This is a genomic window from Peribacillus sp. SIMBA_075 (genome assembly GCF_046534585.1).
In genome coordinates this window covers 230,686-288,356 of the sequence record NZ_JAWRYN010000003.1, presented here as the reverse complement: position 1 = coordinate 288,356, position 57,671 = coordinate 230,686, and the positions used below count along the sequence as shown (strand labels likewise).

The 57,671-nt window shown below is 42.2% G+C and carries 62 protein-coding genes, 1 tRNA gene, 1 pseudogene and 1 riboswitch (2 of these 65 only partly in view); of the genes and pseudogenes, 42 read left to right on the top strand and 22 right to left on the bottom strand.

Going from position 1 to position 57,671, the window contains the following annotated elements; genetic code table 11:
* On the bottom strand, positions 1–641 hold the 5' portion of the coding sequence (locus tag SB775_RS04720; protein WP_061465865.1) for a transporter substrate-binding domain-containing protein. It extends 139 nt beyond the left edge of the window; 641 of the gene's 780 nt are visible here — the first part of the coding sequence; its start codon is at positions 639–641; its stop codon lies beyond the left edge, outside the window.
* Positions 642–1,137: 496 nt separating this feature from the next.
* On the opposite strand from SB775_RS04720, the gene purU reads away from it, so the two are divergent.
* Positions 1,138–2,040: a formyltetrahydrofolate deformylase gene (gene purU / locus SB775_RS04715; RefSeq protein WP_410860672.1), complete on the top strand. Its 903-nt coding sequence runs from the start codon at positions 1,138–1,140 to the stop codon at positions 2,038–2,040.
* A gap of 60 nt (positions 2,041–2,100) precedes the next feature.
* Here purU and SB775_RS04710 read toward each other — a convergent pair whose 3' ends face one another.
* From SB775_RS04710 to SB775_RS04700, 3 genes are all read right to left on the bottom strand, one after another.
* On the bottom strand, positions 2,101–2,760 hold the full coding sequence (locus SB775_RS04710) for an SIMPL domain-containing protein (RefSeq protein ID WP_410860671.1): 660 nt from the start codon (positions 2,758–2,760) through the stop codon (positions 2,101–2,103).
* Positions 2,761–2,935: 175 nt separating this feature from the next.
* Positions 2,936–3,130 (bottom strand): YwbE family protein, encoded by a 195-nt coding sequence (locus SB775_RS04705; protein ID WP_061465859.1) that lies wholly within the window; start codon positions 3,128–3,130, stop codon positions 2,936–2,938.
* Between the two features lie 103 nt (positions 3,131–3,233).
* Positions 3,234–4,763, bottom strand: coding sequence for an FAD-dependent oxidoreductase (locus SB775_RS04700; RefSeq protein WP_410860669.1), 1,530 nt, complete (start codon positions 4,761–4,763; stop codon positions 3,234–3,236).
* Positions 4,764–5,983: 1,220 nt separating this feature from the next.
* Between SB775_RS04700 and SB775_RS04695 the strand changes: the two genes are divergently transcribed.
* Entirely contained in the window at positions 5,984–7,177 is a 1,194-nt protein-coding gene (locus tag SB775_RS04695; RefSeq protein WP_284469144.1) for a ParM/StbA family protein, read from the top strand.
* 8 nt (positions 7,178–7,185) lie between these two features.
* Entirely contained in the window at positions 7,186–7,725 is a 540-nt protein-coding gene (locus tag SB775_RS04690; protein WP_410860668.1) for a hypothetical protein, read from the top strand.
* Positions 7,726–7,822: 97 nt separating this feature from the next.
* On the opposite strand, the gene SB775_RS04685 is transcribed toward SB775_RS04690, so the two are convergent.
* Complete coding sequence (locus SB775_RS04685) at positions 7,823–9,115, bottom strand: NCS2 family permease (protein ID WP_061465852.1); 1,293 nt, start codon at positions 9,113–9,115, stop codon at positions 7,823–7,825.
* A gap of 305 nt (positions 9,116–9,420) precedes the next feature.
* Between SB775_RS04685 and SB775_RS04680 the strand changes: the two genes are divergently transcribed.
* Genes SB775_RS04680 through SB775_RS04670 form a run of 3 tightly spaced genes read left to right on the top strand, consistent with a single transcriptional unit; the run spans position 9,421 to position 13,215 of the window.
* The gene (locus tag SB775_RS04680; protein WP_410860667.1) at positions 9,421–11,070 is read left to right on the top strand and encodes a DEAD/DEAH box helicase; all 1,650 of its coding nucleotides are present in this window, start codon (positions 9,421–9,423) and stop codon (positions 11,068–11,070) included.
* A gap of 15 nt (positions 11,071–11,085) precedes the next feature.
* Positions 11,086–11,994, top strand: a complete 909-nt coding sequence (locus tag SB775_RS04675; protein WP_410860665.1) for a phosphotransferase — start codon at positions 11,086–11,088, stop codon at positions 11,992–11,994.
* Positions 11,995–12,027: 33 nt separating this feature from the next.
* Entirely contained in the window at positions 12,028–13,215 is a 1,188-nt protein-coding gene (locus tag SB775_RS04670; protein ID WP_410860664.1) for a class I SAM-dependent methyltransferase, read from the top strand.
* Here the strand turns inward: SB775_RS04670 and SB775_RS04665 are convergent.
* Both SB775_RS04665 and SB775_RS04660 read right to left on the bottom strand, forming a co-directional pair.
* Positions 13,212–13,340, bottom strand: coding sequence for a hypothetical protein (locus SB775_RS04665; RefSeq protein WP_410860662.1), 129 nt, complete (start codon positions 13,338–13,340; stop codon positions 13,212–13,214). The genes SB775_RS04670 and SB775_RS04665 overlap by 4 nt on opposite strands.
* Complete coding sequence (locus tag SB775_RS04660; RefSeq protein WP_061465848.1) at positions 13,322–14,872, bottom strand: ABC-F family ATP-binding cassette domain-containing protein; 1,551 nt, start codon at positions 14,870–14,872, stop codon at positions 13,322–13,324. The genes SB775_RS04665 and SB775_RS04660 overlap by 19 nt, the downstream gene beginning before the upstream one ends.
* 261 nt (positions 14,873–15,133) lie before the next feature.
* Between SB775_RS04660 and SB775_RS04655 the strand changes: the two genes are divergently transcribed.
* On the top strand, positions 15,134–17,326 hold the full coding sequence (locus tag SB775_RS04655) for a DNA topoisomerase III (protein ID WP_410860661.1): 2,193 nt from the start codon (positions 15,134–15,136) through the stop codon (positions 17,324–17,326).
* 206 nt (positions 17,327–17,532) lie between these two features.
* Here the strand turns inward: SB775_RS04655 and SB775_RS04650 are convergent, their stop codons facing one another.
* From SB775_RS04650 to SB775_RS04635, 4 genes are all read right to left on the bottom strand, one after another.
* Positions 17,533–17,700, bottom strand: coding sequence for a hypothetical protein (locus SB775_RS04650; protein ID WP_410860659.1), 168 nt, complete (start codon positions 17,698–17,700; stop codon positions 17,533–17,535).
* Between the two features lie 304 nt (positions 17,701–18,004).
* Positions 18,005–18,481: a GNAT family N-acetyltransferase gene (locus SB775_RS04645; RefSeq protein WP_410860657.1), complete on the bottom strand. Its 477-nt coding sequence runs from the start codon at positions 18,479–18,481 to the stop codon at positions 18,005–18,007.
* 198 nt (positions 18,482–18,679) lie between these two features.
* Entirely contained in the window at positions 18,680–18,970 is a 291-nt protein-coding gene (locus SB775_RS04640) for a hypothetical protein (protein WP_410860656.1), read from the bottom strand.
* Between the two features lie 175 nt (positions 18,971–19,145).
* Positions 19,146–19,219 (bottom strand) — tRNA-Arg (locus tag SB775_RS04635).
* A gap of 197 nt (positions 19,220–19,416) precedes the next feature.
* Between SB775_RS04635 and SB775_RS04630 the strand changes: the two genes are divergently transcribed.
* From SB775_RS04630 to SB775_RS04540, 19 genes and pseudogenes are all read left to right on the top strand, one after another.
* Positions 19,417–20,310 (top strand): polysaccharide deacetylase family protein, encoded by an 894-nt coding sequence (locus tag SB775_RS04630; RefSeq protein WP_410860654.1) that lies wholly within the window; start codon positions 19,417–19,419, stop codon positions 20,308–20,310.
* An 86-nt stretch (positions 20,311–20,396) separates the two neighbouring features.
* Positions 20,397–20,571: riboswitch (cobalamin riboswitch) on the top strand.
* Between the two features lie 160 nt (positions 20,572–20,731).
* Positions 20,732–21,697, top strand: a complete 966-nt coding sequence (locus SB775_RS04625) for an ABC transporter substrate-binding protein (protein WP_477626171.1) — start codon at positions 20,732–20,734, stop codon at positions 21,695–21,697.
* Complete coding sequence (locus SB775_RS04620) at positions 21,660–22,715, top strand: FecCD family ABC transporter permease (protein ID WP_061465837.1); 1,056 nt, start codon at positions 21,660–21,662, stop codon at positions 22,713–22,715. Before SB775_RS04625 ends, SB775_RS04620 begins: the two co-directional genes overlap by 38 nt.
* A gap of 6 nt (positions 22,716–22,721) precedes the next feature.
* A complete protein-coding gene (locus SB775_RS04615; RefSeq protein ID WP_410860653.1) occupies positions 22,722–24,194 on the top strand; it encodes a heme ABC transporter ATP-binding protein in 1,473 nt (490 codons plus the stop codon).
* Entirely contained in the window at positions 24,191–25,156 is a 966-nt protein-coding gene (gene cbiB, locus SB775_RS04610; protein ID WP_317778024.1) for an adenosylcobinamide-phosphate synthase CbiB, read from the top strand. Before SB775_RS04615 ends, cbiB begins: the two co-directional genes overlap by 4 nt.
* Positions 25,131–26,204, top strand: a complete 1,074-nt coding sequence (gene cobD / locus SB775_RS04605) for a threonine-phosphate decarboxylase CobD (RefSeq protein ID WP_410860652.1) — start codon at positions 25,131–25,133, stop codon at positions 26,202–26,204. The genes cbiB and cobD overlap by 26 nt, the downstream gene beginning before the upstream one ends.
* Entirely contained in the window at positions 26,177–26,752 is a 576-nt protein-coding gene (locus SB775_RS04600; protein WP_410860651.1) for a bifunctional adenosylcobinamide kinase/adenosylcobinamide-phosphate guanylyltransferase, read from the top strand. Before cobD ends, SB775_RS04600 begins: the two co-directional genes overlap by 28 nt.
* Positions 26,749–27,540 (top strand): adenosylcobinamide-GDP ribazoletransferase, encoded by a 792-nt coding sequence (cobS, locus tag SB775_RS04595; protein WP_089362064.1) that lies wholly within the window; start codon positions 26,749–26,751, stop codon positions 27,538–27,540. The genes SB775_RS04600 and cobS overlap by 4 nt, the downstream gene beginning before the upstream one ends.
* Positions 27,498–28,115: a histidine phosphatase family protein gene (locus SB775_RS04590; protein WP_410860650.1), complete on the top strand. Its 618-nt coding sequence runs from the start codon at positions 27,498–27,500 to the stop codon at positions 28,113–28,115. Before cobS ends, SB775_RS04590 begins: the two co-directional genes overlap by 43 nt.
* On the top strand, positions 28,067–28,495 hold the full coding sequence (locus SB775_RS04585; protein WP_089362062.1) for a bifunctional adenosylcobinamide kinase/adenosylcobinamide-phosphate guanylyltransferase: 429 nt from the start codon (positions 28,067–28,069) through the stop codon (positions 28,493–28,495). The genes SB775_RS04590 and SB775_RS04585 overlap by 49 nt, the downstream gene beginning before the upstream one ends.
* Positions 28,496–28,508: 13 nt before the next feature.
* On the top strand, positions 28,509–29,093 hold the full coding sequence (locus SB775_RS04580; RefSeq protein WP_317778021.1) for a cob(I)yrinic acid a,c-diamide adenosyltransferase: 585 nt from the start codon (positions 28,509–28,511) through the stop codon (positions 29,091–29,093).
* 2 nt (positions 29,094–29,095) lie between these two features.
* Positions 29,096–29,590, top strand: coding sequence for an ECF transporter S component (locus tag SB775_RS04575; protein ID WP_410860649.1), 495 nt, complete (start codon positions 29,096–29,098; stop codon positions 29,588–29,590).
* Entirely contained in the window at positions 29,587–30,285 is a 699-nt protein-coding gene (locus SB775_RS04570; protein WP_410860648.1) for an ATP-binding protein, read from the top strand. The genes SB775_RS04575 and SB775_RS04570 overlap by 4 nt, the downstream gene beginning before the upstream one ends.
* A gap of 521 nt (positions 30,286–30,806) precedes the next feature.
* Positions 30,807–31,341 (top strand): annotated as a pseudogene (locus SB775_RS04565) (GntT/GntP/DsdX family permease).
* A gap of 22 nt (positions 31,342–31,363) precedes the next feature.
* Positions 31,364–32,908 (top strand): gluconokinase, encoded by a 1,545-nt coding sequence (gntK, locus tag SB775_RS04560; RefSeq protein ID WP_318681461.1) that lies wholly within the window; start codon positions 31,364–31,366, stop codon positions 32,906–32,908.
* A gap of 98 nt (positions 32,909–33,006) precedes the next feature.
* Entirely contained in the window at positions 33,007–33,483 is a 477-nt protein-coding gene (ybaK, locus tag SB775_RS04555) for a Cys-tRNA(Pro) deacylase (protein WP_089362056.1), read from the top strand.
* 89 nt (positions 33,484–33,572) lie between these two features.
* Positions 33,573–34,691, top strand: a complete 1,119-nt coding sequence (locus SB775_RS04550) for a PRK06851 family protein (RefSeq protein WP_089362055.1) — start codon at positions 33,573–33,575, stop codon at positions 34,689–34,691.
* 167 nt (positions 34,692–34,858) lie between these two features.
* Positions 34,859–35,725, top strand: a complete 867-nt coding sequence (locus tag SB775_RS04545) for a Cof-type HAD-IIB family hydrolase (RefSeq protein WP_317778015.1) — start codon at positions 34,859–34,861, stop codon at positions 35,723–35,725.
* 27 nt (positions 35,726–35,752) lie between these two features.
* Positions 35,753–36,844, top strand: a complete 1,092-nt coding sequence (locus SB775_RS04540; protein WP_410860646.1) for a PQQ-dependent sugar dehydrogenase — start codon at positions 35,753–35,755, stop codon at positions 36,842–36,844.
* Positions 36,845–36,973: 129 nt separating this feature from the next.
* On the opposite strand, the gene SB775_RS04535 is transcribed toward SB775_RS04540, so the two are convergent.
* Positions 36,974–37,969 (bottom strand): hypothetical protein, encoded by a 996-nt coding sequence (locus SB775_RS04535; RefSeq protein ID WP_410860645.1) that lies wholly within the window; start codon positions 37,967–37,969, stop codon positions 36,974–36,976.
* A 69-nt stretch (positions 37,970–38,038) separates the two neighbouring features.
* On the opposite strand from SB775_RS04535, the gene SB775_RS04530 reads away from it, so the two are divergent.
* Together SB775_RS04530 and SB775_RS04525 are read left to right on the top strand one after the other, a co-directional pair.
* Positions 38,039–38,458: a MarR family winged helix-turn-helix transcriptional regulator gene (locus SB775_RS04530; RefSeq protein WP_410860644.1), complete on the top strand. Its 420-nt coding sequence runs from the start codon at positions 38,039–38,041 to the stop codon at positions 38,456–38,458.
* Between the two features lie 18 nt (positions 38,459–38,476).
* On the top strand, positions 38,477–39,682 hold the full coding sequence (locus tag SB775_RS04525) for an MFS transporter (RefSeq protein WP_410860643.1): 1,206 nt from the start codon (positions 38,477–38,479) through the stop codon (positions 39,680–39,682).
* Positions 39,683–39,828: 146 nt separating this feature from the next.
* Here the strand turns inward: SB775_RS04525 and bshB2 are convergent, their stop codons facing one another.
* From bshB2 to pdxK, 3 genes are all read right to left on the bottom strand, one after another.
* Positions 39,829–40,494 carry a bacillithiol biosynthesis deacetylase BshB2 gene (bshB2, locus tag SB775_RS04520; RefSeq protein WP_061465804.1) on the bottom strand — a complete coding sequence of 222 codons (666 nt, stop codon included), beginning with the start codon at positions 40,492–40,494 and terminating at the stop codon, positions 39,829–39,831.
* A gap of 96 nt (positions 40,495–40,590) precedes the next feature.
* Complete coding sequence (locus SB775_RS04515; protein ID WP_061465802.1) at positions 40,591–40,938, bottom strand: YojF family protein; 348 nt, start codon at positions 40,936–40,938, stop codon at positions 40,591–40,593.
* A 122-nt stretch (positions 40,939–41,060) separates the two neighbouring features.
* Entirely contained in the window at positions 41,061–41,888 is an 828-nt protein-coding gene (gene pdxK, locus SB775_RS04510; protein WP_176431819.1) for a pyridoxine/pyridoxal/pyridoxamine kinase, read from the bottom strand.
* Between the two features lie 323 nt (positions 41,889–42,211).
* On the opposite strand from pdxK, the gene mobA reads away from it, so the two are divergent.
* The 4 genes from mobA to SB775_RS04490 are packed head-to-tail and all read left to right on the top strand — an operon-like array spanning position 42,212 to position 44,571.
* The gene (gene mobA / locus SB775_RS04505; RefSeq protein ID WP_410860641.1) at positions 42,212–42,847 is read left to right on the top strand and encodes a molybdenum cofactor guanylyltransferase; all 636 of its coding nucleotides are present in this window, start codon (positions 42,212–42,214) and stop codon (positions 42,845–42,847) included.
* Positions 42,837–43,301: a molybdenum cofactor biosynthesis protein MoaE gene (locus tag SB775_RS04500; protein ID WP_061465799.1), complete on the top strand. Its 465-nt coding sequence runs from the start codon at positions 42,837–42,839 to the stop codon at positions 43,299–43,301. The genes mobA and SB775_RS04500 overlap by 11 nt, the downstream gene beginning before the upstream one ends.
* The gene (gene moaD, locus SB775_RS04495; RefSeq protein WP_061465797.1) at positions 43,294–43,527 is read left to right on the top strand and encodes a molybdopterin converting factor subunit 1; all 234 of its coding nucleotides are present in this window, start codon (positions 43,294–43,296) and stop codon (positions 43,525–43,527) included. The genes SB775_RS04500 and moaD overlap by 8 nt, the downstream gene beginning before the upstream one ends.
* Before the next feature lie 24 nt (positions 43,528–43,551).
* Positions 43,552–44,571, top strand: coding sequence for a MoeB/ThiF family adenylyltransferase (locus SB775_RS04490; RefSeq protein ID WP_410860640.1), 1,020 nt, complete (start codon positions 43,552–43,554; stop codon positions 44,569–44,571).
* Positions 44,572–44,645: 74 nt separating this feature from the next.
* On the opposite strand, the gene SB775_RS04485 is transcribed toward SB775_RS04490, so the two are convergent.
* Positions 44,646–44,993 carry a YflT domain-containing protein gene (locus SB775_RS04485; RefSeq protein WP_061465792.1) on the bottom strand — a complete coding sequence of 116 codons (348 nt, stop codon included), beginning with the start codon at positions 44,991–44,993 and terminating at the stop codon, positions 44,646–44,648.
* A gap of 139 nt (positions 44,994–45,132) precedes the next feature.
* Positions 45,133–46,566: a phospholipase D family protein gene (locus tag SB775_RS04480; RefSeq protein WP_318681442.1), complete on the bottom strand. Its 1,434-nt coding sequence runs from the start codon at positions 46,564–46,566 to the stop codon at positions 45,133–45,135.
* Between the two features lie 152 nt (positions 46,567–46,718).
* Here SB775_RS04480 and SB775_RS04475 point away from each other — a divergent pair, with 152 nt between their 5' ends.
* From SB775_RS04475 to SB775_RS04465, 3 genes are all read left to right on the top strand, one after another.
* Positions 46,719–47,399, top strand: a complete 681-nt coding sequence (locus SB775_RS04475; protein WP_410860639.1) for a uracil-DNA glycosylase — start codon at positions 46,719–46,721, stop codon at positions 47,397–47,399.
* A 270-nt stretch (positions 47,400–47,669) separates the two neighbouring features.
* Complete coding sequence (locus SB775_RS04470; RefSeq protein ID WP_089362046.1) at positions 47,670–47,933, top strand: YwdI family protein; 264 nt, start codon at positions 47,670–47,672, stop codon at positions 47,931–47,933.
* 26 nt (positions 47,934–47,959) lie between these two features.
* Entirely contained in the window at positions 47,960–48,328 is a 369-nt protein-coding gene (locus SB775_RS04465) for a DUF423 domain-containing protein (RefSeq protein ID WP_061466320.1), read from the top strand.
* A 121-nt stretch (positions 48,329–48,449) separates the two neighbouring features.
* On the opposite strand, the gene gerQ is transcribed toward SB775_RS04465, so the two are convergent.
* Positions 48,450–48,953 carry a spore coat protein GerQ gene (gene gerQ / locus SB775_RS04460; RefSeq protein ID WP_410860638.1) on the bottom strand — a complete coding sequence of 168 codons (504 nt, stop codon included), beginning with the start codon at positions 48,951–48,953 and terminating at the stop codon, positions 48,450–48,452.
* 423 nt (positions 48,954–49,376) lie between these two features.
* On the bottom strand, positions 49,377–50,126 hold the full coding sequence (hemQ, locus tag SB775_RS04455) for a hydrogen peroxide-dependent heme synthase (protein WP_061465782.1): 750 nt from the start codon (positions 50,124–50,126) through the stop codon (positions 49,377–49,379).
* 256 nt (positions 50,127–50,382) lie between these two features.
* Between hemQ and pta the strand changes: the two genes are divergently transcribed.
* Together pta and lipL are read left to right on the top strand one after the other, a co-directional pair.
* A complete protein-coding gene (gene pta, locus SB775_RS04450) occupies positions 50,383–51,369 on the top strand; it encodes a phosphate acetyltransferase (RefSeq protein ID WP_089362112.1) in 987 nt (328 codons plus the stop codon).
* A gap of 34 nt (positions 51,370–51,403) precedes the next feature.
* Positions 51,404–52,252 carry an octanoyl-[GcvH]:protein N-octanoyltransferase gene (lipL, locus tag SB775_RS04445; protein ID WP_410860636.1) on the top strand — a complete coding sequence of 283 codons (849 nt, stop codon included), beginning with the start codon at positions 51,404–51,406 and terminating at the stop codon, positions 52,250–52,252.
* Between the two features lie 256 nt (positions 52,253–52,508).
* Here the strand turns inward: lipL and SB775_RS04440 are convergent, their stop codons facing one another.
* A complete protein-coding gene (locus SB775_RS04440) occupies positions 52,509–53,255 on the bottom strand; it encodes an RsfA family transcriptional regulator (protein WP_061465778.1) in 747 nt (248 codons plus the stop codon).
* 291 nt (positions 53,256–53,546) lie between these two features.
* Here SB775_RS04440 and SB775_RS04435 point away from each other — a divergent pair, with 291 nt between their 5' ends.
* From SB775_RS04435 to SB775_RS04425, 3 genes are all read left to right on the top strand, one after another.
* Complete coding sequence (locus SB775_RS04435; protein ID WP_192207286.1) at positions 53,547–53,768, top strand: YuzB family protein; 222 nt, start codon at positions 53,547–53,549, stop codon at positions 53,766–53,768.
* A gap of 236 nt (positions 53,769–54,004) precedes the next feature.
* Complete coding sequence (locus SB775_RS04430) at positions 54,005–55,312, top strand: HD domain-containing protein (protein WP_410860634.1); 1,308 nt, start codon at positions 54,005–54,007, stop codon at positions 55,310–55,312.
* A gap of 32 nt (positions 55,313–55,344) precedes the next feature.
* Entirely contained in the window at positions 55,345–55,854 is a 510-nt protein-coding gene (locus SB775_RS04425; protein ID WP_061465774.1) for a YwgA family protein, read from the top strand.
* A 28-nt stretch (positions 55,855–55,882) separates the two neighbouring features.
* Here SB775_RS04425 and SB775_RS04420 read toward each other — a convergent pair whose 3' ends face one another.
* Positions 55,883–56,068 (bottom strand): 2-hydroxymuconate tautomerase, encoded by a 186-nt coding sequence (locus tag SB775_RS04420; protein ID WP_061465772.1) that lies wholly within the window; start codon positions 56,066–56,068, stop codon positions 55,883–55,885.
* A 146-nt stretch (positions 56,069–56,214) separates the two neighbouring features.
* On the opposite strand from SB775_RS04420, the gene SB775_RS04415 reads away from it, so the two are divergent.
* Both SB775_RS04415 and SB775_RS04410 read left to right on the top strand, forming a co-directional pair.
* Positions 56,215–56,871: a site-2 protease family protein gene (locus SB775_RS04415; RefSeq protein WP_410860691.1), complete on the top strand. Its 657-nt coding sequence runs from the start codon at positions 56,215–56,217 to the stop codon at positions 56,869–56,871.
* Positions 56,872–56,909: 38 nt separating this feature from the next.
* Positions 56,910–57,419 carry a YwhD family protein gene (locus SB775_RS04410; protein WP_089362042.1) on the top strand — a complete coding sequence of 170 codons (510 nt, stop codon included), beginning with the start codon at positions 56,910–56,912 and terminating at the stop codon, positions 57,417–57,419.
* A 148-nt stretch (positions 57,420–57,567) separates the two neighbouring features.
* Here SB775_RS04410 and SB775_RS04405 read toward each other — a convergent pair whose 3' ends face one another.
* Positions 57,568–57,671: the 3' end of a transglycosylase domain-containing protein gene (locus tag SB775_RS04405; protein WP_410860633.1), read on the bottom strand. The gene runs 1,966 nt beyond the window's last position; only the last 104 of its 2,070 coding nucleotides appear in the window; the start codon falls outside the window, past its right edge — the gene reads right to left on this strand; the stop codon is at positions 57,568–57,570.

Here is a 57,671-nt window from a genome sequence, read left to right as displayed (position 1 = left end):
TGCTCGCTTCGTTCTATCAATTGTCGTCCTTTGATGTCGAAACCTTCCTTGGTCGCTTCCTTGCCGGTTACAAAGTCGGTGATGACGGCATCATGACGTCCTCCGCTCAATGCTTTCAGGGCGGTGATATCACTATCATAGGTTTTTACATTGGTTGTATACTTTTCGGCTGTGGTTGCGTAAGTGGAGCCTTTAGAAGCCGCAACTTCCTTTCCCTTTAAATCTTCGACCGTTTTAATATCGCTATCTGAGCGGACGAAAATTTGAGGACCTGAGTAGTAATAAGGGGTGGAGAAGGCAACATGTTTACTTCGTTGTTCATTAATTGTATGACTGGCAACCGCGGCATCTGCCCGACCAGTTTTGACACCTTCTACTATACCTTTGAATTTTATCCGTTTAGGTACTGGCTCCAGGCCGAGTTCTTTGGCTATTGCATCGCCAACTTCAATATCGAATCCTGTTACGGTCATGTCATCATTGACATAACTGAATGGCTTGAATTCGCCTGAGGCAGCGAATACAAACTGTTCCTTATTGATCAGCTTACTCCCATCCTCTAGCTGGTCTTTTTCAGCACAGCCGGACAGAAGACCAAGAATAACCAGAATGGATAGCATGAATGTAACTGATGATTTCATGATAATTTCATTTCCCCCTTTGAAAAAACTAATAGAATGGTCTATACCCTTATGAGGTAGTGAAATAACCTCATTCACTAGGGAAAATAAAACTGAAATAAAAAAAGGTGCCCAGATCATGCTGACATTTCATTCATGAATCCCTTCACTATGCACTTCTTAAAGGTTCTCGGCCATTGCCTTCATTTCCTCCTAAATTACCGGTAATTTCCTGAAAAAATGACAATAATTATTTTATAGGGTAAGAGATTTCGACTAGATTCAACTCTAGAAATGAATATAAAACAATTCAGGTTGATTGTTTAATCTCTATCGAAAGAGAAAAATGGTTGAAAACCGTTTCTATTGAAATGAAAGGAAATGAGATAAAACTGTGGGGATAACGAAAAAAGCTTCGTATTGTCTGCCAACAAAATCCTGAATTTTTTGACTGACTTTAATTTTGCCTATGAAGTGAAGTATAATATAGCAAAATAGAAGAAGGGCAGTTGGGAAAATGGTAAGCAACTTTGTGCAAGATCAATTACAGGAATTTCGCGAAAAATATCAAGATAGAGGCCGCTTAATTATAAAATGTCCGGACCAGCCAGGAATTGTTTCAACAGTTACAGCCTTTCTTAAAGAATATGATGCAAATATTGTTGAATTGAGCCAGTATTCGATGAATCCTGAGGGCGGTACCTTTTTCACCAGAATTGAATTCGATTGTCCAGGATTAAAGGATAAGGCAAAGGATATGCAACTTGCATTTCAGGAAGTTTCGACAACATTTTCAATGCAATGGACATTTAACCATGTGAGTGATTTGAAGAGGACGGCAATCTTCGTTTCCAAGGAACCGCATTGTCTTCTGGAATTGCTATGGGAATGGCAAAGCGGGGATTTATTAGCTGATATTGCGCTAGTCATAAGTAATCATGAAGATACCAGGCAAATTGTCGAATCGATGGGCATCCCTTTTTATTATATTCCTGCAAATAAGGATATACGTAAGGAAGTTGAGACAAAACAGCTTGGGCTTTTGGAAGAGTTCAATGTGGACCTAATTGTATTAGCTAGGTATATGCAGATATTGACGCCGGATTTCGTAGCTGCCCATCCAAACAAAATCATCAATATACATCATTCATTTTTACCTGCCTTCATTGGTGCCCGGCCTTATGAAAGAGCTTATGATAGAGGTGTTAAGCTGATTGGGGCGACTTCCCATTATGTGACGAATGATTTGGATGAAGGTCCAATCATCGAGCAGGATATTGAACGTGTGGACCATCGCGATTCAGCAGGGGATATGAAGAAAATCGGTCGTTCAGCTGAACGCAGAGTGCTGGCCCGTGCAGTTAAATGGCATTTGGAGGACCGCGTCCTCGTTCATGAAAATAAAACGGTAGTCTTTTAAAGTGAAGATCCCCCTTGGTTTGCCAAGGGGGTTTTTAGCATGGATTGGATAATGAAATGTTTAATACGTGTACACCACCCTGACTGAGGCGGTGATATTCAATTCTCCAGGCTGGATTGGGGTGGATGCCATTTTTGAAAAGGTGCTCGTTTGGAAATGGATTGGCGTCGTGGTTTCTGATACTTCGTCAACTTGATTAGGGATTGGATTCAATGAGATTCCTATTGTTCGAGCCATGGAGAGTGCCTTTTCGTATGCCTTTTTTAAAGCGAGCGAAAGTGCCCGGTTATAATATGCTTCTGGATTGGATAAGGAAAAGCGGATGCTTGTGATCGAATTGGCACCGCTTCTGACTGCCGTGTCGATAATGCTGCCTATTTTTTCGATGTCTGTCGTTTGGGCTTGGATCATGTGCTGGACTTTATAGTTCTTGAACAATTCCTTTCCGTCGATATAATCATATTGTGGATCGATTCTATAATCACTCGTTTTCAATTGCTCTTCGGGTATGCCAGCGGATTTAAGTGATGCGATGACATTCGCGATTGCTTGGGAATTGGCCTGCTGGGCCTTTTGCGGGTCCTTATCCTCTGTTATGACTCCAAGGGTGATTATGGCTTGATCCGGGGCAGCAGATAGCGTCTCTGAGCCGGAAACTCTTAATGTATGTTCATCATTGCGGTAATAATCCCTATCGGGGGCATTATATTCTTGATTCATGTTGACACCAGCCTTTTTAATGAGATCTCAACCCTATTGTACGAAGTATGAACGGGAAACATGATTGAAATATCTCCATCTTTATCGATGCCGTCGAAAAACCCATAAAAAATTTCTATAATATCTTCAAGCTTAAGATATACAAAAAAAACACTCGGCCTGGACCGAGTGCGCTTTACTTATGAATGACTTGAACCCTGCCAACCTGGCCATCAGTCAATCTTACTTTAATTCCATGAGGGTGACTGCTGGAGTTGGTTAAAATATCCTTTACAGTTCCGCTTGTCAGTTTTCCGCTGCGTTGATCTGCTTTAAGTATAATGTCCACTGAGGCACCAGGGGTAATGTCTTTCCGATTTTTACCGTTCATGTTCAATTCAATCCTTTTCAGAGTTATTTGCAATCATTCAATCATGCATAACTTCAGTATAAGGAAAACGGCGAACCCAGTCGACTATTACTAACATTGTCCATTAGCGTATTTTTTTCAATGGTTCGACGGCAGGACCATTTAATACTTCCCCGGTTATAGAGTAACGGGAGGAATGGCATGGGCAGTCCCAGGTACGGTCGCCGCTGTTCCATGCAACCTCACAGCCCATATGGGTACATGTGGAATCGACAATATGCAGCTGACCATCATGATCTCGGTAGCACCCAGCCTTGTCTCCATTGACCTTCACGATTGCCCCTTCATCAATGCCTAAGTCTTCTGGCGTTTTAAGAATGGTGGCCAATTTGCCTTTTATCAAATGTTTCGCTACATCAGCATTAAGTTGAACTATATTCTTCATATTCTTCAAGCCTTTTAAACGGGAAGGGGCATACAATTCTGCATACCGGTTATCCCTTTGCAAAATATGGTCAGTCAAGATTTTAGCGGCAATCGATCCATTCGTCATACCCCATTTTGCATAACCCGTTGCAATTTGAACGTTTTGATGATTGGATGTCACTGGACCGACGAAGGGGATATTATCCGGTGACATAATATCTTGTGCCGACCAGCGATATGGAATATCCGTAACATCGAAATATTGGGAACTGAAGTCCTTTAAGGCCTCATAATGCTCGATAGTCGAGATTCCCTGGCCTGTTTTATGGCCTTCCCCGCCGACAAGTATAAGTTTTTCCCCATTTTCCAATTCCGTATAGCGAAGGGATCGGGTAGGGTTGTCTGCACTGTAATACATCCCACCTGGATATTCCTGATCAGTCTTAATTCCAAGTACATAGGACCTTTTTACATAAACACGGGCAAAGTATAAGCCCGTTTCATCATTGAAAGGGAAGTGGGAGGCAGCGATTACCTGATTGCTTTTGATGGTATATCCAGTATCGGTTTGAACGGTCGGTGGGTCGCCGTCTTCAATCTTCATGGCCGTTGTCCGTTCATAGATTGTCCCTCCAGCTTCAAGAATCTTGGAGATGAGGACAGTTAAATATTTTAACGGATGGAACTGTGCTTGATCTTTCATTATCACTGCAGCTTTACAAGGAATGGAGAAAGGGATACTCTCTGCATAATCCCCCCGAATGCCAAGCTTTTGATAGGCTTTCAGTTCATTTTGGACTTTGCTTTTATATTCATCGGTGTTCGCGTAAACATAGGCATCCTGTGCAGTCAAATTACATTCAATGGAATGTTCTTCTACCAAGTCTTTGATTAATTTCATTCCATCTGCATTCGCTTCATAATAGAGTTTGGCCTTCTCTTCTCCATGTTCGGTGATCAACTGGTCGTAAATCAGGCCATGCTGGGCTGTTATTTTTGCTGTAGTGTGTCCGGTTGTTCCAGTAAGGATTTCGCCTGCCTCAATCAGTGTGACTTTAATGCCTTGTTTAGCCAATAGATAAGCTGAAGTGATTCCAGTTATTCCGCCACCTACTATTAAAACATCAGTTGTTATATCTTTATCTAGTTTAGAAAACGAAGGGAAAGTTAACGCACTGCGCCAATAGGGTTCCGGAAATTGAGGAAGGTTTGTATTTTTATCAGTCATTTGAATACCTCCATACAGTTCATTAGTGAATCGTCCATTTATTACCATACCCAAATCCGCTATTTATACCCCTATTTTTTGTAAGAGAAAGATTCAGAAAAATACATTATTTGGTTTGTTTACAAATACGTATACATGTAAACAAAAATAGATTTGTTGTACACAAATATGTATTCATGTTTACAATTGTGTACACATGGCTATATATAAGGTGTATACATATTTTTTTCTATTGAAAACAATTCGACAAATATAGCTACAACTAATGAAGGAATGACTATCGGGATAACTTTTTCAGCTTCCAGAATCGTGGGGAGGAGGGCCGTCAAATATCTTAAAGGGGCGAAACTGTGCTTGGATCATAGAAGATTTACAAGCAGAAAGGAATTTCTACTGCATAATCCTCGCGAATGGCTAGTTTCGATAAGCTTTTAGTTCTTTTTGAATTTTACTTTTATATTCATCAGTATTCGCGTGAATATAGTATCCATTGCAGCCTAATTACATTCAATGGAATGTTCTTCTACCAAGTCTTTGATAAGCTCATTCCGTCTGCATTGGCTACATAATATAGTTTGGCTTTCTCTTCACCATGTTTTAGTGATCAAACAAATCGTAAATCAGGCCATGCTGTGGTGTGTCCCGTTCCGCCCCGTTGTTCCATTAAGGATTTCGCCAGCATCAATTAGTGTAACTTTAATACCTTGTTTAGCTGAGTAATCCCTGTAATTCCGCTGCCTGCAATTAAGACGTCAGCGGTTATATCTGTATCTAGTTTAGAAAAAGAAGGGAAAGTTAACGGACTGCGCCAATAAGGTTCCTAAATTTGGAGGTTTCTGTATTTTTCTCAATCATTGAATACCTCTGTACAGTTCATTAATGAATCGCCCATTTATTACCACAACCAAATTCACTATTTATACGCTTATTTTTGTAGGGGGAAAGATCAATTAAAAATACAATATAAGGTTTGTGTACAAAAACGTATACGTGTAAACAAAAAAAGATGCATCGTGTACAATTACGTATACCTGTGTGCAAATGCGTACACATAGCTATATATAAGGTGTATACATATTTGTTCCTATTGTAAACAATTTGAAAACAATTCGACAAATCTAGCTATTACTAATGAAGGATTGACTATCGTGGAAACCTTTTCTATCCTTAAAGGGAATGCTTCACTATTTTTTTTCTATAAAAAAGGGGATGTTTTTTAGATGAGTTCTAGAATCGCAGCAGTAGACGTAGGAAATGATGCTATCAAAGCTATTTTTGGAAAGCTAGAGTCTGAACTATATATACCGAATGTCATTGCAAAAGACATAGAGGACCGTCCGGTCATTGGGATTGAGGAACTTAATGAAAAAAACCCATTGGAAGGGATTCATATTAGGGTCCATTCACCGGCTCTGCAAGACAATAATGCGATTTATCGCGTTGGGAACTTGGCGACAAAAAGTGATAATCCTACAGAACTGGATTTAGGAAGCAGTAAATCGGAAGAAGATCAAACATTAGTCATGCTTTTTGCGGCTCTTGCATTAGACGCTGCCAAGTTGGGGGACAACGATACATTCAAAAAAGTGAATAATGTTGTGGAAGCCAACTATACGCTTGGAACAGGGTTGCCACTTCGGGAGGTTAAAGAAGGGAAAGACGTCGGGTACCGCTCGAAATTACTTGGTTCAGTCCACCAGGTGGAATTTTTAATTACCCCTAAATACCAAGGCATGAAGGTTAATATCAAATTCGATGAAGTGAAAGTCTATCCAGAAGGCTTCGCTGCATACATAAATTTGGTCATGGATAAAGATTTGAATATCATTAACCGTGAATTAATAGATAGAAGAATACTCATTCAGGATATCGGTGGATTATCGACAGATATCGCGGTCATTAAAAACCGTAAAGTTGACGATGACAAAGCTCAAGGATTCAATTTGGGAGTAGCTGAAGCCCTTGAATCGATTCGTGAAGAAATCAGGAAGAAACATGGTGTCGAGCTGGATAGCAGACGCGACGTCGTTGAAATCATCACGAAGAAAAATGATCGCAATCATATTATGGTTCGCGGAAGCCGGACTAGTGTCCATGATATCGTTGACCGTATTTTGGGAGAACTGGCCAAAAAGCAATATCGCCACCTGCGCAATGTATGGCAAAAAAATTCCCAAACGGAAATCTGCTATTTTGTAGGCGGGGGATCAATTGTCCTGAAAGATTACTTGAAAACATTGAATCAAAATTTCGATGGCTACAATATAGACTTTTTCGAAGATGAGCGGGAAAGCGTTTGGATGATGGCAAACGCCTATTATAAATTGATTTCGGATTTTAAACGCCGGAATGCAAAGGAACAGAATCAGTCCCAGCAAAAGAAGAAAGAACAAAGAACGGGTTCCATTAAATAGGTGAGAGAATGAAAAAAACAGCTTCTTCTGAAATTAAAAGAGGGCAAGCCATCACTTTTCGTATCCCTTCGGATGTATCAGACTATACGTTAAGACAGCTGCAGAAATTGAAGGAAACGGAAAGAAGGAATTTTTCCAGTAAAATTGCCGAGTATGTTCTCGATGGAGTCGGGCAATCCACCCATCAGGATCGGGAAATGATTGCCCTGCCCATGCCGAACAAGCTAAGCAAATCTCAGCGTGATTGGCTCAAGCATTCCCACTCAGAAGCTATGCTTGGAACGATTATGTACAACCTTTTATCCGATCCTTTACGCGCTACGGCCTTGCTTGCCTCTTTGAACAGTAATGGATCGAATGAGGAATATATGCAAGTTGAGCTTGAAGAAAAGGAAGTGGATGGGGTCAAGGAAGACTTGCCTAAGAGAGATCTAGATGATTTTGATTGGAGTTTGGAAGAACCCGAACAACAAGTGGAAGAACCCGAACAAGAAGAGGAAAATCTTGATGATCTCCTGGGTGATTTTCTTGATCAAATGAACCAGTAATATATAGGAGGATATCTGACGAAAAGTTGGATATCCTTCTTTTTATTGGAGAGCTGGTTAAAAAAAGAGGAACCACAGGGGGTTCCTCTTGAAATGATCAAGCTAGGAAAATCAGTTGATAGAGGAATAGAATAGCAAACACGTACACGAACGGATGCACTTCACGGAACTTGCCTCTAGCCATTTTTAAAATGGGATAGGCGATGAATCCAAGTGCTATCCCGTTTGCGATGCTTGACGTTAACGGCATGGCGACAATGACCAAAAAGGCTGGGAATGACTCATCAAAGTGTGTCCAGTCAATTTCATTAATGCTCTTGATCATCATACTACCCACGATGATCAAGCTTGGTGCCGTGATTGCCGCTACATTTGAAACAGCCCCTATCAGTGGACTGAAGAAGGCAGTTATTAAGAAAAGGATGGCCACAACTAACGCGGTTAAGCCTGTCTTGCCTCCTGCTCCTACCCCAGCCGAAGATTCAACTGAGGCTGCGGTCGGGCTTGTACCGAACATAGCACCAACGGTAGTGCCGATGGAGTCTGCAAAAAAAGCACTGCCGGATTTTTCAAGCTTATTATTCTTCAACAATCCGGCTTGACGAACAATGCCTAATAAAGCACCTGTCGTATCGAATAACATCACAAGTAAAATGGAGAAGACGACGCCATAAAGCCCGTAGTTAATGACATCCGCGATAGATGTGATTGGATTGGCGACTATTATCCCTTCAGGTAATGTAGGAGTGGAAACAAGCCCATCCACTTCCAATTGGCCTGTAAAGAAAGCGATTATGGCAGTCACGATCATCCCGATGAATATCGCACCCTGTACATTACGTACGATCAGCACGATCGTAATGACCAGACCAACCAATGTAAGTGCCACACTAGGGTCCCTGAAGCTTCCAAGGGTGACTAGATTGGATTCATGCTGTGTTACGACACCTGACAAGCGAAGTCCGATAAAGGTGATGAAAAGTCCGATTCCGGCACTGATTGCATGCTTTAAGTTATTGGGGATGGCCTCAATCAATTTTGAGCGGAAAGAGGTAAGTGATAAAAGGATAAAGATGATACCGGTAACAAAGACCGCCGAAAAGGCAACTGTGTATGAGATATCATGGGTTCCCAGTACCGAGTATGCAAAATAAGCATTCAATCCCATGGCCGGTGCTATGATAATTGGGTAATTGGCCAAAAGGGCCATGCATAGGGTACCGACTATTATTGCGATTATGGTTGCTGTGAATGCCTGGTCGAAAGGAACTCCGGCATCAGAAAGGATCATTGGGTTTACAACGATGATATAAGCCAGTGTTAAAAAGGTTGTAAGCCCCGCAAGTACTTCGGTCTTAATATTTGAATTCCGTTCTTTTAATTTAAACATGCGGTCACTCCTTTTTTATATAAAAAAAATCCTTGCAAAACTCTACAAGGATAAGCTGCTTACCCTTTTTCAAGTAAGCAGCTCGATAGTATGGATAATAAAACCTTATAAATTATATTAGAAAAATAACTAAAGTACAATAGCATGAAAAATTTTAAGTGACAGGTTTTCTCGAAAATAGATAATGATATACTAACAAATAGCTTAGACTAAGAAAAATGACCTTTAGTGAAGGAAGTGTACCCATTTCCTGAAGTTGGTTTACAAGTCAATAAAATGAATAAATTCAGAAAGTAGGCAAATACATGACAAAATTCATCGACCTTGGCGTCAGCCCGGCGATTAACATGATATTAAAGCAAATAGGAATATCCAACCCCACCCCCATACAGGAGAAATCGATACCGGATATCCTTGCTGGAAGAGATGTCATCGCGAAGGCGCAGACGGGAACGGGGAAGACCTTGGCGTTTTTGCTGCCAATCCTGGAAAAAGTCGATCCTGCTGCATCCCACATACAATCCCTGATCGTCACGCCAACCAGAGAATTGGCTTTGCAAATCACAGCCGAATTGAAAAAATTCGCCAATGAAATCGAAGGACTTCAGGTGCTTGCAGTTTATGGCGGGCAGGATGTCGAGCAGCAAATGAAAAAGCTGACAAGAAATATTTCTGTGGTGGTTGCCACACCAGGCAGGTTATTAGATCATTTAAGAAGGGGCACCATTGACCTTTCCCAAACTCAAACACTTGTGCTGGATGAAGCTGATCAAATGCTCCATATTGGATTTTTACCAGAAGTGGAAGAAATCATGGGTCAGCTTCCAGAGGAGCGCCAAACGTTGCTCTTTTCAGCGACGATGCCTGAACAAGTGCATCAATTGGCTAAGCGCTACATGAATAAACCATTAACCGCCGCTGTGAAGGCTGAGCAAGTAACGGTCGAGCAAATCAGACAACTTGTCATCGAAACGACCGATCGTGCCAAACAGTCTTCATTAATTAACATAATTAAAGAAGAACAGCCATACCTGGCGATCATATTTTGCCGTACAAAACGTCGCGTTTCAGTTTTGAATGATGCCCTCAAGGCAGCCGGATTCAATTCTGAAGAACTCCATGGGGACCTTTCACAGGCAAAGCGGGAACGCGTCATGAAAAACTTCAGGGATGCCAAGCTTCAATATTTAGTGGCAACGGACGTTGCTGCACGAGGACTTGATGTAGAAGGTGTGACACATGTATTCAATTATGATGTTCCCGAGGACGCTGAAAGTTACATCCATCGAATTGGCCGTACAGGACGAGCGGGTGAGAATGGCTTGGCTGTAACCTTCATTGCCACGAAGGATCTTCAGCTTTTAAGCGATATAGAAAAAGGGATCTCCATGAAAATCGAAAGAAAGACGATTGAAGGAGTGAAAATGTTCCAACCTGATGAGGTGGGACAAAAAAAGAAACGTTATGATGATAATGCTGAAGTGGGTACCCGCCGACCGCATTCAGGAGGGGGAAGGCGCCATCGGGAACGGATAGATACGAGAGGACCGAATCGAGGCAGTCACCGTTCTGTAAATCAAGCGGACAATCGTGAAATCGAAAGGGAGAAACCACGGGGAGGCCGGATGGAAAACAGCCGCGGACCTAAACGTGAGGATTCACGGGGAGGCCGGATGGAAAACAGCCGCGGACCTAAACGTGAGGATTCACGGGGAGGCCGGATGGAAAACAGGTTCGGACCCAAACGTGAAGATTCACGGGGAGGCCGGATGGAAAACAGCCGCGGACCCAAACGTGAAGATTCACGGGGAGGTCGATCGGAAGACAGCCGTGGACCAAAGCGTGACAATCCACGAGGAGATCACAGAGACAGCCGTAGAGCAAACAGTGCACAAGGGCCAAGTAATCTTAGGGGTGGATCAGGCAGCAGCCCCAATAGAGGGAGAAACCGGTAAAAGGGGGAGACTGGAGTGGAAAAGCCTTGGTTGGCAGAATATCCAGTTTCGTTGGAGCTTGCAGGAAAATTGATCATGCTGCAGTTTCCGGAAATTGAGTTGAAAGAGATCAAGCAGCTTGGGGAGGGGTTCGATAATACGGTCATACAAATCAATGGGCAATTTGTATTCCGTTTCCCTCGCCGCCCTATTGCAGTTACGTTGATTCAGTTGGAAAATCAGCTTTTGCCTTCAATTGCAGGGACTTTTCCGCTTGATATCCCTGAACCAATCTTTTTTGGGAAACCAAGTACATTATATCCTTATCCTTTTACCGGTTATAAAATGGTAAAGGGACACTTGCCTGTAGAAGGAACAAAAGCAAAGAAGGCTGAATCGGCAAAAAGATTTGCCCATTTTTTGAAAGTTGTTCACCGTTTCCCTGTGGAAAGGGCTAAGCATTTAGGTGTACAGCCTGATGGGATGATGAGGCTTGATGTATCCTATCGCAAGAAGTCGCTAATGGAAAATGTCTCAAATCTAATAATGCTAGGATACTTTGAACAAGCTGATGCGGTTAAAGATTTTGTTGGAGGGCTAGGCGAGTTGGGTGCTCCGCAACCGAGTTCACTCGTTCACGGAGACATTCATATCCGAAATGTTTTACTTGATGACGAAGGCGTTCTTACAGGTATCATTGATTGGGGAGATGTGCATATCGGAAACCCTGCCATTGATTTATCCTTTTTATATAGTTATTTCCCAAGAGAAGCACGCCGAGGCTTTTTTGAAATCTATGGTGAAATCGAAAAAGAAACGGAGAGCTTAGCCAGGTTCAGAGCAATATATATGCTTGTTACATTACTCGTTTATGGCATTGACCGCCATGATGAAGAGCTGATAGCCATTACGAGTACCGGTTTGAAATTTGCTATAGAAGAATAATTGTAATGCTCTTTTGATGTCTAGGAGGTTCATATGAAGGCAAGTTATTATCATGCAATCACATTAATGGGGAATATGTTGGAACAAGCTAATATTCCTTATCAATATACAGGTCGACCTGCTCTGTTCGTGCAAGGAGTGGATATTGATAATTATGAGAACATCGTCATTGATGTACAATGGGATCTTTTTGATGAGGCATTAGATCTTTTTTCCGAATACTCCCCGACAAATCCTGAAAAAAGTCCTGAGACTGCCTCTTTTCAAATGGATGTCGAGGGGATTTCTGTCACTGTCCACTGCAGGTTTAACACGACCATTAAAACAGACCCTTATCGTTTGCCTATAAAGATGGGGGATATGGAGGTATGGTGCAGGTCGTTGTACAGTTATTTATACGATGAAGAAATGAGAAGGTACAGTGCCGAGATTCATGCTTACTTATTTGCCGAGCAGAAAGGGTTCACAGCGGAAAATGAACAGGCGTGGAACCAGAATAATTACTTAGCGCTTGTCAATCGTTATGGAAATCCTGCGGAACTGGCATCGAAAATCAAGCAAAACCCAAAATGGAGACTGCACCCTTTTTATAAATATATGGGGGACATATCCGGCAAAAAAATCACTCATTTGATGGGGTCGAACGGTGTCAAAGCAGTTGCGATGGCCATATTGGGAGCCACAGTGAAAGTTGTTGATTTTTCCCAGGAAAACGCAACGTTTGCAAATGAGCTGGCAAATGGGTCCGATGTCTCCATCGAGTATATTGTTTCCGATGTGCTTTCATTACCGTCGGAACATGAATCAGGGAATCAGGATTTGATCTTAATGGAGCTTGGAGTGCTTCATTATTTAATCGATCTCCAGCCGTTATTTGAAAAAATTAAATCGATGTTGAAACCCGGAGGCCGATTCGTACTGCATGAATTTCACCCGATTTCAACAAAGCTCATTACTTCGAATGGCAAAAAGCATAAGATAACAGGAAACTATTTTGCCCCGGCAATCGAAAATAATGAGGTCGCTTTTTCCAAGCATATGCCGGATGAGGAAAAGGGGAGCCTTTCAAGAGTTGTACAGCGTAAATGGACAATCGGGGAACTTATAACGTCAATAGGTCAATCAGGGCTTGTTATTAAAGTACTCGAGGAAGAACCGAATCATAAAATCCACGATATTGGACTTCCGAAAACATATACATTGGTGGCGGAACGAGTTTAAGCTGCTGTTAAGGAAATAATGCTGACTGAATGAGCCTTTTCAGTCAGCTTTTTATTTACTTCATAATAAAAGGGGATGCCGCGTTCTGCGACATCCCCTAAAAAAATTAATTTTGAGCCGACCATTCTTCTACATCCCATACTTTGGTAACCCAATCTTCATAGAAGTCAGGTTCATGGCATACGAGGACAATCGTTCCTTTATACTCTTTCAATGCACGTTTCAGTTCTTCTTTTGCAACGACATCCAAATGGTTAGTCGGTTCATCGAATAACAGCCAATTGCTTTCGGTAAGCATAAGTTTACACAGACGTACTTTTGATTGTTCACCACCGCTTAAATGGCTCATTGGACGTGTAATGTGCTCGTTTTTCAGACCGACACGGGCAAGAATGGCACGTACCTGTGGTTGGTCTAGATGCGGAAATGCATTCCACACTTCATCGATCGGTGTCGTATTGCCTGCTTTGACTTCCTGTTCAAAATATGAAGAAAAAAGGAAATCGCCAAGTGATCTTTTGCCGCCTAGAGGATCAATTTTACCCAAAATCGTTTTTAAAAGAGTGGATTTTCCAACTCCATTACAGCCGACCACGGCAATTTTTTCTCCCCGTTCGATTGTCATGGACAACTTCGGAAGCAATGGGCGGTCATATCCAATTTCCAAATCCTCGCCTTCAAATACATAACGGCTGCTCGCACGTGATTCTTTAAAGTCAAAGGTAGGTTTCATTGCAGTTTCTGGACGATCGATACGTTCCATGCGATTCAATTGCTTTTGACGGCTCTTTGCCCGACCGGTCGTTGAGTAACGGGCTTTATTTTTTGCAATGAAATCTTCTTGCTTTTTAATGAATTCACGCTGTTTTTCATAGGCATTGATGTGCTGATTTTTATTCAATTCGGCAAGCTCAAGGAATTTTTCATAAGTTGCCGTGTAACGGGTCAGTTTTGAAAATTCAAGATGGAAAATGACGTCGACGACGCCGTTCATGAACTCGGTATCATGCGAAATCAATAAGAAAGCATTAGGATATTCCTTTAGGTAGCTGCTCAGCCAGCGGATATGCTCTACATCCAAGTAGTTCGTCGGCTCATCAAGGAGCAATACTTCAGGCTGTTCCAAAAGTAACTTGGCTAGTAAAACTTTTGTCCGTTGTCCACCGCTTAGGGCAGAAACGTCACGGTCCAATCCGATTGCATCCAACCCTAAGCCGCGTGCCGCTTCTTCAATTTTAATATCCAGATTGTAAAAACCACCGGCTTCAAGCTTGTCCTGGATTTCACCCATTTGTTCCAAGAGTTCTTCAAGTTCTTCTGGAGTGGCTGTCCCCATTTTCTCTGTTACTTCATTCAATGCTTTTTCCTGCTCGAATAAAGGTAAGTATGCATCCCTTAAGACGTCGCGAATCGATTTACCTTTAGAAAGTATCGTATGCTGATCTAGATATCCATATTCGACACCAGGTGTCCATTCCACCCGGCCATCATCATGGATAAGCTGTCCTGTAATGATATTCATCATCGTTGACTTTCCGACACCATTTGCCCCGACCAGACCAACATGTTCGCCGGCCATCAGGCGGAAGGAAACATCCTTGAATAAGGTGCGGTCGCCAAAGCTGTGTGCTAATTTATCTATAGAAAGTAAGCTCATTTATATTGAACCTCCCAATTAATTTGAAAAAATCCCTACGTTTCATCATACTAAAATCTGCACGGGATTGCTATCTAATCTATTAATTTACATATATGCCCTTTGGTGACAATCGAGCCCTTGGCAGGAAAAATCGTATTGATGAATATAGGATCGACACCTGTTGGACCTGTTTTTGGATGCCATGCCTATGCATTATCGCCCTGTTATAAATTATGTGAGATAATAGAGAAATCAGTTTAAAAGGGAAGGATGTTTACTATGAGTAAAACAGTCGTACTGGCCGAGAAGCCTTCGGTCGGAAGAGATATAGCAAAAGTGCTGAATTGCGGGAGAAAGGGTAATGGTTTTTTTGAAGGGGATCAGTATATCGTCACATGGGCTCTAGGTCATTTGGTGACACATGCAGATCCGGAAACGTATGATGAAAAATATAAAACTTGGCGCCTTGAGGACCTGCCCATGTTGCCGAATTCTTTGAAATTGGTCGTGATCAAGCAATCAGGCAAGCAATTTCAATCGGTTAAAACACAGCTGAACCGCAATGATGTCAAGGATATCATCATTGCAACAGATGCAGGCCGTGAAGGGGAACTTGTTGCACGCTGGATTCTCGAAAAAGCGAATGTGAAGAAGCCGATCAAGCGGCTTTGGATTTCCTCTGTAACGGATAAAGCGATTAAAGATGGATTTAAAAAGCTGAAGGATGGCAAGGAGTATGAAAATCTATTTGCCTCTGCTGTGGCCAGAGCGGAAGCGGACTGGATCGTTGGGATGAACGCGACACGCGCCCTTACAACCAAGCACAATGCCCAGTTATCCTGCGGTCGGGTCCAAACGCCGACACTTGCGATGATTGCAAAAAAGGAAGAAGAAATAAAACAATTCCAGCCTAAAAAATATTATGGCGTTTCGGCAAATGCAGAATCCGATTTGCGCCTAATCTGGCAAGATGCCCAATCAAAAGATATACGCACATTCGATAAAGCCAAGGCAGAAAAGGTTCTAGCAGCCGTGAAGGGGAAAAAGGCAGAAGTGGTGGAAGTGAACAAAGCCCATAAGAAAAGTTTTGCCCCTTCTTTATATGATTTAACGGAACTTCAACGGGACGCCAATAAGAAATTCGGCTATTCGGCGAAAGAGACATTATCGATCATGCAGCGCTTATATGAAAGCCATAAAGTCTTGACGTACCCAAGGACGGATTCACGCTTTTTATCAACGGATTTAGTTGATACGCTAAAAGAAAGATTACAGGCCGTCAGCATTAAACCATATGCCCAGTATGCATCGAGGATCCTGCGCAGTCCGATTAAGGCCAATAAATCGTTCGTGGATGATAGTAAGGTATCGGATCATCATGCAATCATCCCCACTGAGCAAACTCCGCTACCGGGAAAACTGAGCGACAAAGAATCGAAAATCTATGATCTGGTCGTTAAAAGGTTCCTTGCCGTATTGATGCCGCCTTTTGAATATGAGCAAACGACCATAACCGCGAAAATGGGGCAGGAGACGTTCATGGCAAAAGGGAAGGTCGTCCTGAAATCAGGCTGGAAGGAAGTCTATGATCATCAATTTGATGAGGAAGAATCTAAAGATGGCCTTGCCGAGCAACTGCTTCCGAACGTTCAAAAAGGTGACAGTTTAACCATTTCGACTGTGAAACAAACAGAGGGTGAAACGAAACCGCCGGAACCATTCAATGAAGGCTCACTTCTTTCGGCAATGGAAAATCCTGCTCGTTTCATGACAGGGGAAAGCAAAGAACTCATCAAGACTCTGGGTGAAACTGGCGGAATTGGGACTGTTGCAACGCGTGCTGACGTTATTGAAAAACTGTTCAATAGCTTCCTGATCGAAAAGAGAGGGAAGGGCCTTCATGTTACTTCGAAAGGAAAACAGCTCCTTCAATTGGCACCTGAAGACTTACGATCTCCAGCACTGACAGCTCAATGGGAGCAAAAGTTAACAGCAATTGCAAAAGGAAAGCTAGCAAAACAGGCTTTCATCGGCGATATGCGCGCCTACGCTAAAAATATCGTTCATGAAATCAAAAATAGTGACCAAAAATTCAAGCATGATAACGTGTCAGGAACGAAATGTCCTGATTGCGGCAAGCTGATGCTTGAAGTGAACAGTAAAAAGGGGAAAATGCTTGTCTGTCAAGATCGTGAATGTGGCCACAAAAAAGGTGTTTCACGTGTAACAAATGCCAGATGTCCACAATGTCACAAAAAGATGGAAATGCGCGGTCAAGGAGAAGCACAGACATTCACATGTAAATGCGGTTTTCACGAAAAGCTTTCTTCTTACAATAAACGAAGAGGGCAAAATAAAAATCAAAAAGTATCAAAAAATGAAGTCTCCAATTATATGAAAAAGCAAAATAAAGAAGAGCCGATCAATACTGCATTAGCGGATGCTTTGGCCAAACTGAAATTCGATAAATAAAAGAAATAGGTCCTTCACTATTAGTTTTTAAAGTGAGGGCTCTTTTTGTGGGATTATTTGCATGGGCAGAGTGGGCATAATCCTTGCAGTTTTCTGCTTCCGCAGGGCTATCTTTCCAGACAATATGAAGTGGCGAAATTCATAAAAAAGACAGTGGAAAGGGATGGAGCATTCGCTCCATCCCTTTCCATATATCGCGGCTACGACTAAATTTCATTCAGTACGGTCCCGTGCAATTCATATTCAAGTGTTTTGTCAGTTTTTTTTTTGTGTTTATCCGAATCCACTAGTGTAAGCGTACAGAATGGCTGCTGATCACCCGGACTGAAAATTGCTTCATCATTCTCTGGATTCCATAGGCTGTAAATACTCATGATCAGTATCCTCCTTTGGGTGAGAAGACTAGTAATTCCCTTTTTGATTATCATCTAACTCTTCAATTGACTCTAACGCTGATCACCGGGACTAAACACCGCTGCGTCATTCTCTTTGTTCCATTGGCTTCTGATTGTACTCATCGTGCACATCATCTCCTTTGGTGAGAATGTCTTACAGTATTTTTATACCCGGCTGGGACAGGTTCAAACATTTCTTTTAAAAAAAGTGTAATTATATACCAGTAATGTATATCCATTATTTTTCTGCAGATATTTATCGAAATAAAAAAATGAATATGAATTAAATGGTTAAATTCATAATATATTGTTCGCCGATATTTCCAAACTTTCTCAAACCCGTATCATGAAATCCAGCCCTAACATACAGCTTTTGTGCGGGGATGTTCTTATGATTGACAGCTAATACAATTTCATCGCAATTAGGAAATTCTGATTTAACAAACTCGGCAAGTAGGAACATCCCTTGTTTTGCATAGCCTTTTCCCTGCTGCTTATAATCAACTGATAATGCGGTCAGCAACATGGCATTGGGGTTAGTCGAATATTCTTTTACGCGATCTGTTGAATGCAGTAAAAAGAAACCCACAGGTTCATCATCACTTAAAATGACAATACGATGCTGCCCTTTTGTAACGTCTGTAAACTTGTTTGGCAAGGCAGTAAATAGACCTTGTTCTTCAGGCAGTTCAAACTGATTTAGTTTTTCGGAATATTCATCTGAAAAATGCTTTAACTCAACGGAATTTACCTTTTCCATAAAATGCTCCCCCCTAACCCTTCTTCTATATATTACCATTACGAAGCCGGCTATCTTCTTAATTTAAATAATTAGTGCCATTTAAAATTAAAGTTCACCGAATGTTCAAGAATGGTAATATTTTAGATTTTTAATTATTATTTACCATCCAATTTTAAAGATTTATCCGATACATATCATGATAACTACAATTTGCAGTCAAAAAAGGGAGGTAAAGCAGAAAGCTTTATCAGACGAATCAAATGTTAATTCTGAAGGACCTACAACAATAGAATTAAGCGATGGTTCATCTGTTGAACTTAGTTCAACAGATGAAGTTGATAACAGTAATTCAAGAAGCATTCGGACACCTTCAGCAACTTTTGCACGGAGAAAAATATCTAAGGCTTCTTGCAGTGTGTATTCAATTGTGAAACTTTCCGTAGTCTTACTGGTCAATTTCCGTTCCTTTAACGCTGTTCCACGCTGTTTAATAACGTGTTTTTTCATAAAAAAAGCACCTCCAGACATAGAAAGATAATAGTGAAATGGAATATCACTGTTTCCTACGTACAGAAGTGCTTTTATCCTACATACAATTTACGGCTTTTATGGTCATGCCAACAGAAAAAAACCCTGCTACAACACGGAGAAACCGCATTATAACAGGGCTTATAAACTTTAGCGTCCCAGATAGGAATCGAACCTACGACCTACAGCTTAGGAGGCTGTCGCTCTATCCTGCTGAGCTACTGGGACATATAAAAAAGTCGACGACTTATTTATTATATTTCTTATAGGCAAACTTTTCAAGTTAATAGCAATAATAATTATGAAAAAAAACATCTAGACGCTTAGGGGGCACTCAGCTCTCCTGTTTCCTTACTCTTCATTAAATGGAATACTTTATTATTTCCTGGTTTTCTGGTACTATTATGCTAGAAAAAATTAGGAGAATGATAGTGGGGAATTATAGAGTTTTATGGATGGTGACGCTGCTGGGGATTTTAATTTTACCGGGATGCTCACAAGGGATTTTAGAGGGTATAGGCACAAAGACGGCTGCGCCGATCACGGAAGGTAACATTGAAGTGGCTGCAGCAGCGAAGAATGACACTGGGCAGGATTCAGAGGACGAATTATATACTGAACGAATCGATACGAGAGACTGGATAACGGCCGAGTCCGCGGTACAGCTTCCAATATTGATGTATCATAGCATTTCTGAAGGCAATGGCCTTCGGGTACCAAAAGAGGAATTCCGATTACAAATGACCTGGCTTCGGGAAAATGGTTACTATACATTATCCCCTGAAGAAGCATTTCTCGTTTTAACCGAAAATCGGATGCCAAGTGAAAAGTGTGTCTGGCTTACTTTTGATGATGGCTATACAGATAACTACACGGAAGCTTTCCATATACTAAAAGAATATGATATGAAAGCGACTGTCTTCATGATCGGGAAGTCCATCGATAAAGGTCATCACCTGACTGAAAATCAAATGATGGAGATGAGCGGGAAGGGGATTTCGATCGAAAGTCATACTATCAACCATTTGGAGCTGAACCGAATGACGTCAGAGCAGCAAGAAGCGGAAATGGTCCAGTCAAAGGATCTGTTCGATCGTATCCTGCAACAGGACACGACAGTGCTTTCCTATCCAGTTGGTCGTTATAATGAAGAGAGTCTCAGGCTTTCAGAAGAAGCTGGATACAAGATGGCAGTCACTACTGAACCTGGAGGAGCTTCAAGGGACCAAGGGATGTATGCCTTGCATCGAGTTCGGATTTCACCTGGATTATCAGTAGATGGGTTCGCGTCGCTGATAGAAAATGCTTCAAATCATTGAAAATGGACGGTGCATTTCAAACTTGTTCAGAAAAATCATATAATAATCGATTCTAACATGGTGTATAATGAAGGCAGTGAAAATTATATACATATGAACGATTTGGTGTCTTAATGACTTAAAAGGGAAGCTGGTGAAATGCCAGCGCGGTCCCGCCACTGTATTTGGGAGCTGACGGCTGTGTACCACTGTATGGGATATGGGAAGGTGCCGTTGACGATGACCATGAGCCAGGAGACCTGCCAAGATTCGTACACCTGTAACCTACGCGGATGGGAAGGTGTGTGGCAGACCCTAAGAGTCCGTAATGATATTGTTGCCATACAAGCATCTTCCGTTTAACGGGAGGTGCTTTTTGTTTTGGGTGCCTTCCGAGATTATTAGGTGAAGAAATTAAATGAAAAGATTGTGGGGAATGAAAATGAAGAAGATTTTTGGTTTGATATTGTTGATGTTACTGACTGCAGGCATGATGGTTGGCTGCAGTGACGCTACTGATGAAGGAAAAGAAAAGCAGCAAACGAATCATGCTCAACACGACGCTTTCCCGATTACGATTAAAGATGCAACGGGCGAAAAAGTAACGATAGAACAAAAACCGAAGAAAATCGTTACGTTGATACCAAGTAATACAGAAGTGGTATTTGCACTTGGTTTAGGTAAAAAGGTCGTTGGTGTTTCCGACAATGATAATTACCCGGAAGAAACGAAAAAAATTAAAAAAGTTGGCGGAATGGAAATGAACACGGAGCTGATTGTCTCCATGAAGCCTGACCTTGTTCTTGCCCATGCATCAAGTGCCCATAATTCAAATGAGGGATTAAAGCAGCTTAAGGATGCTGGAATAGATGTCCTTGTAGTCAATGATGCACAAAGCTTTGACCAAGTCTATGAATCTATTGAAATGATTGGAAAGGCAACGGGGGAAAATGATAAGGCAAGCGAAATCGTTGCGGATATGAAAACGAAGCTCAAGGATATTCAGGAAAAAGTCAAATCCGTTAAGGAAGCGGATAGGAAGACCGTTTTAATTGAGGTTTCGCCATCACCGGATATATATACACCTGGAAAAAATACCTTCATGGATGAAATGCTTCATATTATTTCAGCGGATAACGCTGCTGCTGAATTGGACGGCTGGGCAAAAATTGATGAAGAGTCGATGATTGCTGCAAATCCGGATGTCATCATTACAACGTATGGTAATTATACAAAAGATCCAGTAAGTGAAGTGACAGGCCGAAAAGGATGGCAAGACGTAAATGCCGTTAAGAATGGCCAAGTCTTTGATGTCCCTTCTGACTTGGTGACCCGTTCCGGTCCACGCTTAATAGAAGGAGTAGAGGAACTTGCAAAAGCAGTCTATCCGAACCAATTTGACAACTAAATGGGCGTTTGCTTATTTGATTGCGTTGTTAATTTTGTTATTCGCAATGACGATAGGCATTTCCTTTGGTTCGGTGCCAGTTCCGATTTCCGTACTTATACAAATAATCGGCAAGGAGATTTTTCACTTGCCGATTTCTGCCGATCCGGATGTGATGCTTACGAATATCGTGATGAACATCCGCTTGCCGCGTGTGCTGCTCGCTGGTTTGGTTGGGGCATCACTTGCGATTGCCGGGGCAGCCTTTCAGGGACTGCTCCGGAACCCGCTCGCTGATCCTTACACATTAGGTATTTCTTCAGGAGCATCGGTCGGCGCCGTATTGACAATATTCTTGAATATATCACTGCCATTCATCGGTTTATATACTCTTCCGGCATTGAGCATCTTATGTTCAGTGCTCACGATGCTCTGCGTACTGACTTTTGCAAAAAAAATGGATCGGTCGATGAAAGTGGAAACGATCATCTTAACGGGAATCATTTTCAGCTCGTTTTTAAGTGCCTTCATTTCATTGATGATTGCGCTGACGGGTGAAGAATTAAGACAAATCATCGGCTGGCTGATGGGAAGCGTCTCAATGCGCGGATGGAATTATATCGTAATCATTTTGCCGTTTTTTATCATTGGTTCGTTGACCTTGATCATGAATGCAAGCGAATTGAATGCGATGACTTTCGGGGAAGACCGGGCAAAACACTTAGGTGTAAACGTGAAGCGGCGGAAAATGTGGATCTTGATAGCCGGTTCGACATTGACAGGGGCAGCCGTTGCCGTTTCAGGGGCGATTGGTTTTGTAGGATTGGTCATTCCTCATTTCGTCCGGAAGATTTGGGGACCTGACCATAAACATTTGCTTCCGTTGTCATTGTTGATAGGAAGCGGATTCTTAATATTGGCGGATTTTGTAGCACGAACGATCATTGCCCCAGCGGAACTGCCGATCGGGGTGATCACCTCACTTATCGGGGCACCGGCATTTGCGCTGATTTTATTAAAGAGACGGAGAGAAGGGTAAATACGGATGCTTGAAGTAAAAGGGTTAACAGGTGGATATGACAACAAAACTGTTTTGGACTCTATCTCTTTTGATGTACATAAAGGGGAATTATTCGGGATCCTTGGTCCTAATGGCAGCGGAAAAACGACGCTTTTAAGCATGCTTAGCGGGGTGCTTGATTATAAGGACGGAAGCGTACGGATAAGAGGCAGGGATTTGAAGGAATATTCATCAAAACAACTTGCACAGGTCATTGCCGTGCTCCCTCAACATTCCTCATTAGCTTTCTCCTATACAGTAAAAGAGACGGTCTCACTTGGGAGGTATGCCCATCAAACGGGCTGGTTCCATAGTTGGTCCGCAGAAGATGAAATGATCGTCCAACGGGTTATGGAACAAACGGGAGTAGCGGATTTTCAGGATCTTCATTTTGAACGATTGTCAGGTGGGGAGAGACAACGGGTCTTGCTGGCACAGGCACTTGCCCAGGAACCGGAAATCCTTTTTTTGGATGAGCCTACAAACCATTTGGATCTTTCCTATCAAAAGGACCTTCTTGATCTAATGAGAAAAATGGCAAAAGAACAGGAGTTAACCGTTATTTCAATTTTTCATGACTTGAATTTGGCTGGATTATATTGTGATCGGCTTATGTTGCTTGAAAAAGGGCAAATTCAGGTTGTTGATGTGCCGAATGAAGTGCTCCAACAGGAACGGATTCAAGGTGTATATCATACGACGATCGAAAAACATCCACATCCCGCACTTCCGAAACCTCAAATGTTCATCGTTCCGGAGAAGCATGGCAATGACACTATCCCATTGGAAATTGATGAATCTTATCTGACAATAGGACCTGAGATGATTCAATTGAATTCTCCGATCCCGCTTAGAACGATGTCTTCTGGAGTGACCGGTTCGGGTACGGGCTGGCATAAATATTTCGTGAATAGGCATGTCCATCATGATTATGACTGCGAAGATCATCATGTTGAAATGGCCGGCTATTTAAGAACTCATGGATTTGAACCGCAGGAAACGGTGGGGATGATGACAGCCGTCTTTCTCGATACGGTTGCCTTCAAGTTAATGAGAGCTGAAGATTTCTCGGTTTTTATCATCGTGACGGCTGGTGTAGGGAATGCCATCGACGCTTCTTTAGCTGACCGGCATTCTTGGAGTTCCACTCCAGGAACCATAAATACATGGATATTCATAAATGGGCATTTGGCAGAAGAGGCTTTCATACACAGCATAGTTACTGCAACCGAGGCAAAAGTAAAAGCGCTTCATGATTCGCATGTCTTGGATAAGGTGACGAATACATGTGCAACAGGAACATCGACCGACAGTATTTTGATTGCAGCGTCCCAAAGAGGGAAGGCGCTTCAATATGCAGGCACCATCACTCCGTTAGGGAAGCTGATCAGTCGCGGTGTATATGATTGTACAGTAGAAGCAATAAAGAAAAATCGGAAACGGATTGAGGATCTATGATTTACCATCATCTTATTGCAGTTACACTGGCGTTTTTCCTTGATTTATTAATTGGTGATCCGCCAAATTGGCCGCATCCAGTTAAATGGATAGGAACGATGATAAGCAAGTTGGATCAGGCATTCAATAGAGGGGCATATAAGAAACGGAATGGACTCTTCATGTTGATCATCGTCTTAGCGATGGTGATATTGATTACAGGCCTAACCGTCTACTTGGCTTATCGGATCCATCCGCTTGCAGGTATCCTTTGGGAGGCTGTTGTCATTGCCACTACGATAGCTCAGAAGGGCTTAAAGCAAGCTGGAATGGATGTGTGCCATCCGCTGAATGAACGGGATTATCCTGAAGCGAGGCTAAAACTTTCCTATATCGTGGGCCGTGATACTGCTGATCTTGATGAATCCGAAATCGTCAGGGGGACGGTAGAAACTGTAGCAGAAAATACCAGTGATGGTGTTACTGCCCCAATGTTTTGGGCAGCTGTCGGCGGTGCGCCGCTCGCGATGGTGTACAGGGCAATTAATACCTGCGATTCCATGGTTGGGTACAAAAATGATAAATATGGGCAATTTGGCTGGGCTTCAGCTAAGCTCGATGATATCGTGAACTGGATTCCCAGCCGCCTCACTGGGTTCCTGATGTTGCTGAGCTCAAAATCCGGCTATCATGGATTTGGTGCTAGATGGAAGATATTATTCAATGATGCTAAAAAACATCCAAGTCCGAATAGCGGGTGGTGTGAAGCAGGGGTTGCTGCCATTTTGGGAATACAGCTAGGCGGCCGGAATATGTACAAAGGAATTGTTTCCGACCGTGCGAGGATGGGCGTTCCGCTTGTTCGATTAGAAGCAAAACATATACCAAAAACGATTACCATCATGCATCGGTCATCTTTTCTATTTCTACTGATGCTATGGCTAGGGGGACTTATTCTTGACATTACCTTCTCATGGCTCTAATCCTCATTATCTTTACGAAGCGCTGGAAATCGAAATGCCTGAATCTGTTCTCGATTTCAGTGCTAACATCAACCCATTGGGTCCGCCTTTACGTATAAAGGAACAGTGGCCTGAATTTTTCGAAGGAATCTTACATTACCCAGATCCGCATGCGATTGAACTGACAAAATCAATTGCAAAAAAAGAAGCGCTTCCTGAGCAATCCGTTTTGGTGGGTAATGGTGGTGCAGAAATAATCATGTTGGTAGCGAACAGGTTAACCAATCAAAGGGTGTTAATCATTCAGCCGGCATTTGCGGAATATGCAGAAGCTTGTTTGGCAGCAGGATGTGAGGTAGATTTTCATCAGCTTGATGCACCTGAGTGGAAACTGGACTTGGATCGGTTGATTCCTAGATTATCCGAATATGATGCAATTTTCTTATGTACGCCTAATAATCCGACGGGTGTTTCATTTAAGAAGGATGAAGTTAGGGAATTGATCTTTGAATGTCAAAAAGCGGATTGCCTGGTTGTCATGGATGAGGCTTTTTATGATTTCACGGAAGATGCCTTTACTTATGCTTCTTTAATCAATGAATTTCCACATTTACTCATTCTAAGATCAATGACTAAAATCTTTGCAATTCCGGGTTTGAGACTAGGCTATTTGCTTGCGGCACCTGACATCATAACCCGTGTAAGAACTTATAAACCGCATTGGAGCGTCAACCATGTTGCATTGGAAGTAGGGAAAATCTGTCTTGCTGAAGAAGCATATATGAGAAAAACAAGAGACTATATTCAATTGCAAAAGCAGAAACTATTCCGGTTTTATGAGGAACAAGGGTTGAGTGTCTCTGATAGCGCAGTTAATTTCTATTTAGTGAAAGATGAATCCTTATCCCTTTTTCCCTTTTTGCTAAAAAAAGGAATAGTACCGCGCCATACCTATAATTTCCCGGGGTTGGATGGAAAGTGGCTTCGGTTTGCAGTGAAGAGTGAACGTGATAACGAAGCGCTGATGGAGGGGGTAAGACAGTGGAGAAAGCAAGGCTCTGTTTTATAACCGGGGGTGTCCGGTCCGGAAAAAGCAGTTTCGCGGAAAGAAAAGCCCTTGAATATGCACTTCAAACGGATGGGAACTTGCATTACCTCGCTTGCGGCCGTGTCAGTGATGTTGAAATGGGTGAACGCATCCTTAGGCACCAGAAAGATAGAGAAAGCAGCCCAATCGCCTGGAAGACTTCGGAATACGCAACGGATATTACACGAATAGGAGCGGACATTAATCAGGATTCCATAATCCTGCTCGATTGTCTGACAACCCTGCTTGATAACGAACTATTTGGCCCAGGTGTTCCGCTTGAAAAGGAGTTTTTACAAAGCGTTTTTTCAAAAATAATAACCGGGATCAATGAGATAAGAAAACGATCCAGCTGTTTAATAGTCGTGAGCAATGAATTGGTGCAGGAACCGATTTTCCAGAATGATTTCCTCCATATATACGGAAAAACATTAGGCCTGCTTCATCAAACGATCGTCGGGCAGGCGAATGAAGCCTATCTAGTTGAATCGGGAATCCCATTGCGGAAGAAAGGGTGCATGCAGGAATGAACGCAGTGATTGGATTTTTAATTAACCTGCAGTTCTTTACAGTTTTTCCAATTAAGAAGCAGCTTCCTATGGAGAAGAAATATATACACCGTGCCATTCAAACCTTTCCGCTAGTTGGTCTTTTACTAGGCTTGATATTGGGCGGTGTTTTATATGCACTAGTGGAATGGACCCCATTATCATCGCTTGCAATTGCCTTTTTCCTTTGGTTTTTGACGATGGCATTAACGGGAGGTTTGCATCTCGATGGCTGGATCGATGCAAGTGATGCTTTTTTTTCCTATCAGGATAAAGAGCGGCGATTGGAAATCATGAAGGATTCAAGGACAGGTGCATTCGGTGTCATCTCCGTCATTGTCCTTTTGGCCGCCCGGTTCATATTTATCTATGAAATTGTCGAAAGGGTCAATGAATGGACATACTTCTTGATCATTGCCCTTCCACTCTTAAGCAAATGTGTGATGGGTTATTTACTTATCCGGATGCCACTGGCTAAAAAAGAGGGGCTCGGCGCTTTTTTTCAAAGTGCAGTAAAGAAAAGCAGTTTGCCCATTTATTTGCTGTACCTCCTTGTAAGTCTGGCGATCGCCTGGATCATCGATTTTAAGCTTGTCACCTTATTTTTCATCATGTGTCTGGCTGCACTGTTTTTCCTGTTTTATATAAAACGTAAAGTCATCAGTTGGTTCGGTGGGATAACGGGGGATGTACTGGGGGCATCCGTGGAAGGGGTTGAGCTTTGGTTATGGCTGATATTGTGGCTATTACACTACTTCGCCATGGGCTGACAGTAGCAAATGAGCGAAAGGCCTATTTAGGCTGGACGGATTCTCCATTAAGTACCGAAGGAGAAAAGGAAATTCAAGACTTAAGGGGTTCTTACCCACAGTATGAAAAAATTTACACGAGTGATTTGCCTCGTTGTGTGGAAACTGCAAGACTGCTGTTTCCAGATATAGTTCCGGTCAAAAGCGCTTCGTTCCGTGAAATGAATTTCGGCAGTTGGGAAGGGCAGACGTATGATGATTTGAAGGCAGATGAAGATTATCTTAATTGGCTGGAACGTCCCATGGAGGCATTGGTGCCTGGGGGTGAAAGCTATCCGGGATTTTCCGAACGTGTTAATAATGGCTGGAAACAATTGATTGCCTGTAAGGAGAACCGATTTGCCATAATGACACATGGTGGGGTAATTCGTGACTTATTGGTCCGCTATGCCCCGAAGGAAAAGAATTTTTTTGATGGGGGGATTTCCCATGGCAGGGGATATGAGCTGATATGGGAAGACCGGAACAGCTTAAGGAGGGGAGAACGATGCACTTTGTTACAGGCGGCGCCTATAATGGGAAAACTAAATGGGTAAAGCAATTGTATGGTCTGGAAAGTGATGTCCTTTGGCTATCCGGTTATCGAAAAGAACAGCCGGAATTGATTGATTTTCAAGGCAAAACTGTTGTATTGCAGGGATTGGATGCATGGATACAACAAGATGCAGAAAAGATGGATTCTGATTCGATTCGAAAAAGGTGGAAGGAAATCATGGCTGACTGGCGAATATGGGAGAAGGAAAGGGATGAACACCATTTCATTGTGATCGGCTCTGATATTTCCAAAGGCATTGTCCCGATGGAAGCAAGTGATCGCAGATGGCGCGATGCCTGCGGATGGGTCTTTCAAGATGTAGCATCCATATCAAGGCGCGTTGACATCATTTGGTACGGAATTAACCAAAGAATAAAATAGAGGAGGTAATGGGATGAAAATCTATACACGTACAGGGGATAAGGGACAAACAAGCGTAATCGGAGGCCGGCTTGACAAGGATGACATCCGTGTTGAATCGTATGGAACAGTGGATGAAGTGAATAGCTATATCGGTCTTGCGGTGACTGAATTGGATCCCGCTATATTTACGGATGTATTGGCCGATCTAGAGAAAATCCAGCATGAGTTATTTGACTGTGGCGGTGATTTGGCAACCGTTTCCGAGAAGGCACCACAAAAGCTGACGGATGAGGCCATTACCTATTTGGAAGAACGAATAGATGCCTTCATACTCGAAGCGCCGGAATTGGAAAAATTCATCCTGCCTGGCGGCTCAAAAGCGTCTGCAACCATTCATATTGCCCGAACGGTTACACGCAGGGCGGAACGGTTGGTCGTTTCTTTGATTAAGTCGGGTGCGGCAGTTTCACCATTATCTCTACAATATTTAAATCGTTTGTCGGATTACTTCTTTGCTGTTGCACGTGTGATCAATTTCCGCCTTGGTGTGAAAGATGTGGAATATATCCGCAGTGCAAATGTATTCCGTGGAGGGAAAAGAAAGGAAAAAGAGTAAACATGGACGTAAGAAAAATTAGTGCAATCGCTATATTCATTGCCTTATCGGCGGTGGGGGCGATGATTAAAATCCCTTCCCCAATCGGCAGCATCGCTTTGGATAGTTTTCCGGCCCTTTTGGCGGCTGTCATACTTGGACCGGTATCGGGGGCTATTGTAGCGGGGCTTGGTCATATCATCTCAGCGTTCATGGGCAGCATGCCACTTGGGCCATTCCATTTTTTGATAATGGCCGAAATGGCAGTCCTCGTATGGATGTTCGGCATTTTATATATACACGGAAAAAAAATAGGCGCATTTTTCCTCTTCTTCATCGGTAACGCCTTCATCTTGGGCCTGCCTTTCGCCTTTCTGGTCAGCACGGGTTTTTACACGTTGCTTGTTCCGGGATTAACGGCGGCGACGGCGGTAAATGTAGTATTGGCAGCCATTTTAATGCCACGCTTGGAGCCTGTTTTGAAAAAAATGATTTTTGAAGATAGACTCGTAGAATGAGTGATTCATTGATTTTACCATTTTCCGAATCAGATTCATTGATTGTTTCAAGTGATAATAGTGGCGGAATCGGTCTGAAGGAAAAAGACCTGGTCCATGTCCCTTATGGGGTCGTTGGATATTATTCCTTTCGGGTTGCCGTCATGGAATGTTTGGGCGTTGGCGGAAGTCCAGTATCCGTCGTTCTAAATAATTTCTGCGGTGATGAAGCCTGGGAGGACTTGACCAGGGGTGTCAGGGAGGGGCTGAAAGAATTGGGAATGGAGGGCCTTCCCATTACTGGCAGCACAGAAAGTAACATGCCGCTTCTTCAATCAGCAATTGGTCTCATGGTGATTGGTAAACGAAGGAATGAAGGTGTTAAAAAGGAACATCCTTTACAGAAAATCGCTCTCATCGGCAGGCCGCTCGTTGGAGAAGAAGTTATGGATCAACAAGATTGGATCGCCCCATTATCTTTATATAAAAGCCTATGTGAAATGGAAGAAGTTCAGGCACTTCCAGTCGGTTCAAAAGGGATAGCGTATGAGTGGAAGCATCTGGACCCAAGTGGTGAAGGTGTTTCTATCCATATAAGTAATAAAGTCGATATCGAAAAATCGTCTGGACCATCTACCTGCTTCCTCATTGCTTATCCTGAACATCTGGAGGAAGAAATCAAGCTCCGATCCGGTCCTCTTTTTATTGGTGAATGATCATTTCATGAATGAATCAGGTATCGGGTTCCAGTTCACAATGAACTGGGTCGATGCTTTTTTCATTTAGGTCATACATTTAATGCTTCATGAGAAAAGCGTTTGAATTCTCTATCATGTTATTTTTTCATTATAAAATATTATTCTGATTTTGCCTTATATACATAGAGAGATTATAAGGGGTTCCAAAGGTTCGGGCTGGTTTAGGAATGACAAACAATCATAACGGTCTTTTTAATCAACATCAAAAAGAGTTGCGTTTATTTGGATTGATCCATAACAATAGTTTATTGATTTATGGCCCAGTTTTATGATTTTCTTGATCATTATCATCCAAAAGTTAAATGTCACCAATGGTTACTGCTTGCTTCCGTCATTTTAAGGATTGTCGCAGGTATGGATGTTCCGGATGTTGCAGATGCTGTTCAGACAGGGGCAGTAATACTCCCTGTTTTCGACATTGCCTTAATCACGTGTTAAAGCAGGTTGGTGCTTTCGATGCCGTGTTTGCTGAAGAATGATTGGCATGCCTTCATTTGAAAAATAATCATCGCCCACATGGTCTCTGTGGGGTTGCATTCTTTACATTAGGTTACACCAGACGTTTTAATAAAGAAGAAATAAACCAATTTATATCCGCCTGTCTTGCTCCAACCGCGTCCATTATTTTGAATATCGAAGCTGGCGGAATGTATTGATCGTGAGTGGAGTCGTGAAGCCATTGCAAGTTAAGGGGCTTCCTTTGATATTTCACCGATTCTGTTTGGTAGTTATGATTCAAGAGGCCACAGGTTCAGCAACTGTCGTGATGACAGCTGCGGCAGGTAGTGTACTGCCGATCATATCTTCTTTTCCAGGTGTTAATTTTAAATCGCTGGTCCTTGCTATCGGTTTGAGTTCATTAATTCCATCCCACTTGAATGATGAGGATTTGAGATGATCGAAGAGCTCCTTAATTTAACAGTCGCACAAACGGCAAAATCTTGGACGGTTATGGGAACGAATATATCAGTCGTTTCACTTATCCTAATCTTACTATTGAATTCAATTGTTTAAGAGAAAGGAGCATGATGTAAGTATGAAACATTCAGGTTATATGATGGGAATCGATATTGGTACGACGAGTACGAAGGTTGTTCTTTTTTCAAAAAGGGGGGAAGTTGTCCAATCTTGTTCGAAGGGATACCCTCTTCACAGTCCAACTCCTTCCGTTGCGGAACAAGATCCCGAAGAAATTTATAAAGCGGTCATCATTACTATAGGCGAGGTCATGATTGCAAGCGGTATAGAAAAGGATGAACTGGGTTTCATATCGTTCAGTTCGGCAATGCATAGCTTGATTGCCATGGGGAAAGACGGTAATCCGCTAACGAATAGCATTACTTGGGCGGATAATCGAAGTGTTTCTTATGCGGAGAAATTGAAGGCTTTGGAACAGGGGATGCAATTGTATCATAGGACGGGAACACCCATTCACCCAATGTCCCCAATCACGAAAGTAATGTGGTTAAGAAATGAGCATCCTGGGGTTTTTAACGAAACGGACAAATTCATAGGAATTAAAGAATACATCATCTATAAATTTTTCAATGAGTACGTGATGGATTATTCGCTTGCTTCTGCAACGGGCATGTTCAACCTGAATGACTTGAAGTGGGATGAAGAGGCACTTATCATTGCCGGTATTGGGGCTGACAAGCTGCCAACGCTTGTCCCTACAACGCATACCCTCTCAGGTTTAAGTGAGGAATTAGCTGCAAAAATGAACATTCGGGCAGGTACCCCGTTTGTGATTGGCGCGAGTGATGGTGTGCTTGCCAACTTAGGGCAAAACGCCATCAAGCCAGGAGTTCTGGCAGTGACAATCGGAACGAGCGGTGCGGTAAGAACCGTCAGTGACCGACCGATTACCGATCCGAAAGGCAGGACATTCTGCTATGCCCTTACTGAGAATCATTGGATAATCGGCGGACCGGTCAACAATGGGGGAATCACCTTCCGATGGGCACGCGATCAATTAGGCCGTGTGGAAATTGAAAAAGCGAAGGCTTTGGGCCAAGATTCCTATGAGATACTGACGGATATGGCTTCCAATATCGCACCTGGATCCGATGGGCTAATATTCCACCCGTATATGGCTGGGGAACGGGCGCCATTATGGAGTGCTGATGCGAGGGGCTCCTTCTTTGGACTTGCGCTTCATCACACTCGTGATCATATGGTCCGGGCAGTGTTGGAGGGTGTGATGTATAACTTGTACAGTGTCCTTCTAGCTGTAAAGGAACTGACTGGTGCTCCCAAGAAAATTCATGCAAGCGGTGGATTTGTCCGCTCAAAGCTCTGGCGTCAAATCATGGCTGATATATTCAATCAGAATGTGACAATTCCTGAAAGCTTTGAGAGTTCGAGCTTAGGTGCCGCCGTACTTGGATTATATGCTTTAGGGGAAATCGAAAGCCTCGATGAGGTTGAGGGTATGATCGGTGAAACGAATGAACTTGTCCCAATCGAAGAGAACGTTAAAGTGTATGAAGAATTAATGTCGATTTATTTATCCGTGAGCAGGCAATTGGAAGGCGACTACAAGCGGATTGCTGATTTCCAAAGACGTCATTTAGAATGAATTTAAGGGAAAGCACAGGTGTATAAGCACTGTGCTTTTCTTTTTGCCTTGTATTTAAAAATGGTAAGATGGAAGAAAACGATAAGGAGAATATTAATATGGGAGCAAGTAAAACGAATGCAATGCGAATTCTTGATAACAAACGTATAGAGTATGGCATGATGAGTTATGATGCCAATGATGGAAAAATTGACGGAATCACTGTTGCGGACAAAATTGGAAAAACTCCAGAAACCGTTTTTAAAACACTTGTTACCCATAGTGGACCGCAGCAGCTTTATGTATTCGTCATTCCTGTAGCCACCGAACTGGATTTAAAAAAAGCAGCGAAGGCGGCAGGTGCCAAAAAAATTGAAATGCTCGCGGTTAAAGACCTGCAAAAATATACAGGTTACATTCGGGGAGGCTGTTCACCGATTGGAATGAAAAAGCAATACCCCACCTTCATCGATGAAAGTGCAACCAACCTGCCTGAAATCATCGTAAGCGGAGGGCGGATCGGTACACAGATCGTTTTAAAACCGTCAGAGTTCCTGGAAATCACACAAGCGGAATCTGTAGCCCTTATAAAATAGACTGTTTATCTTTAGGCATTCACCTAATAGGTTTTTTCTGCATACGCTGTCTTGAATATCACATCTGTATTGTGAGGGAGAGTGTAAAAGTGACAGGAAAAGTGATGCATTATTTCGCTGGAGGCAATACGGCTAAAGGTTTTTATAGTTTATATGATTCCAATTTAGCAGGTTTGGAAAGATTATTCATATTAAAAGGCGGACCTGGTTCCGGTAAATCGACCATTATGAAAAAAATCGGCCAAGAATGGCTGGATAAAGACTATGACATCGAGTTTTTACATTGTTCTTCCGATAATGATTCCATTGATGGAGTAATCATACCGGCTTTGAAGATTGGACTCGTGGATGGGACGGCGCCGCATGTGATTGAGCCGAAGGCACCAGGGGCCATTGAGGAATATGTCAATCTAGGGTCTGCTTGGAATTCCCAGCAGCTGGCTTCCGAAAGAGCGGCAATCATAAGATTGACGAATGCGAGAAGCAAGAGTTTTGAGAAGGCTTATGCCCTTTTCGCTGAAGCATTGAAGATACATGATGAATGGGAAGACATTTATAAGGCAAATATTGATTTCGTTAAATTGAATGGGTTGACCAATAAATTGATAGAAGGCTTTTATAGAGATATCGTCCTTAACAAGAAGGCTGATGTTCGTCATCGGTTTTTAGGTGCCGCTACACCAAAGGGTGCAGTTGATTTCGTTCCCAATATTACTGAAGGAGTACAAAAACGGTACTTTTTAAAGGGGCGTCCGGGTTCCGGTAAATCAACGATGCTGAAAAAGATTGCAAAGGCTGCGGAGCAAAGAGGCTTTGATGTGGAAGTATATCATTGTGGTTTTGATCCGCATAGCTTGGACATGGTAATCGTCCGGGAAGTAGGGATTGCCATTTTTGACAGCACATCCCCTCATGAATATTTTCCGAGTTGTGAAGGTGATGAAATCATTGATATATATAAAACGGCTATCTTGCCAGGAACAGATGAAATCTATGCTGATCAGATAAAGGATGTTTCCTCCAGGTACAGGACGAAAATGAATGAAGCTACAGCAAGTCTTGCTAAAGCAAAAGAGCTGCATGACGAACTTGAAAAGATTTATGTGAAAGCGATGGACTTTACAGCAATCGATGACATTCAAAGCGACATCCACCAACAGATTATTGAACGGGCACAGGAAGTGGATAGCCACACGATTCTACATTAAGAGAACAAACTGCACCTTTCTTCATAGGTGCAGTTTATTTATTTACATAATTGGAATTTTTAAATGACTGAAGCTACACCAAGAATCAAGACGAGTTTGTAAAACGTGTTTATCCATGCTCTTTCGGTTAAAATAGGGATTATATTGAAAAAAAGGAGCCGGTAGAATTGATTAAGACGATCGCAATTGATATGGACGGAACATTGTTAAACAAAATGCAAAAGGTCAGTAAGGAAAATAGAGACGCAATCCGTAAGGCGCAAAGTGAGGGAGTGGAAGTGATCATTGCGACTGGCAGATCTTATGTGGAAGCAAGGTTCGCTTTAGATGAAGCAGGCATCGTTTGTCCTGTCATCTGTGTAAATGGTGCTGCACTCTTCAGGGAGGATGGAAAGATTGCTGCTTCCAATCCAATGTCTGCCGCCACTGCTAGCATGGTAGGTGAATTCCTCGAAGAACAAGGAATTTATTTCGAAATATATACGAGTCAGGGAATCTATTCTAAAGATTATGAAAACGCAATAGCTGCTTTGGTGGATGTATTTGTTACAGCCAACCCGGAGATTGACCCTGAGAGAATGAGGAAATTTGCAGAGGAGCGTTTACAGCTTGGGCAGGTGACTTCCATTTCCGATTATTCCGAGTTATTCCGCCATTCGAATGTGGAATATTATAAAATTCTCAGCTTCTCAAAAGATTTAAGTTTATTAAATCAAATTGCTTCTAAATTGAAAGGAAAGGGAGTTACAGTCACTTCATCAGGACGGGGAAATGTGGAAATCATGAGTGGGGCAGCTCAAAAAGGTACGGCGCTTGAAACTTATGTAAATGAAAAATCCGGCTTGATGCAGGAAACCATGGCCATTGGGGATAATTATAATGATGTATCCATGTTTGAACGGGTAGGTTTGTCTGTTGCAATGGGAAATGCCCCGCTCGATATTCAAAAACTGTGTGATGAAGTAACAGGTAAGAATGATGAATCCGGTGTAGCGGAGGCCATTTTAAAGGTACTTAAACAGTCAGCCTATTAAACTGATGAATCGAAAGGGGAATGACTTTTGAAAAGATGGCTCTTATTTTTCCTTATGGCTACATTGACTTTAACTGGCTGTAACATGAATAAAGAGGACAGCAAAACCCAGCCGAAGCCTGATAAAGAAGTGACGGGCACTTTAGGAGAAGATCCGGATGTGCTAGTAACGAACCTGCATTCCCCATGGTCGATTCAGAAGGATAGGGACACAATGTATGTATCAGAGCGGACAGGAACCATCGTAGAATGGGACAAGGGGAAGATGACAAGGCAAAAGGTCCATCTTAATAAGACATTGTCCGCAAAAGCGGAAGCGGGATTACTTGGATTTTTGTTAACTCCCGATTTCTCCAAGAGCGGGCAAGCTTTCGCCTATTATACGTATGAAGAAGGCGGGGATTCCATCAATCGAATCATCATTTTACAAAAAGTTGGTGATGAATGGGAGGAGATGGAGACCTTGATTGACGGCATACCAAGCGGGGAATACCACCATGGTGGCAGGATCAAGATTGGACCGGATAAGAAGCTATATGCAACAACAGGTGATGCAAGAAAGCCGGAAATCGCACAGGATATTAATTCCTTAGGCGGGAAGGTTTTGCGCATGAATCTGGATGGCACCATTCCGAAAGATAATCCTTTCGGGAATTCATACGTTTATTCATACGGTCACCGCAATCCACAAGGTCTGGCGTGGGATGAATCCGGACAGTTGTATGAAAGTGAGCACGGGGACTCGGCTCACGATGAATTAAATAAGATTGATCCAGGTAAGAACTACGGCTGGCCAGAAATAGAGGGCGATGAGCAAAAACCTGATATGGTAAACCCGTTGATTCATTCCGGTGAGAAAACATGGGCCCCTTCTGGAATGGCCTATTTTGACGGAAAGCTTTATTTTGCTGCCTTAAGGGGCGAATCGGTTAAAAGTTATGATGTACAGAGCGGCAAGCTGACTAATATCATTACGGGTTTTGGGCGGATACGTGATGTATCCGTAGATGGAGAATTCCTTTATTTCATAAGCAACAATACGGATGGCCGAGGAAATCCTGATGAAAAGGATGATAAGCTTTATCGTGTGCCACTTTCCCGGTTAAAAAATATGTCCTGAAGTTTTCAATGAGAAGCTTGGAGATGTGGTATTTGTGTAATTCAAAATAGTTTTCGAATGAAATCATTCCGAAACGCAAAGATCAAATATCGGAAGCCTCGCTTTTTAATGGCGGGGTTCCCTTTTTGTTTATGGCCTCGAAGCATCGACCACGAAGAGCATGGCATGGCCCCGATTTGACCCATACAGTTTGCGGAATTCACGAGTAAACGTGCGAAATTCACGAGTAAACAGCGCGAAATCACGAGTGCAGCAGAATTCACGAGTAAAACAGTAGAAATCACGAGTAAAAGCGTGAAATTCACGAGTAAAAGCGTGAAACTCACGAGTAAAAGCGTGAAACTCACGAGTAAAAGCGTGAAACTCACGAGTAAACATGCGAAATTCACGAGTAAACATGCGAAACTCACGAGTAAACAGCGCGAAATCATGAGTGTAGCAGAATTCACGAGTAAAAGCGCGAAACTCACGAGTAAAAGCGCGAAATTCACGAGTAAACGTGCGGAATTCACGAGTAAAAGCGCGAAACTCACGAGTGCAGCAGAAATCACGAGTAAAACATGCGGAATTCACGAGTAAACAGCGCGAAATCATGAGTGCAGCAGAATTCACGAGTAAAAGCGCGAAACTCACGAGTAAACATGCGAAATTCACGAGTAAACAGCGCGAAATCATGAGTGCAGTAGAAATCACGAGTAAAACAGCAAAACTCACGAGTAAAAGCGCGAAATTCACGAGTAAACGTGCGGAATTCACGAGTAAAAGCGCGAAACTCACGAGTAAACATGCGAAATTCACGAGTAAACAGCGCGAAATCATGAGTGCAGTAGAAATCACGAGTAAAACAGTAAAACTCACGAGTAAAACAGCAAAACTCACGAGTAAACATGCGGAATTCACGAGTAAACAGCGCGAAATCATGAGTGCAGCAGAATTCACGAGTAAAAGCGCGAAACTCACGAGTAAAACAGCAAAACTCACGAGTAAAAGCGCGAAATTCACGAGTAAAACAGTAAAACTCACGAGTAAACATGCGGAATTCACGAGTAAATGCTCCAAACTCACGAGTAAAACAGCAAAATTCACGAGTAAATGCTCCAAAATCACGACAAGTGTTTTCTTCATCGAAGGCTGGACATTTCTAAAGAATAAGTTTATAGTTACCTAGGTAACTAATTAACAGGAGGAATACCTTTGTCCTTTCATAATGGTTTTTTTCATCATCACTTACAATTTTCAAGGTCATTTACCAAAAAGTTAAATGAACAATTGGCTAAGGTTGATCTTTTTCATTCCCAGTGGCTGATTGTATATTATCTGAATCAGTATGGCTGTTCTACGCTTGTTGAAATAAGCACTTATCTAGATGTGGAGAAGCCGACGGTAACCCGGACGGTAAACCGTTTGGAAGAACTTGATTTGATTGAACAAATCCCAGGGAAAGATAAGCGGGAACGGAGAATACAGTTAACGGAGTCTGGTGTAAGGACTTTTCAAGAGGCCAAAAAAGTGGTTGAAGAGTTTGAACTTCAATTAATGAGTGGTTTGGCTGAAGAGGATCGTAAGGCAACGTTACGAACTTTGACTTTCCTGAAGGAAAAATTAAAACAATAGTAAGGAAGAAGGATTGAAATGAATGACAAACCGAAATTATGGACGAAAGACTTTCTGATTGTCTCGTCTGCGAACTTTTTTCTTTTTTTAACTTTTTATGTCTTGATGGTGACATTGACCATTTATACGATGGATAGCTTTCATGCGTCGCAAGCACAAGCAGGACTTGCCTCAAGTATCTTTGTCCTCGGGGCAGTGCTTGTCAGGCCGATTGCAGGGAAAAAAATTGATAAGATCGGCCGCAGAAAAATGTTGCTTGGATCCTTGATTCTATTCCTGGCCGCATCCATTGGCTATTTCCTGGTGAATAGTTTACCCCTCTTATTGATCGATCGTCTTATTCATGGTTTTGCTTTTGGCCTTGCCACAACGGCAACTGGAACGATTGCTGCAGATATCATTCCGAATGAAAGACGCGGGGAAGGTACAGGCTATTTTGCCATGAGTACAAACTTGGCAATGGCATTCGGTCCGTTTATTGGATTGCTGATCACACAGCATTTTAGCTATTCGATCATTTTCTATGCTGCCTCTTTATTTGCCGCATTTTCTTTAGTCGCATCGTTGTTCATGAATGTGCCTGAAGGGGAAAAAGGCAGAGCTCTACCACAAAAGGGATTTAAAATCAGTGATTACTTTGAAAAAAGGGCCTTGCCCATTTCCATTTTTATCGGATTTGCCGGATTTACCTATTCGAGCATCTTGTCCTATTTAACATCTTTTGCAAAGGAAATCGATTTAATGGATGCGGCGAGCTTTTTCTTTGTCGTATTTGCAGTATTCCTTTTGGCATCCCGCCCGTTTACAGGACGAATGTTCGATGTGAAGGGGGAGAATGCAGTCATTTACCCATCGCTCTTCCTGTTTGCCATGGGTATGGTCATCCTCAGCCAATCCCATCATGGTATCACGCTTCTGATTGCCGGTGCCTTTATCGGAGTGGGATATGGTACGTTCCAATCAAGCAGTCAAGCGATTTCTATCAAGGAATCCCCATCAAATCGGATGGGATTAGCCACATCCACGTTTTTTACAATGTATGATTTTGGTATTGGTGTTGGCCCATTCCTATTGGGCTTCCTTATCCCATTTACCGGGTTCAAAGGGTTATTCATGGGAATGTCAATCTTTGCATTCGCCCTTATCGGGATTTATTATTTGGCACATGGAAAAAAAGCCTCGGCAAGAAAGAAAATGCATCATGAGGAACGTTTGTCTGCTTAATTTTTTATATGTCTGTATAAAATAGGAAATTTAGGGGATGCTTTATAATGATTAATTTTCCAAATTATCCCCCTTTTCTCCGCCTGTTATCAGCAGGCGCTTTTTTTATGCCCATAAACAAAGAAACCGCCATATTGGCGGTTTCTTTAAAATTTATAGGTCCATAATCGTTCTTTGCGGATCCAGTCGAGAAAATCAGCATCCTGATTTTCGAATTTCTCTTTCCAATCGATCACCATCGCTTGCGTTTGCGAACGATGGGCAGTGAATGCAGCTACCTTTTTTTCTTCTACGGCAGATATATCATGGATGATATCGGGCTGTCCTAACTCATCGATGCAATTATTGGAGAACGCGACACAATGAAGTTTAGGTCTCTCTTTTTCTTCGATTCTTTCCACAGCCCGAACCACAGCCCGTGCTGTTGCTTCGTGGTCTGGATGGACACTGTATCCTGGGTAAAACGTAATAATCAATGAAGGATTCAATTCATTGATAGCATCGGTAAATAATGAAGTCAGCTTTTCATCATCTTCGAATTCGATTGTCTTATCACGCAAACCGAGCATGCGTAAGTCCTGGATTCCAATCGCATTTGCTGCATCGATTAATTCCTTTTTACGAATTTTAGGGAGCGATTCTCTTGTTGCAAATGGAGGATTTCCTAAATTACGTCCCATTTCTCCTAAAGTTAGGCATAAATAGGTGACGGGAGTGCCCTCTTCTCTATGAAGGGCAAGCGTTCCAGAGACCGAGAAGGCTTCATCATCGGGATGTGGGAAAATAACTAATACATGACGTTCTTTTTCCAAGGTATATTTCTCCTTCCGTTCTACTTACAGTGAGTATGGTTATCGGTGAATGGGAGTATTCATCGGAATAATTTTAAAATATCAAGCAAGTTGTACTCATTCAAAGGGAGTAGGGCTGAGCTGCATGGAGACAGCGAGCTTCCCGGAAAAATCAAGTCCTGCCAACAGCAACCTACCTTGTTCATCCATTTCGAAGTGGTTAACGCCTTCTGCATATACCCAGCCAATATTGAGCTTTAAGCCGATGCGGTAGGGTCCATCCCCAACTATCTTCCCGTGTTCATACTGTATTAATGCATTACGAATATAAGCACCTGCCGAAAAGAAAGCTTCATCTACATGAGTGGCATAGGCACCATTTGTCGTTTCAAGGTGAAGATATACATCTTGTCCGGCGAAAGTATCAATAGCATTTTGCACCTCTGTACGGTCTATAGGTTTCATTCTATAATTTCCTCCTTAACTGGGCGGCTAGATAAGCTTTTCCTTCTTTCTAGTTTACTAAATAAAAACAAAAAAAGCGAAAAAGGCCGCTCGATGAATTTGAGCGGCCACTAAACTTGATGTTATTTTTGGGTGTTTTCAGCAATTCCATATTTATGGTATGCACCATGGTTGACAGGTCCTACATAGTCATTCATCTTCCAAGAATGGCGAACCGCTTCGGTAATGAAGTCCTTCGAAATGTGGATAGCCTCACGAGGGCTTTTCCCTTCAGCCAATTGAGCTGCAATAGCTGCTGAAGATGAACAGCCGGCACCATGTGTGTTGGTTGTTTCAATTTTCTCGGATTCAAGGATCTCAAATTCTTTTCCATCATATAGAAGGTCGATGGCTTTGTCATTCCCCAGCTTATTACCGCCTTTGATCAAGACATATTTAGCACCAAGTGCATGAATTTTTTCAGCTGCACCCTTCATATCATCGATCGTCTTGATAGGTGCTGTCCCAGCTAACTGGGCAGCCTCGAACAGGTTTGGCGTAACTACTGTTGCACGTGGAACAAGAAGTTCACGCAAAGCTACAGCTGTTTCAGGGTGTAGCACTTCATCTTCACCTTTACATACCATAACTGGATCGATTACGACCTTGTCCAGTTTCAACTCATCTATTTTACGGGCAACAAGTTCAATGATTTCCACTGATCCAAGCATTCCCGTTTTCATGGCATCAATGCCGATTGATAAAATCGTTTCGATTTGGGCTTCCAAAACCTCAACCGGTGTAGGGAATACATTATGGGACCACCCATTCTTAGGATCCATCGTCACGATTGTCGTTAAAGCGGACATACCGTAAACGCCGAATTCTTGAAATGTCTTTAAATCTGCTTGAAGACCCGCTCCGCCGCTCGAATCCGATCCGGCAACTGTCATAGCTCTTTTCATAGTCATTATGTGACCTCCTCAGGAGAATTAGATATCGATATTATCAGCATACCAGGTATCCTATTTTTAGAATATACCAAAATTTCTTTTATGTAAAACTTAGTTGTCACCCTATATGAGTCCTTTAATAAGGAAATGGAAAGGCCTAGTCTGCTCCTTGGAAATATGCTTTGTCCAAACTTTTGATATATAAGCAAAGATGTGAAAGTGTCATTATTTTCAAAATTGATTTAAAATATTTAAATATAGGGACGCTTCATTAGGGGATGCATGTATTATAGCTTTACCGTTGGGTGCGGGATTAAACCCAAAATAGGGAGGTGATTCGTTTGGAATGGACTATGTTACTTTTAGCTGGTGGGAAATCAAGTCGCATGGGAGTGAATAAAGCTCTGTTGACCATAGGCGGCGTTACGAACATTTCAAGAGTGGCAGCCGAATTGAAAAAGGTGTCAGAAAACATTCTGGTCATTACCAATACTTTTGAAGATTATCGTTTTCTGCAATTTCCGTTAATACCGGATATACATAAGGATCAAGGACCTCTTGGCGGATTGCATGCAGGGATGACCGCTGCGAAAACGGAGCTTCAATTCCTTACGGCCTGTGATATGCCCTTTGTGAATGCGGCTGCCATAAATGATATCATTTCCTATTATGAACCTGAATTCGATGCTGTCATTCCGGAAATAAATGGCAGGATCCAGCCGCTTTTTGCTGTTTATCATAAAAGGTGTCTTCCTGTACTGACGGAGTGCTTATTAAAACGCGAGTTGAAAATGGGTCTATTTTTGGAAAAAATTTCGGTGAAAATCATGAAGGAAACCGACTTTAAGTTATATCACGAGAATCCTGAACATCTTCAACACCTTTTTTTCAATATGAATACGAGGGAAGATTATAAAGAGGCAGGGTATATTGATCAAACTGAATTATATATAAAGGATGGTAGACATGAATTATAAAATTTCAAAAGAGCCGATTGTCATCCAGGAAGTGATTGATAAAGTAGTAGAGCGGAATGCAGGTGCCGTCACGACCTTTATTGGTACAGTGAGGGAAATGACGAAAGGAAAAAAGACTCTTTTCTTAATCTACGAAGCATATGAACCGATGGCCATTAAGAAATTAGAGCAAATCGGTTCTGAAATTAAGGAGCGGTGGCCAGATTCAGAAACGGCAATCACCCATCGTGTTGGAAAACTTGAAATCACGGATATCGCAGTCGTTATTGCCGTTAGTACGCCACATCGAAATGATGCATATGAGGCAAACAGGTATGCGATTGAAAGAATAAAAGAAATTGTCCCTATATGGAAAAAGGAACATTGGGAAGATGGGGAGACATGGGTCGGAAATCAGTTGGAAACAGTTCCATATCCAAAAGGGAAACCGGAAGAGGTGGATATCAATGATTAATGTACTTTTATTTGCCCAATTGAAAGATGAGTTAGGCAAAGAGACTCTTTCTATAGAAGGAAATGGAATGAGTGTGGCCCAGCTTAAAGGCAAAATGAGGGTGGAATTTCAATTGGAAGGTCTTGAAACCGTGATGACAGCGGTCAATGAAGAATTTGCTGACGATGACACGATTCTATCTGATGGAGATACAGTGGCTTTCATTCCACCTGTCAGTGGAGGCTGAGCAAATCGGATGGGAGGGTTCATAGTGCAAGAGCGATATTCAAGACAGACTTTATTTTCCCCCATTGGTGAAGGGGGCCAATCGAGAATTTTGAAGAAGCATGTCTTACTTCTAGGGGCGGGGGCATTGGGGTCTGCTAACGCAGAGGCCCTTACTCGTGCGGGAGTAGGGAAGCTTACCATTGTCGACAGGGATTATGTCGAAACCAGTAATTTACAGCGTCAACAAATGTATACGGAACGGGATGTCGAGGAGAAACTGCCAAAAGCAGAAGCGGCAAAGCGCCATCTATTTGATATCAATCATGAAGTCGAAGTCAATGCCATCATTATGGACGCGACCGCCCAGAACCTTGAACAGCTGCTTGGTGATGTTGATTTGATATTGGATGCAACCGATAATTTTGAGACACGGATGATTATTAATGATCTGTCACAAAAGTTACAGATACCATGGATTTATGGGGCATGTGTGGGGAGTGTGGGCATGACTTTGACCATCCTTCCAGGACAGACGCCATGTTTGCACTGTTTACTTAAAGCTATCCCCATTCAAGGAATGACCTGTGACACAGGAGGAATCATATCACCAGCTGTAACGATGGTAGTGGCACACCAAACTGCTGAAGCTTTGAAAATCCTCGTTGAAGATTGGGAATCGGTTCGACCTGCACTTGTTACTTTTGATCTGTGGAGGAATCAATACCAAACCGTAAAATTAACAAAAGCGAGAAAGAAAGATTGTCTCTCTTGCGGAGATCAGAGGACATATCCCTTTTTAACTATGGAAAACGCAACGAAAACTGCGGTTCTTTGCGGTAGGGATACTGTACAGGTCAGACCGCCAAAACCTTTGAAACTGCAACTCGAGAAATTAGCCAAAGATCTGAACGGCAGTGGTTATTTGGTGCAATTCAATCCATTTCTTCTCTCTTGTGAAAAAGAGGGGAAACGTATTGTCATTTTCGAGGATGGCCGGGCGTTGATTCACGGAACTAAGGATATGGTCCATGCAAAGGCCACATACCAAAGTATCCTGGGATAATGAATATAAAAAGCGAGGCTGCCGGTAGGGTGCCTCGCTTTTTATGAATCATATAGGGTAGTGGTTATCGGGTATTAGTGTGTAACACCGTCTTTATTATCTTGTTTGGAAGCAACGATGACGACTTTGCCTTCGTCAAGCACTTCCTCGTAACGTTCTGCTTCCATATCGCTAAGACCAAGGTTGCTCATTCGATTACGAAGTTCGTCTCCACGTGATTTAAAGAGATTTCCAACGGTATCAAGGAAGCCTTGTTCCTTCATGCCTACATCTTCTGTGTTTGTATTCTCGGTAAGGTGCTTCGAACGGGTTTTATCATGGGCAAACAAATATACATCGTCCTTCGTATATCCTGATGTAGTTAATTCATCGATTTTTTCCTTTGCTTGTAAACCGTTTTCTACTACATGTACTTGATACATATAAACTCCTCCTTGAATTTCAATGTAAGATTCTCTTGGATATGGGTAAATGGAATCTTGCTTTATCATAGTTGCTGATTGGTTATAGTAGTATATAACCTTAATTGGGCATGTATAAACATTTTATATCGAAATATATTTAATAAGTGGTGAAGCGGAAAACCTTTTGTATACGGTAGGTCAAGTATTTGAAGACAGGTAGTTTCTTTTGATATTCACTGTAATCTACCGTGTATGTTCCATTTTGATTTGTCCAAAGTCTTTGAAAATAGTTATCGACATCATAAGAAACGTCCGCATCATTTGGAGCGTGGATTTCAACATTTGCTTCAAGATTGTAGTCATCCAGATTGCGGGAGGTATAATTAGCCGATCCTCCAAGAATAATCGTTTCATTAGCCTTTTGGATCATCATCAACTTTGTATGGAACTGTTCTTTCTCTGTTTTGTACCAGCGGATCGAAATGTTTTCATCCCCCAGTTTTTCGAATTCAGCGGCAACTGGAAGATTAGGAAGACCGATTTTCTCACTTCCGAAAGCGTTTTGATTCGGATCCAATATCATTTGAATCTTCACACCCCGTTTAGCTGCATCGGTTAATGCCTCGACAACATCGCGATCGGCAATGTAGAACATGGCAAGATGGATCTTGTCGCCTTTTTGTGCATCCTTTATTGCCTTAAGGACATGTTTATTGATTTTTCCTTCCGTTAGCAATTGTACCGATATTGGTCCTTTATCTGCAGATATCCCTTTTAATTCAGGAAATGACTTTGGGCCACCCGAAAATTTCGAAGTGGCTTCTTCTGCTTTAACAAAGTCGCCGATGATATTCCCATCCATCTGAAATGCAATATTGGAATGGAATCCACTCGCGTCATGAGGATTGGCTGATGAAATGATGGCCGTTTTTTCGGTAGCGACCACTTTTCTGTGATTGGCTTTAATGTTCATCAGTCTTAGATAAGAACGTAAGGTGACCTTTGGTGCGCTTTTAGCCATTGGATTCACAATCCATCCTTTCCCGCTTTCACCGAACCATTGGAAAAAGGTCCGATATACACCTGAATAGAGAGGATTCGGATCCCGAAGCCGGTCTAAGTTGGTAACGATGACCTCAATGCCATTTTTCTTCATCGTTTCCAATGCCTCTAACTGGTAGGCATTATAGGAAGTATTCACTTCATCAGTAATGAATATAACCTGGAGGTCAGGTTTCTTTTTCTTCTGTTCAACCAGTTTATCCTTCAGATTCTCGGTTAACTTTGGAAAGTTTATCTTTTCATCATAAAAAGCATTAAACAAAAACATATCGATTACGACAAAAGAATCTGCGTCTTCTATGGCTTGATATATGGTTTGGAAAATTCGCTGCTCATGTTGCAGATTCCCTTGCTCATCGTGATAGGAAAGGTCATAAATGAAATCAATATCCTCGACATGATGAACCTTCCCTTCATAAGAAATGCCATCAGGGAGAGGCTTGTAGCTGTTATAGTTGATTACGGCTGTAATGACGATCACAATGCTGACAAGCAGATAAAATCGTTTTCTTTTGTACCATTTTTTCATAGGGAATCCTCCAACATGAATAAATTGATTGCTAACTATCTAATTTCCCACTTTAGGGGTATATAGAAACATAAATCGTAATCTATGGAAAAAGGTAAGGCGATTAAGTTTGATATAATATAGTTTCAAAAAGTGGAGAGGGGCTGTGGCAAATGGAAAATCAATTATTAACAAATGATTGGTGGCCTCTATTGGAAGAGGAATTCAAAAAAACATATTACAAGGAGCTAAGTGGATTTATAAAGCAGGAGTACAGTCAGCAAGTCATTCACCCGGATAAGGATGATATTTTCAATGCGTTTCACTATACTTCTTATAAAGACGTAAAGGTTGTCATCCTTGGACAGGACCCTTATCATGGCCCGGATCAAGCACATGGCCTTAGTTTTTCAGTTAAGCCGGAGGTTCGCATCCCACCTTCTTTAAGAAATATCTTTAAAGAGTTACACACTGATCTAGGACATGAAGTTCCTGATAATGGTTACCTTGTTGAATGGGCGGACAAGGGAGTGCTACTATTGAATACCATCTTGACTGTCCGCGAGGGAGAGGCTCACTCACACCGCGGAAAAGGGTGGGAAACCTTTACGAATCAAGTTATTCGCCTATTGAATGACCGTCCGAAACCCGTTGTATTCATCTTGTGGGGGAAACCTGCCCAAACTAAAATCCCCTTGATTGATGAAACCCGTCATAAAATCATTAAGTCCGTCCATCCGAGTCCATTGTCGGCCTCACGTGGTTTCTTTGGCAGCAAACCTTTTTCCAAAACAAATCAATTGCTGATGGAAATGGGGGAATCCCCAATTGATTGGAAAATCTCGAAGCGATGATTGGGGCGAGAAAACGGAACGGGTTAATTGTATGGCGTGCAGTCATTTCTATATAACTTGGGATCCCAATTTTCCGAAGGGCTGCCGTGCTTTTCAATTCAAAACACCAAATCTGCCCTCCCTTGATGTCTTTCGTTCTTCAGGACAGCCATGCTTGAAATTTCAATCCAAGCCAATTAAAAAGTAGGGAATATGCAAGGTGTTTTCTTCTCTGATTTTTGCTATGCTAGTTATGAAAGTTTTGACCTGTATATTGACGAGGTGGTAAAGTTGGATATTTCATCAAGACAAATGTTAAATAAAATCGAAGAGCTTGTTTTGAAAGCGAAACAGGTAAATTCAGAGGATAAGGTACAGGGGTATGTAATCGCCATTAAATCCCTTTGCGAGGTAATGGTAGATGAAAAAGCTGGGAACATCAGCATTCCAAACCCTAACCCAATCACATTGACCCAACCCGTTATGTCGGCTACATCGAATGTAGAACCGGTTAAAATGGATGAGGCAAATGGGGAGTCCTTGTTCGATTTTTAAATTAGGGAAGGGAAGGCGAAATAATAGTGAAACTGTTCATCATTTTAGGTGCATTGAATGCGTTTATTGCTGTAGCACTAGGTGCATTCGGTGCACATGGACTGGAAGGGAAGATTCCTGATAAATATTTGGAAATATGGAAAACGGCAGTTCAATATCAAATGTTCCATGCTGTGGGTTTATTAGTGCTCGGTTTATTGGCTGGGAAGATTTCAAGTCCGCTAATCAACTGGTCCGGCTGGCTTATGCTAATAGGAATCATCCTGTTTTCCGGAAGCCTATTCGTTTTAAGCGTTACGCAAATCAAAGTCCTGGGGGCCATCACTCCACTTGGCGGTGTCTCATTCTTGGTTGCTTGGGTCCTAATGGCCATTGCTGCATATAAATACTTGTAATGAAGGCAGCTGACCTTCTTAGGTCAGCCTTTTAAGATTCCATTTTGGAAAAAAGGTCATCCCAATAAAGAAGAGCCTCAGAATCAAATAGATTCTGAGGCTCTTCTTTATAGAATTTTCTTCACCTTGGCGAATAGGTGGCAAGCCCAGCGCCTCCAAATGGATACTCATATTCGATTTCTTCATCGAAGGTTATATAATCTAAGTATACCATCGGGATTAAGTATCGTTTTCCTGTTTGAGGGTCGCTAATGATCAAATGATCGCGCCCTGCAGCCTCGATGATTCCTTTGAAGATCTTTGCATTCCATTCCTTGTTGTTTTCAAACGTGGTATAAACAGTGACTAATTTCCCTTTATTCAAACGCAATATGTTCTCGATGTACGATGCTTCGACTGGAAGCATGCCAGGCACCTGTGGTCCGGAAGTGGCTGGATTCATCGGCATGGGCACTTGTTGTGGAGTACCTGCCTTAGTGGGCAGTTGTGGCTGGTATGATGGCTGTTGGTATGCTTGTTGCTGGTAAGGAGCCTGCTGCTGCCGCTGGTCAAACTCATTGTTTTCATAGGGGTAATAGGGGCTTCCACCGTACGGGTAATTACCATAAGGGTTATTTTGTGACATTGCATTCCCTCCTAAAAGGTTTATTGGATTTTGTGGAATTTGGACAATCCGAGAATGTGGACTGGGAGAAACAGTGCGATTTATAGCGACCGGTAGTATTGTATTTGTTTACGGCTCTTCTGGACAATCCCCGGGTGGCTTAAAAAACCACAATGAATTTTAAGTGATACTTAACGGTTGCGTTCATGATTCAGGTCATATCCTCTTGTCGGCTAATGAATAGAAGTAACGTTCCTTCACCTCGCTGGAGTCAGGAATTGCCTTGGTCAATTTTCCTGATGCTGAATGGACTGTAAAAAAAATAAATTCATCACTATTGAAAATGTATGGGATGTGCATTGGATTTATTCCATAGCCGGGGAAAAATAAAAGGGAGGGAACGCAAAAAGAAAAAAGGCTTCCGGAAACCGGAAGCCCATCGCCTTATACGTATAAGAAAGAAGTAACGTTTTCTTCCGGCAGGATATTGCCTACAAAGAAAGAACCAAATGCAGCGTAACGTGCACTCACTTCATCAAAACGCATTTCATAGATCAATTTTTTAAATTGAAGGACATCATCTGCGAATAGTGTAACGCCCCATTCATAATCGTCAAAACCGACAGAACCGGAAATGATCTGTTTTACTTTGCCGGCATAACTGCGGCCAATCAAGCCGTGTGAACGCATTAAGCCTTTGCGTTCTTCCATGGAAAGCATATACCAGTTGTCATCTCCATCACGACGCTTGTCCATCGGATAGAAGCATACATGTTTCGCTTTTGGAAGTATCGGATAAAGTCTAGAACGAACATGAGGGTTCTGATAAGGGTCCTCACCATCTCCACCTGCTAAGTAATTGCTTAATTCCACGACGGAAACGTATGAATAAGCGGGAATTGTATATTCGGCTAGCTTCGTTTTGTTGAATTCGTTTTCAATTGCATTCAATTCTTCCATGGTCGGGCGGGCAAACATAAGCATGAAGTCCGCTTTCTGACCAACGATGGAATATAGGGCATGGCTGCCTTCATTGTCACTTTGTGTCATATTCCATTTATCCAGTAAACCTTGGAATTCTGAAATAGCTAATTGGCGTTCGTCACTTGATAACGTTTTCCAAGAAGTCCAGTCGATCAAACGGAAATCATGTAAACAATACCAGCCGTCCAGTGTTTGTGCTGCTTCACTCATTTCGATTCACTCCTAAGTCTTTTAATAACTTTAAATATACCATAGTTTCAGTATAAGGAAATTTATATCAACCCGCAAACACCATCACTGTTTTTCGGTGTTCAAACAATTTTCAAATTTGCGGATTGGGAGGGACCAAAGTGGCTGGAATTTACCTGGCTGCTAGAGTATTCTTAAAAGAAGACGACTAGAAGTTTACCGAATGGTTAAATATAGGGAAAACAGGGGAAACGTATCTGAAAAGGAGGATGAGCCAGTGAGTGATTTATTTGAAATATTGGAATCGAAAGTTATGGGGCATAATTTAAAGATCGTTTTTCCAGAAGGATTGGATGAACGGATTTTGGGAGCGGCAGGCAGGCTTGCCAAAGCGAAACTAGTGACACCAGTATTGATCGGGGATATCGGGTTGATTCAAGAGAAGGCGAAAGATTTAAAAATCTCCCTTGATGCAATCGAAATATATGATCCGAAGAATTATATCATGATGGATGAAATGGTTGAAGCGTTCGTGAAGGTCCGTGACGGTAAAGCTACTGATGTACAAGCACGGGAAATCTTAAAGGATGAGAACTATTTTGGAACCATGCTCGTCCAAATGAAACTGGCACATGGAATGGTGAGTGGTGCAACGCATTCGACTGCCGATACGGTACGTCCTGCCCTAAAGATCATCAAAACAAAGCCAGGCGTCAATAAAACATCGGGCGTATTCATCATGGTCCGGAACGAAGAAAAATATGTGTTCGCGGATTGTGCGATTAATATAAACCCTAATTCTCAGGACCTGGCTGAAATTGCTATAGAAAGTGCGAAGACTGCACTAATGTTCGATATCGAACCGCGTGTGGCGATGCTGAGCTTTTCTACGAAAGGGTCGGCAATATCCCCCGAGACCCTAAAAGTCGCAGATGCTGTCGAATTAGCAAAAGAAATGGATGCCCAAATCATTCTGGATGGGGAATTTCAGTTTGACGCGGCATTCGTTCCTTCGGTGGCAAGAAAGAAAGCACCGGATTCTCTTATTCAGGGGGATGCGAATGTTTTTATTTTCCCAAGTCTCGAAGCAGGGAATATTAGCTATAAGATGGTACAGCGCTTGGGTGGCTTCGAAGCGGTCGGTCCGATCCTTCAGGGGCTGAACCGTCCTGTAAATGACCTTTCGAGGGGATGCAGTGAAGAGGATGTATATAAACTGGCTGTCATTACAGCGGTACAAGGGTTTGTGGCGCAGTATCAATAGGCAGCATGAGGATTAAATGTAGAGGGAGATTCATATGAGTGAAACAGATTCATTATTAATGCAGCAAGAGTGGCGGGTTATTGATCAATCTTCCGTTGGACCTCAGTTTCCTGCTCTGGAGTCCTTTGCAATGGATGATACATTTTGCACTTCCGTAGGTTCAGGTAAATCAGCGGCAGTGGCCAGAGCGTGGGTACACCATCAAACCATCGTAATGGGTATACAGGATACGAAGCTGCCTTTTCTTAAAAAGGGTTTGGAACATTTAGAAGAGCAGGATTATCAGGCCATCGTACGGAATTCTGGAGGGCTCGCAGTCGTGTTGGATGAAGGGGTCCTTAACTTTTCGCTCATCTTTCCTGAAAACGATCAGAAAATTGAAATCAATCGTGGATATGATGCAATGTGGGAGCTTGTCCAATTGATGTTTTCCGATTTCCAAGTCAATATGGAGGCAAGGGAAATCGTCGGCTCATATTGTCCTGGAAGTTATGATTTAAGTATAAATGGGCAAAAGTTTGCCGGTATATCCCAACGCAGGATTCGCAATGGCGTAGCTGTTCAAATCTATTTGTGTGTCAATGGAAGCGGGGCTGAACGTGCAAGTCTCGTGAAGGGTTTTTATGATGCAGCTAAAGGAAATGCAGAAACGAAATTCGCCTATCCTGATATCGACCCTTCGGTAATGGCGTCCCTTTCAGAATTGTTGGGGGTGCAATTGAGCGTTCAGGACGTGATGCTCAGATTCCTTCATGTATTGAAGGCACATAGCGGAAGGATATTCTCTGACACTCTTTCTGTTGAAGAATGGCCGTTGTATGAGGCATATTTGAAAAGAGTGGTAGAACGAAACGATAAGGTATTCGATTCATTAAATGTTTGATTTGCAAAAAGCCGTTCCAGTAAGTCAGGAACGGCTTTTTGCATTTAATACGACTTTAGCATTCACTGAAACTGTGAAGGGGAATGTATGATAGGTAGCAGAGATATAATCAACGAGCGTTTTTAGACGATTTTATTCCTTTTTCTTGGAACCATGAAAAAAAGAGCCTTGTTTAGGCTCCTTCTTTCGGATGAACTTTGGTGATTCGGCCATTAGCATGTGGTTGATCTATGTAACTGAACCCCACATTATCTTATTACTCAGCCATTTTTTCCAAATTGCCATTCCGGTCCATCTTGAACTTAGTTGCCGGACGTTCCTCTTCCTCTAACAAGACCAGCTTCCTTGCCCGATTCATGATATTCATCAAAGTTTCATAATCTTCCTGCATCAAGCCGCTGTTTTGTTCAAGGTGGCTGATTTTATTCTCCAAATCTTCGTTTCGCTTTTTCAGCCCTTTGATTTCAAGCTTCAATCTTTCATTTTCGGTTTTTAATACTTCGGCTTGAAGCATACGGCCGTTCATAGATTCCAAATAGGCGATGACGGTATCAAGGTTCATGGCCTTTTCCAAAGTCACAGGAGTGTGCTGTGGTTTAGGGGGGAGTGCTTCAGCCACAACGAATTCTTCTGCTGCTTCATAATTGGTAGTATCGACTTCGGATTCCAACTCTAGTTCCACTTCTTGTTCATGAGGTACCATTATGTCAGAAATCGTAGGGGACGGCGGAGTATAAAGAAGCCGTTTTTTCCCTCCTTGATCTTTTCCAAGAATCCTTTGCCGCTGCTTACGCTGTTTCTTGGCAAGGGATAGCGCTTTGTCATAATTATGGCGGACAACAGCATTCCAGCGGAATCCGCATGCGGCAGAGGTGCGATTCAACTTATCCCCTACCTCTTCAAAAGCATTCAGCTGAGTGCTGCCTTCCCGCACATGGCGCAATACCGTTTCTGCCAAAAGCAAATCATCTTCTTCTGTCCAGGCATCTTGACGAACCTTCATTTCTACATACTCCCTTTCTGGTAACTTTTAAAATAAACAACTATATAAAATATCGTGTAGCAGGATTAATGGAGTGCTCTACTAGCATTTTGGACAAAATCTGGATTTTTTATACAAAAAGGTTAAAAGGATACTAGTTTTTTGATGAATTACATCATTTGCTAGCGGCGGCCCCTTCTTTTTCACATCATTCAGCCCTCTTGATATTCATAAGTAGAAACGGTAAAATACCCTTTAGTTATATAAATGGAATGAAACATAGTTTGTCATGGAAAGGATGGTGACCGGAGGATGTCCAATGAATTCAGAGTGTGCGATGACTGCTTGGCGGTAAACGTTAAAACATTAATCCCCCGTCTTGAAAAGCTTGATCCCGACGCGAAAATCGAAGTGGGCTGTCAATCCTATTGCGGTCCTGGCAGAAAGAAGTCTTTTGCCTTTGTCAATAACCGTCCAGTTGCTGCACCGACAGAAGACGAGTTACTAGATAAAATCAATAAAAAACTAAAGTAGGATCCATGATATATAGGTAGAGTGGATTATTTGCTTTTGATAAATGGAACAAGTAATCATCACCCAGATTCAACACACTGCGGTGATTTTTTATTTCCTTATTTTCGAAACAAAACCAGACTGAAACTTCCGTTTTCTTACAAAATGACCCCTCTTACTAGCAAGGTGGAAGTTAGGTTTTTTTGTCAAAACACGCTATAATGTGTGCATCGAGATTATGAAAAAGAGGGTAGTTCATGGAATATTCCGCCGAAAAATTACAAGAAGAAAAAGTATTCAAGGACCCTGTGCACCGATATATACATGTTCGTGACCGGGTTATATGGGATTTAATAGGGACGAAGGAATTCCAGCGGCTTCGAAGGATCAAACAGCTGGGAACGACTTATTTAACCTTTCATGGTGCGGAACATAGCCGGCTTAGCCATTCGCTTGGAGTATATGAGATTGTCCGGAGAATCGTGGATGATGTTTTTGAGGGAAGACCGGAATGGAAACCTGAGGAACGGTTACTATCCTTGTGCGCAGCCCTTCTGCATGATTTAGGTCATGGTCCTTTCTCTCATTCTTTTGAAAAGGTGTTTGACCTGGATCATGAGCAATTCACGCAGCAGATAATCCTCGGCGATACGGAAGTGAATAAGATCCTCCTTAGAGTTGGGCGTGATTTTCCTAAAAAAGTGGCAGAAGTCATTGCGAAAACCTATAAAGGCAAATTAGTAGTCAGCCTGATTTCAAGTCAGATCGATGCTGATAGAATGGATTATTTACAGCGTGATGCCTACTTCACTGGCGTGAGTTATGGACATTTCGATATGGAAAGGCTTTTGCGTGTAATGAGGCCAAGGGAAGAACATGCCGTCATCAAACAAAGCGGGATGCATGCGGTTGAGGATTATATCATGAGTCGCTACCAAATGTATTGGCAGGTTTATTTCCATCCAGTTACGAGAAGTGCGGAGGTCATACTTACCAAGATCCTACATAGAGCGAAACATTTATATGAATCCGGTTATGAGTTTGCCCAAGAACCGAACCATTTTTATTCATTGTTCAAGGGAGAAGTGACTTTAACGGACTATTTGAAAATGGATGAATCGGTGATGCTCTATTATTTCGAAGCATGGGAAGAGGAAAACGATGCGATTTTAAAAGATTTATGCACTCGCTTCGTTAACCGTAAACTATTTAAATATGTGGAGTTCCATCCGTCGAACAGTCAAATGAACAGATTGATGGAATTAAGGACGCTATTCAAGAAGGCAGGCATCGATCCGGATTATTATCTTGTCGTCGATTCTTCATCAGATCTGCCGTATGATTTTTACCGGCCAGGTGAGGAAGAGGAGAGGCTGCCGATTCACTTGCTGAAAAATAACGGCGAAATTCGTGAATTATCACGTGAATCCGAAATTGTCGATGCAATTTCAGGGAAAAGAAGAACGGATCATAAGTTGTACTATCCAGCAGATTTATTGCGTGATGAATCTACGAAGAAAAATATAAAAAAACAAATTCGTAAGCTTTTGGAGCTATCGGATTAAAGTGGTACATTTTTGGTGAGGAGTGACGAGCCTTGTTTAAGGATCATGCAAACATTATCAATGCAATTTCTACTGCCGGTGAAATCTCGGGTCGAAAAAAATTACAAAAAATCGTTTATATTGCGAAGAAGCTGTCCTTCCCATTTCATGAAAAGTTTCAGTTTCACTTTTATGGACCGTATTCGGAGGAGTTGACCTTACGGATTGAAGAGCTCTGCGAAATGGGTTATTTGAATGAAGTAAGGGAAAAAAAAGCAGGCTATTATCAATATTGTTATTCGATAACGGATGCCGGCCAGGATTTCCTATCCATACAGGAAGTGGAGATGCCGGCACTTGAGGGATGCTTACTCGATATGAACGAACAGAATGCCCGGTTTTTGGAGCTGGTTTCAACGGTGTTATACTTTGACACGCTAGAAAAAGAGGAAGTCACCGAGAAAATTTTCACGCTGAAAAGCAAACAAAAATATACGCTTGAAGAAATTGATGGGGCATATGAATATATTGAGCAGTTAAAAACAAAAGCTAAGCCGAATTGATGGCTTAGCTTTTACCATTATGTAAATCTTATTGATCGCTTTTACGGACACCGGCTACTGCTAAATGATTTTTTGACATTTCTTCAATGAAAATCGTCACGGCTTCAGCTGGTGCTCCAGTTGTTTCCGTAACGGCTGCCGTCACCTTTTCGACTAAAGCCTTTTTTTGTTCGTCTGTACGGCCTTCAAGCATTTTGACTGTTACATATGGCATCTCTCATTCCCCCCTTCCTCTCTTATCTTGTAGTGTTTCACAATGGAAAAGTAATTGCAAGATGTGGAAGTCAGAGTTTTTTCACTTCTTGCTCTTTTGATGTATACTAACGGTAATAAATATTGGGGGAGAAGCTATTGGACCAAATAGAAAGATTTTTAGCTTATAGGTTGGAAGACCTTCCATATGTCATTGTGTCACTGTTGATCGCATTTACGGTTCATGAATTTTCACATGCTTATGTAGCCTATAAGTTCGGTGATCCGACAGCTAAAAATGAAGGAAGAGTCACATTGAATCCGATTTCTCATTTGGATCCGATCGGAACATTGTTGATATTAATAGCTGGATTTGGTTGGGCTAGGCCTGTACCGGTTAATCGTTTTCATTTCAAGAATCCAAAATTGGCAGGAGTGCTCGTCTCTTTTGCCGGCCCGTTCAGTAATTTGCTTGTTGCAATTTTAGGGTATTTAATTTTTTACGGGTTACTGGCGGCAGGCGTTGGACCTGATTTACCGTTTTTCATTCAGCCATTCTTCGAGATGCTCATCAACTTAAATATCCTTTTGTTTGTATTTAATCTGATACCGCTGCCGCCGCTCGATGGTTATAGGATCGTACAGGATCTTGTTTCAGCTGATTTGCGGGCAAAAATGACCCAGTATGAACAATATGGCTCCCTGATTTTTTTGATTCTGATCATCACACCGCTAAGCCGGTATACGATTAGCCCGATTTTGAACAATGTTGTGCCATTTGTAGGCGGCGCCTTGAATCAGTTCTTTACACTTTTGCTTTTTTAAATTATATGGAATGACAAACGATAAAGGGGGATACAAACATGGAAGAACAACCAAAGAAAAAGGTAGGCTTCAATATTATAAAAAACGACCCTACAGAAGGTCATGGCGGATATGGAGCAGGGGTTTTGACGCTCGATAATATCTCTCCGGTCATCATCGATGTGGATGCAGGTGAAGCCGAGGTCGATATCGGCGCGATGCATGCAAGGAGTGCAGTGGAAAAAGGGATTAAGTTTTTAAAGACTAAAGAGGAGGTCCCGAATGCCAAACCGTACTGGCTTGTTTGGGTGACCATTGAAGCCACCCAAAATGGTCCGCACTATGCAGGTGTGACAGCGTGTGAAATGATGGTCGACCGGTCAATTAGGCGCGGTTACAAATCCCTTCCGGAGCATGTTAACCGGATGGATAAATCGCTTAAACGGCATATCATCGTCGAGGACATGGACGATAAATCAAAACGTATACTTGCAGACTTCCTGAAAAACCATGATGCAGGAATGTGGGAGCGCTCTTCAGCAAAGCTCAAGGAGTCATTGACGGTTTGAATTTGATTTAATGGATGAAATGTTAAGTTTAGTGAAAAATGCACTTGTAGGAAACGGATAAAATCAGTAAACTTAAAGACAGCAGTTTAGACACTGTGGAACTAGGACAGAAAAACCCCGAAGCCGCTACCGGCTTCGGGGTTTTTCGTTATCCCCATGGTTTTAAGACTTTTTTATACCACGGGGACTTTTTTTGCTCTTCTTCTTTTGGGGCATGTTTCGGACCCTTACCCTTAAAGTGCTCGGCACAGT

What these genes read in the sequence shown, in the direction of transcription:
- SB775_RS04435 (WP_192207286.1), top strand. Translation starts at nt 53,547, where the DNA reads ATGTCCAATGAATTCAGAGTGTGCGATGACTGCTTGGCGGTAAACGTT.
- SB775_RS04585 (WP_089362062.1), top strand. Translation starts at nt 28,067, where the DNA reads ATGCACTTTGTTACAGGCGGCGCCTATAATGGGAAAACTAAATGGGTA.
- SB775_RS04625 (WP_477626171.1), top strand. Translation starts at nt 20,732, where the DNA reads ATGAAGAAGATTTTTGGTTTGATATTGTTGATGTTACTGACTGCAGGC.
- SB775_RS04705 (WP_061465859.1), bottom strand. Translation starts at nt 3,130, where the DNA reads ATGAACGGTAAAAATCGGAAAGACATTACCCCTGGTGCCTCAGTGGAC.
- pdxK (WP_176431819.1), bottom strand. Translation starts at nt 41,888, where the DNA reads ATGACTATGAAAAGAGCTATGACAGTTGCCGGATCGGATTCGAGCGGC.
- SB775_RS04615 (WP_410860653.1), top strand. Translation starts at nt 22,722, where the DNA reads ATGCTTGAAGTAAAAGGGTTAACAGGTGGATATGACAACAAAACTGTT.
- ybaK (WP_089362056.1), top strand. Translation starts at nt 33,007, where the DNA reads ATGGGAGCAAGTAAAACGAATGCAATGCGAATTCTTGATAACAAACGT.
- SB775_RS04525 (WP_410860643.1), top strand. Translation starts at nt 38,477, where the DNA reads ATGAATGACAAACCGAAATTATGGACGAAAGACTTTCTGATTGTCTCG.
- SB775_RS04515 (WP_061465802.1), bottom strand. Translation starts at nt 40,938, where the DNA reads ATGAAACCTATAGACCGTACAGAGGTGCAAAATGCTATTGATACTTTC.
- SB775_RS04680 (WP_410860667.1), top strand. Translation starts at nt 9,421, where the DNA reads ATGACAAAATTCATCGACCTTGGCGTCAGCCCGGCGATTAACATGATA.
- SB775_RS04575 (WP_410860649.1), top strand. Translation starts at nt 29,096, where the DNA reads ATGGACGTAAGAAAAATTAGTGCAATCGCTATATTCATTGCCTTATCG.
- SB775_RS04645 (WP_410860657.1), bottom strand. Translation starts at nt 18,481, where the DNA reads ATGGAAAAGGTAAATTCCGTTGAGTTAAAGCATTTTTCAGATGAATAT.
- cbiB (WP_317778024.1), top strand. Translation starts at nt 24,191, where the DNA reads ATGATTTACCATCATCTTATTGCAGTTACACTGGCGTTTTTCCTTGAT.
- SB775_RS04695 (WP_284469144.1), top strand. Translation starts at nt 5,984, where the DNA reads ATGAGTTCTAGAATCGCAGCAGTAGACGTAGGAAATGATGCTATCAAA.
- SB775_RS04485 (WP_061465792.1), bottom strand. Translation starts at nt 44,993, where the DNA reads ATGTATCAAGTACATGTAGTAGAAAACGGTTTACAAGCAAAGGAAAAA.
- gntK (WP_318681461.1), top strand. Translation starts at nt 31,364, where the DNA reads ATGAAACATTCAGGTTATATGATGGGAATCGATATTGGTACGACGAGT.
- gerQ (WP_410860638.1), bottom strand. Translation starts at nt 48,953, where the DNA reads ATGTCACAAAATAACCCTTATGGTAATTACCCGTACGGTGGAAGCCCC.
- SB775_RS04590 (WP_410860650.1), top strand. Translation starts at nt 27,498, where the DNA reads ATGGCTGATATTGTGGCTATTACACTACTTCGCCATGGGCTGACAGTA.
- SB775_RS04440 (WP_061465778.1), bottom strand. Translation starts at nt 53,255, where the DNA reads ATGAAGGTTCGTCAAGATGCCTGGACAGAAGAAGATGATTTGCTTTTG.
- moaD (WP_061465797.1), top strand. Translation starts at nt 43,294, where the DNA reads ATGATTAATGTACTTTTATTTGCCCAATTGAAAGATGAGTTAGGCAAA.
- cobS (WP_089362064.1), top strand. Translation starts at nt 26,749, where the DNA reads ATGAACGCAGTGATTGGATTTTTAATTAACCTGCAGTTCTTTACAGTT.
- SB775_RS04640 (WP_410860656.1), bottom strand. Translation starts at nt 18,970, where the DNA reads ATGAAAAAACACGTTATTAAACAGCGTGGAACAGCGTTAAAGGAACGG.
- SB775_RS04660 (WP_061465848.1), bottom strand. Translation starts at nt 14,872, where the DNA reads ATGAGCTTACTTTCTATAGATAAATTAGCACACAGCTTTGGCGACCGC.
- SB775_RS04580 (WP_317778021.1), top strand. Translation starts at nt 28,509, where the DNA reads ATGAAAATCTATACACGTACAGGGGATAAGGGACAAACAAGCGTAATC.
- SB775_RS04655 (WP_410860661.1), top strand. Translation starts at nt 15,134, where the DNA reads ATGAGTAAAACAGTCGTACTGGCCGAGAAGCCTTCGGTCGGAAGAGAT.
- SB775_RS04475 (WP_410860639.1), top strand. Translation starts at nt 46,719, where the DNA reads ATGGAAAATCAATTATTAACAAATGATTGGTGGCCTCTATTGGAAGAG.
- SB775_RS04410 (WP_089362042.1), top strand. Translation starts at nt 56,910, where the DNA reads ATGGAAGAACAACCAAAGAAAAAGGTAGGCTTCAATATTATAAAAAAC.
- SB775_RS04670 (WP_410860664.1), top strand. Translation starts at nt 12,028, where the DNA reads ATGAAGGCAAGTTATTATCATGCAATCACATTAATGGGGAATATGTTG.
- hemQ (WP_061465782.1), bottom strand. Translation starts at nt 50,126, where the DNA reads ATGAGTGAAGCAGCACAAACACTGGACGGCTGGTATTGTTTACATGAT.
- SB775_RS04700 (WP_410860669.1), bottom strand. Translation starts at nt 4,763, where the DNA reads ATGACTGATAAAAATACAAACCTTCCTCAATTTCCGGAACCCTATTGG.
- SB775_RS04665 (WP_410860662.1), bottom strand. Translation starts at nt 13,340, where the DNA reads ATGGTCGGCTCAAAATTAATTTTTTTAGGGGATGTCGCAGAACGCGGC.
- SB775_RS04570 (WP_410860648.1), top strand. Translation starts at nt 29,587, where the DNA reads ATGAGTGATTCATTGATTTTACCATTTTCCGAATCAGATTCATTGATT.
- SB775_RS04710 (WP_410860671.1), bottom strand. Translation starts at nt 2,760, where the DNA reads ATGAATCAAGAATATAATGCCCCCGATAGGGATTATTACCGCAATGAT.
- SB775_RS04630 (WP_410860654.1), top strand. Translation starts at nt 19,417, where the DNA reads ATGATAGTGGGGAATTATAGAGTTTTATGGATGGTGACGCTGCTGGGG.
- SB775_RS04535 (WP_410860645.1), bottom strand. Translation starts at nt 37,969, where the DNA reads ATGAAGAAAACACTTGTCGTGATTTTGGAGCATTTACTCGTGAATTTT.
- SB775_RS04420 (WP_061465772.1), bottom strand. Translation starts at nt 56,068, where the DNA reads ATGCCATATGTAACAGTCAAAATGCTTGAAGGCCGTACAGACGAACAA.
- SB775_RS04690 (WP_410860668.1), top strand. Translation starts at nt 7,186, where the DNA reads ATGAAAAAAACAGCTTCTTCTGAAATTAAAAGAGGGCAAGCCATCACT.
- SB775_RS04685 (WP_061465852.1), bottom strand. Translation starts at nt 9,115, where the DNA reads ATGTTTAAATTAAAAGAACGGAATTCAAATATTAAGACCGAAGTACTT.
- SB775_RS04500 (WP_061465799.1), top strand. Translation starts at nt 42,837, where the DNA reads ATGAATTATAAAATTTCAAAAGAGCCGATTGTCATCCAGGAAGTGATT.
- SB775_RS04430 (WP_410860634.1), top strand. Translation starts at nt 54,005, where the DNA reads ATGGAATATTCCGCCGAAAAATTACAAGAAGAAAAAGTATTCAAGGAC.
- SB775_RS04650 (WP_410860659.1), bottom strand. Translation starts at nt 17,700, where the DNA reads ATGAGTATTTACAGCCTATGGAATCCAGAGAATGATGAAGCAATTTTC.
- purU (WP_410860672.1), top strand. Translation starts at nt 1,138, where the DNA reads ATGGTAAGCAACTTTGTGCAAGATCAATTACAGGAATTTCGCGAAAAA.
- lipL (WP_410860636.1), top strand. Translation starts at nt 51,404, where the DNA reads ATGAGTGAAACAGATTCATTATTAATGCAGCAAGAGTGGCGGGTTATT.
- SB775_RS04480 (WP_318681442.1), bottom strand. Translation starts at nt 46,566, where the DNA reads ATGAAAAAATGGTACAAAAGAAAACGATTTTATCTGCTTGTCAGCATT.